Source organism: Streptomyces sp. NPDC047072, from assembly GCF_040643855.1.
Classification (GTDB): Bacteria; Actinomycetota; Actinomycetes; order Streptomycetales; family Streptomycetaceae; genus Streptomyces.
On sequence record NZ_JBEYVC010000079.1, the window covers coordinates 1 to 44,604 of the forward strand.

A 44,604-nucleotide genomic window follows, 5' to 3' on the forward strand; every position below is an offset into this window, starting at 1 on the left:
AGGCGACCGTGGTGGGTGCGCCGCCGTGGCACCGGTTCAACCCCCACCCCGGCGCTTCTCCCGCCCTCTCCGGCTAGGCTCAAGCGCGGACGACCTTGATCGGGCGGTCGGACGGACGTTCGGACGGGAGGCCGGGATGACGGCGGCGCCGGGGCGCAGGAGCAGTACCTTCACGCGGCTGCTGCGGCACGGTTTCACCGATCCGTCCGCCGCCGAGCGGCTCCTGGAGGGGCCGGAGTTGACCGCCGTACGCAACGATCCCGTGCTGCTGGAGGCACTCGGCGCCACCGCCGACCCCGACCTCGCGCTGCACGGTCTCGTACGGCTCCTGGAGGCACAGGCCGACCGGGAGCTGCTGGACACGGTGATAGCGGCGAAGCCGCTGCGTGACCGCCTCCTCGGCGTACTCGGCGCCTCCGCCGCGCTCGCCGACCACCTGGCCCGGCACGCCGGCGACTGGCACGCCCTCGTCACCTACGAACCGCGCGACCTGCACCCCGGCGTCGAGGAGTTCGAGCGCGGGCTCGCCGAGGCCACCGACCCCGTCTCCCTGCGCGTCGCCTACCGCCGCTGTCTGCTGTCCATCGCCGCCCGTGACGTGTGCGGCACCACCGACCTCGCCGAGACCGCCGCCGAACTCGCCGACCTCGCCACCGCGACTCTGCGCGCCGCGCTGGCCATAGCGCGCGCGGCCGCCCCCGAGGACGCCGCGCTGTGCCGGCTCGCGGTGATCGCGATGGGCAAGTGCGGTGGCCACGAGCTGAATTACGTCTCCGACGTCGATGTCATCTTCGTCGGCGAGGCCGTCGACGGCGCCGACGAGGGCAAGGCCCTGCGCTCCGCCACCAAGCTCGCCTCGCACATGATGCGGATCTGTTCCGAGACGACCGTCGAGGGGTCCATCTGGCCCGTCGACGCCAATCTGCGGCCCGAGGGGCGCAACGGCCCGCTCGTGCGGACCCTCTCCTCGCACCGTGCCTACTACCAACGCTGGGCCAAGACCTGGGAGTTCCAGGCCCTCCTCAAGGCCCGCCCGGTCGCCGGAGACCTCGGCCTCGGCGAGGAGTACGTCGAGGCCCTCGAACCCCTGGTGTGGAAGGCCGCCGAGCGCGAGAACTTCGTCCCGGACGTGCAGAAGATGCGCCGCCGGGTCGTCGAGAACATCCCCGCCGCCGAGATCGACCGCCAGCTCAAGCTCGGCCCGGGCGGCCTCAGGGACGTCGAATTCGCCGTCCAGCTCCTGCAGTTGGTGCACGGCCGCACCGACGCCTCGCTGCGCAGCGGCACCACCCTCGACGCCCTCCAGGCCCTCGCCGCCGGCGGCTACATCGGCCGCGCCGACGCCGCCCAGCTCGACGACGCCTACCGCTTCCTGCGCTCCATGGAGCACCGCATCCAGCTGTACCGGCTGCGCCGGACCCACCTGGTCCCCGAGGACGAGGCAGACCTGCGCCGCCTCGGCCGCTCGCTCGGCCTGCGCACCGATCCGGTGGCCGAGCTGAACCGCGAGTGGAAACGGCACGCCTCCGTCGTACGACGGCTGCACGAGAAGCTCTTCTACCGGCCGCTGCTGGACGCCGTGGCCCAACTCGGCCTCGGCGAGGCCCGGTTGAGCCCCGAGGCGGCGCGGGAGCGGATGGTCGCGCTCGGGTACGCCGACCCGGCCGCGGCCCTGCGCCACCTGGAGGCGCTCGCCTCCGGAGTCACCCGCAAGGCCGCCATCCAGCGAACTCTCCTTCCGGTCCTGCTGGGTTGGTTCGCCGACTCCGCCGACCCGGACGCCGGACTGCTCAACTTCCGCAAGGTCTCGGACGCGTTGGGCAAGACGCCCTGGTATCTGCGGCTGCTGAGGGATGAGGGTGCCGCCGCCGAGAACCTCGCGCGGGTCCTGTCCGCCGGGCGCCTCGCTCCCGACCTCCTCATGCGTGCGCCGGAGGCGGTCGCGCTGCTCGGGGACGGCGACGGCGGCGGCCTCGAACCCCGCGGCCGGGACAGCCTGGAGCAGGAGATCCTCGCCGCGGTCGGCCGCGCGGATGGCGCGCAGCAGGCGGTCACCGCGGCCCGCGGAGTCCGCCGCCGCGAACTCTTCCGTACGGCCGCCGCGGACATCGTCGGCTCCTACGGCACCGAGACGCAGCCCGCCGAGACCGACCAGGGCGCGCTGATGGACCGGGTCGGCGGGGCCGTCTCCGACCTGACCGCGGCGACCCTCGCCGGCACGTTGCGCGCGGTCGTGCGCGACGGCTGGGGGGACACCCTGCCCACCCGGTTCGCCGTCATCGGCATGGGCCGCTTCGGCGGTCACGAACTCGGCTACGGCTCCGACGCGGACGTCCTGTTCGTCCACGAGCCGCGTGAGGGCGTGGGCGAGCGGGAGGCGTCCGAGGCCGCCAACAAGGTCGTCTCCGAGATGCGGCGGCTGCTTCAGATCCCGAGCGCGGATCCGCCGCTGCTGATCGACGCGGGCCTCCGGCCGGAGGGCAAGTCGGGGCCGCTGGTACGGACGTTGACGTCGTATGCGGCCTATTACCGCCGGTGGTCGCTGGTGTGGGAGGCACAGGCGCTGCTGCGGGCCGAACCGGTCGCGGGGGACGGGGAGTTGGGGCGGCGGTTCATCGAGCTGATCGACCCCCTGCGGTATCCGGCGGCGGGGCTGGGCGAGGACGCGGTGCGCGAGATCCGGCGGCTGAAGGCCCGTATGGAGTCGGAGCGGTTGCCACGCGGCGCGGACCCGAAGCTGCACACGAAGCTGGGGCCCGGGGGGTTGTCCGACGTCGAGTGGACGGTGCAGCTGCTCCAGATGCGGCACGGGGCGGAGGAACCGGGGCTGCGGACGACACGTACACGGGCGGCGCTCTCGGCCGCGCAGGGCGCAGGGCTCCTTTCGGAGGAGAACGCCGAAATCCTCGACGAGGCCTGGGTGTTGGCGACGCGGGTGCGTAACGCCGTGATGCTGGTGCGGGGGCGGGCCGGGGACACGTTCCCGTCCGAGACCCGTGAACTCGCCGCCGTAGGACGGTACTTGGGGTACGAGGCCGGGCATGTGGGGGACATGTTGGACGACTATCGGCGTACGGCTCGGCGGGCTCGGAATGTTGTGCAGGAGTTGTTCTACGGGGTGTAGAGCTTTGACTTTGCCTGCGGGGCGGTGGGGGCTGGTCGCGCCCCGCGGCGGAGCCGCAAATGGATACAGCCCCGCGCCCCTGAGTGGGTTAGCGCCACGCCGGCCAAGACGATCGCCATGCCTGCGAGGACCCTCAGTCCCACTCGCTCGTTCAGGATCAGAGCTCCCAAAGCGACTGACACAACCGGCAGCAGGTAGCCGACCGTTGACGCTGTCGTCGGGCCCTCGTCTGCTATCAGGCGGTAGTTGAGGTAGAAGGTCACGCCCGTGCCGAGCACGCCGAGGGCCGTGACCGCGCCCAGCGCCACGAGGTCGGTCTCCACGGGACCCGCCGCGGGGAGGGACAGGGTCGTCCAGCCCGTCGCCATCAACATCTGCGCCGCCGAGACGGCGATCGGCGCGCCCGCGTCCGTGAGGTGGCGGGCCATGTACGCGAACGCCACCGCATAGCTCGCCGCCGCTCCCAGCAGGGCGAGCGCGGCCCAGGTCAGCAGGCCCGAGCGGTGCCACGGTGCGAAGATCAGGAGCGTGCCGGCGAAGCCGAGGAACAGGCCCGCGAGGCGCGGCGGGCGCAGGCCCCGTTCGGTGCCGAGGAGGACGCCGATCAGCAAGGACCACAGGGGAGTCGTGGCGTTCAGGACGCCCGCGATCCCGGAGTCGACGCTCTGCTCGCCCACCGCGAACAGGGCGAACGGGATCGCGTTGCAGAACAGCGCGGCCACGGCCAGGTGGCCCCAGGTCCGACGGGAGCGAGGCAGACGCTGCCCGGCGGCGCGGGCCAGGACGAGCAGGGTCGCCGTCCCCAACGCGCAACGGGCGATCGTGATGTGCGCGGGGGAGAGGCCGTGGTCGAGGGCGAGCTTGATCCAGAGGAAGCCGGAACCCCAGAGAAGGGCGAGGGCGGCCATGCGGAGAGTGGAGGCGAGCGGCATGTCCTTCACGGTCCCTGGATCAACCGATCAGGACAAGTGAAAAGTTCCACAGGCATCGTTAAGCTGGAGTACATGCTTGATGTGCGACGCATGCAGATGCTGGCGGCGGTGGTCGACTGCGGTTCCGTGACGGCGGCCGCGGCCCGCCTCGGGTACACGCCCTCCGCGGTCAGCCAGCAGGTGGCCGCGCTGGAGAAGGAGACCGGGACCGACCTGCTGGAGCGGGTGGGCCGGGGCGTGCGCCCCACGGCGGCCGGTCTGCTGCTGACCCGGCACGCGGAGGCGATCGCCCGCGAGGTCGCCGAGGCGGAGACCGCGCTGGCCGACCTGCTGGCCGGACGCACCGGACGGCTCTCGGTCCGCTACTTCGCCACCGCCGGAGCCGCGCTGGTCGCCCCGGCCGTGGCCCGACTGCGTGCCGAGCACCCCGGTGTTCAGGTCGAGTTGAGGCTGGCCGACCCCGACCCGCTGCCGGACGTCCGGGAGGGCCGGGCGGATCTGGCGCTCGTCGTGGGCCCGGTCGAGCACGACGGCGTCCGGCTGCTGCACCTGCTCGACGACCCGTACCTCGCCGTCCTGCCCAAGGGCCACCCCCTGGCGGCGCGGCGGATGCTGAGGCTGACCGATCTGGCGGACGAGCCCTGGGTCGGCAGCGAGTGGCCGGGCCCCTGCCTGGACGCCCAGCTCACGGCGTGCGAGGCGGCGGGCTTCAGGCCCCGCTTCGTCGTCGACAGCGAGGACTACGTCACCGCGCAGGGGTTCGTGGCGGCGGGCCTGGGCGTGAGCCTGATCCCCCGGCTGGGGCTCGGCGGACGCCACCCCGAGGTGGTCGTACGTCCGGTCAGGAGCCCGGAACCGACCCGCGCGATCCACGCCGCCGTACGGGAGACCGCACCGCCGCAGCCCGCCCTGCGCGCGTTCGTCGAGGCGCTGCGCGAGGCTGCCGCGGGCTGAAGTCCCGCAGGGTCAGCGGCGCACCAGCGTCGCGTGGGTGACGGCCGACGAACCGACCAGTTCGGACACCCGGTAGCCGTCGTTTCCGTCGCCCAGGTCGTCGAGCAGCCGCTCCCCGCGCCCGATGAGCATCGGCGCGATCACCAGGTGGAGTTCGTCGATCAGCCGGGCCCGCAGATACTGCCGGATGACCGCCGCGCCCCCGCCGATCCGGACGTCCTTTCCGCCCGCGGCCTCGAAAGCGCGCTCCAGCACCGTCTCCACCGGCTCGTCAGTGAAGCGGAAGGTCGTTCCGCCGGCCATCTCCAGCGGCGGGCGCGGATGGTGGGTGTGCACGAAGACGTCGTGGTGGTAGGGCGGGTTCTCGCCCCACCAGCCCTTCCATGACTCGTCCTGCCAGGGCCCGCGCTGCGGCCCGAACATGTTCCGTCCCATGATCGTGGCGCCGATGTTCCGGTCGCCGCGGACGAAGTACTCGACGTCGGTCCCGGTCTTCCCGGCGGCGGCGTCCTGCGACGCGGAGACGAACCAGCTGTGCAGCTCGTCGCCCCAGCCGACGCCGTCCCCGAACGGGGCGTCCAGCCGCTGGTTCTCACCGGCCACGAAGCCGTCGAGGGAGATCGTCACATTGTGCACGCGGACCTTGGGCATGGCCTTCACCTCTCGCGCGGATGGCCTTCTGTCACCCTCGCGTCGAACACGGCCCGCCCGGATCGACATACCCGCGCGAAATTCTTCCGGATCCCCGAATCCGAGGTCTCCGGCACCACCTTCGGCAGCTCGTACGGCAGCGCGCCGTACCAGAGCCGTGCCACCGTGAAGCCGAACGCCAGGCAGAGCATGCCGCCCACCGCGTCGAGCCAGAAGTGGTTGGCGGTGGAGACGATCACCAGCAGGGTCGCCGCCGGGTAGAGCAGGCCCAGGACGCGCACCCACGGCACCTTGGCCAGCGCGAAGATCGTCAGGCCGCACCACAGGGACCAGCCGATGTGCATGGACGGCATCGCGGCGTACTGGTTGGACATGTTCTTCAGATCGCCGGAGGCCATCGAGCCCCACGTCTGGTGGACCATGACCGTGTCGACGAAGTGCCCGCCGTTCATCAGCCGCGGGGGCGCCAGCGGATACAGGTAGTAACCGACCAGGGCCACGCCCGTCGTCGCGAAGAGCACCAGACGCGTCGCCGCGTAACGGCCCGGGTGGCTGCGGAAGAGCCACACCAGTACGCCCAGCGTCACGATGAAGTGCAGGGTCGCGTAGTAGTAGTTCATCCCGACGATGAGCCAAGTCACGGAGTTGACCGCGTGGTTGACGGACTCCTCGACGGCGATCCCGAGATGGTGCTCCATCCGCCAGATCCAGTCGGCGTTGCGCAGCGCCTGACCGCGCTGCTCCGGCACCGCGTTGCGGATCAGCGAGTACGTCCAGTAACTCACCGCGATCAGCAGGATCTCGAACCAGAGGCGGGGCCGGCGCGGAGTGCGCAGTCGGCGGAGCAGGCCGGGCCGGGTGGAGGCCGTGCCGGAGCCGGGAAGGGCCACGTTCTCGCGGTCTTCCAGACTGGTGGTCACGGTCGGGTCACCCATAGACACAAAGTCTGCCAGAGAAGCCTTGACCCCCCGATCATCCCAAGGTCTGGTTCGACCCGCATGTCCTACGGCGGGCGGACCGTCCCGTTCTCCTCCCCACGGACGAGCGGGCCCCCTACTGGAGGCGGGCCGGCGCCGAGGCCGTCGACCCCCGCACCACCAGTTCCGGCATGAACACGAACTCGCTGTGCGGGGCGGGCGTCCCGCCGATCTCCTCCAGCAACGTCCGTACCGCCGCCTGCCCCATGGCCGGGACCGGCTTGCGGATCGTCGTCAACGGCGGGTCGGTGAAGGCGATCAGCGGGGAGTCGTCGAAGCCCACCACCGAGATGTCCCGCGGCACTTCGAGGCCGCGCTGCCGGGCCGCTCGTATCGCGCCGAGCGCCATCATGTCGCTCGCGCACACCACCGCCGTACAGTCCCGGTCGATCAGTGCGGTGGCCGCCGCCTGACCACCCTCAAGGGTGTACAGGGAGTGCTGCACCAGCTCTTCCTCGACCGTGGGCGCGGGCAGGCCCAGCTGGTCCTGCACGGCCCGTACGAACCCCTCGATCTTCCGCTGCACCGGCACGAACCGCTTGGGGCCGAGCGCGAGCCCGATCCGGGTGTGCCCCAGCGACACCAGGTGCGTGACCGCGAGGGTCATCGCCGCGCGGTCGTCGGGGGAGATGAAAGGTGCCTGCACCTTGGGGGAGAAGCCGTCGACGAGCACATACGGCACACCCTGGGCGCGCAGCCGGTCGTAGCGCTCCATGTCGGCCGTGGTGTCGGCGTGCAGTCCGGAGACGTAGATGATGCCGGCGACCCCCCGGTCCACCAGCATCTCCGTCAGCTCGTCCTCGGTGGAACCGCCCGGGGTCTGGGTGGCCAGTACCGGGGTGTAGCCCTGGCGGGTCAGCGCCTGGCCGATCACCTGGGCCAGCGCCGGGAAGATCGGGTTCTCCAGTTCGGGGGTGATCAGGCCCACCAGGCCCTCGCTGCGCTGGCGCAGCCGGACCGGGCGCTCGTAGCCCAGTACGTCGAGGGCGGCGAGCACGGACTGGCGGGTGGTGGCGGCGACGCCCGGCTTCCCGTTGAGGACGCGGCTGACGGTCGCTTCGCTCACCCCCGCCTGAGCAGCGATGTCGGCTAGCCGTGTGGTCACGGCACCGGACTGTACCGGCCGTATCGTCATCGCGGTCCCTCTGTTCTGGTCGGGGAGTGGGATGGCAAGAGCTTGCAGAGTCTTGCACAGCCGCTCCGATACGGCCTCATCCCTGTAAACAAGCGTCTCACGGGGGTTGCCCAGAGGTCACGCGCGGATAACTTCACGACCTTCTTGCAGTTTTTTGCTGCAAGGTCTTTCGTACGGCTTACAACGCTGTTACGTTCGGCCACGCCCGGCGGAGACGGCGGAACGGGACTCCCTCCGCACCAAACGGGCGCTCACCCTCAAGGAGATCTCATGCGGCGTGGCATAGCGGCCACCGCGCTGGTGGCGTCCTTCGCCCTCGCGGCGACGGCCTGCGGCGGAAGCGACAGCGGCGACAAGGCCGACGGTCCGACCACCATCACCTGGTGGGACACCTCCAACGCCACCAATGAGGCGCCGACGTACCAGGCCCTGATCAAGGAGTTCGAGGCCGCCAACAAGGACGTCAAGGTCAAGTACGTCAACGTCCCCTTCAGCCAGGCGCAGAACAAGTTCGACACCGCCGCCGGCGCGTCCGGCGCCCCCGACGTGCTGCGCTCCGACGTCGGCTGGACCCCCGCCTTCGCCAAGAAGGGCTACTTCCTGCCCCTCGACGGCACCGAGGCCCTCGCCGACCAGGCCAAGTTCCAGCCGAACCTGATCGAGCAGGCCAAGTACGACGGCAAGACCTACGGTGTCCCCTTCGTCACCGACACCCTCGCCCTCGTCTACAACAAGCAGCTCTTCGCGAAGGCCGGCGTGGAGGCCCCCAAGACCTGGGACGACCTGAAGAAGGCCGCCGCCACCATCAAGGACAAGACCGGCGTCGACGGCTACTGGGGCTCCACCCAGGCCTACTACGCCCAGACCTTCCTCTACGGCGAGGGCACCGACACCGTCGACGTCGCCGCCAAGAAGATCACCGTCGACTCCGCCGCCGCCAAGAAGGGCTACGGCACCTGGCTGAGCCTCTTCTCCGGCAAGGGCCTGCACAAGGCCGACACCACCGCCGACGCCTACGCCCACATCCAGGACGCGTTCGTCAACGGCAAGGTCGCCGCGATCATCCAGGGCCCGTGGGAGATCACCAACTTCTACAAGGGCTCCGCCTTCACGGACAAGTCCAACCTCGGCATCGCCACCGTCCCGGCCGGCTCCACCGGCAAGGCGGGCGCCCCGACCGGTGGCCACAACCTCTCCGTCTACGCCGGCTCGGACGCCGCCCACCAGAAGGCGGCCGAGAAGTTCGTCGGCTTCATGACCTCCGCCAAGGCACAGACCGAGATCGCCCTGAAGAACTCGACGCTGCCCACGCGTGACGACGCCTACACCGCCGAGGTCAAGGCCGACCCGGGCATCGCCGGCTACCAGACGGTCCTCGCCTCCGCGCAGCCCCGCCCGGCCCTGCCCGAGTACAGCTCCCTGCTGACCCCGCTGGACACCGAGCTGCTGAAGATCGCCGGCGGCAAGGAGTCCCTGGACAAGGGTCTGAGCAACGCCGAGGTCGCCATCGCCAAGCTGGTGCCGGACTTCAGCAAGTGAGCCCGGACGGCCGCCGGATCCCCGTACCCGGGGGAGGGATCCGGCGGCCGCCGGTCTGTGAGCCGTACTCCCTGATCTTCCAGAAGGTGTCTCATGACAGTCGCCATCGACCGCGCGACCGGCAGACGGAGCGGTGACCGCGGGTCCCGCCCCGGGCTCGGCCGGCGTCTGAAGCACGGCTACCAACGGCACTGGTACGCCTACGCGATGATCGCCCCGGTGGCGGTCGTCCTCGGCGTCCTCGTGCTCTACCCCCTGGCTTACGGCTTCTACCTCACCCTCACCGACGCCAACAGCCTCAACACCGCGCGCACGATCGGCGTCAACCACATCGACGCCACCTACAAGTTCATCGGCTTCCACAACTACGCCGACATCCTGTGGGGCGACACCGCCTACGACCGCTTCTGGTCCCACTTCATCTGGACGATCGTCTGGACGGCCCTGTGCGTCGCCCTCCACTACTGCATCGGGCTCGGCCTCGCCCTGCTGCTCGACCAGAAGCTGCGCGGCCGCACCCTGTACCGGCTGATCCTCGTCCTGCCGTGGGCCGTCCCCACCTTCGTCACCGTCTTCGGCTGGCGGTTCATGCTCGCCGACGGCGGTGTCATCAACTCCGCCCTGGACGCGCTCCACTTGCCCAGTCCGGCCTGGCTGGAGGACACCTTCTGGCAGCGCGCCGCCGCCATCATGGTCAACACCTGGTGCGGGGTGCCGTTCATGATGGTCTCGCTGCTCGGCGGCCTCCAGTCCATCGACACCTCGCTCTACGAGGCCGCCGAGATGGACGGCGCGAGCGCCTGGCAGCGCTTCCGCTACGTCACCCTCCCGGGCCTGCGATCGGTCGGCTCCACCGTCGTACTCCTCGGCATCATCTGGACGTTCAACCAGTTCGCCGTGATCTTCCTGCTGTTCGGCAACACCGCGCCCGACGCGCAGATCCTCGTCACCTGGGCGTACTACCTCGGCTTCGGGCAACAGCCGCGTGACTTCGCGCAGTCGGCCGCCTACGGCATGCTGCTGCTGGCCATCCTGATCGTCTTCACCTCCTTCTACCGCCGCTGGCTGAACCGCAATGAGCAGCAGCTCGCGATCTGAGGCAGGAGCCCCCATGAGTACGACCACTGTCGAGACCCCGGCCGCGCTGAGCCCCTCGTCCTCGGAGGGCTCGCGCCGGGTGCGCCGCCGCGGCGAGCAGAGCCTCGCCGGCTCCCTCGTCTCGCACGGCATCCTGATCGTCGCGAGCCTGATCGCGCTCTTCCCGATCGCCTGGCTGATCTTCCTCTCCCTCGGCCCGGACACGGACGACTACCTCCACCCGGGCGGCATCTGGAAGAAGATGACGTTCGACAACTACTCGTTCGTCCTTCGGCACACCGAGTTCTTCAGCTGGCTCAAGAGCTCGCTGATCGTGTCGCTGGGCACGACGGTCATCGGTGTGCTGATCGCCGCGACCACGGGGTACGCCGTCTCCCGCATGCGTTTTCCGGGCTACCGGAAGTTCATGTGGGTGCTGCTGGTCACCCAGATGTTCCCGGTGGCCGTACTCATGGTGCCGATGTACCAGTTGCTCTCGGACCTGAAGCTCGTCGACAGCTATCTTGGTCTCGTCCTCGTGTACTGCACGACCGCGGTGCCGTACTGCGCCTGGCTGCTCAAGGGATACTTCGACACCATCCCCTTCGAGATCGACGAGGCCGGACGCGTCGACGGGCTGACCCCCTTCGGCACGTTCGCGCGGCTGATCCTGCCGCTCGCCAGGCCCGGGCTCGCGGTCGCCGGGTTCTACAGCTTCCTCACCGCGTTCGGCGAGGTCGCGTTCGCCTCGACGTTCATGCTCAGCGACGACAAGTACACCTTCGCCGTGGGCCTCCAGAGCTTCGTCAGCGAACACGACGCGCAGCGCAACCTGATGGCGGCGACGGCGGTGCTGATCGCGATACCGGTGTCGGCGTTCTTCTACCTGGTCCAGAAGAACCTGGTGACGGGGCTGACGGCGGGCGGCACAAAGGGATAACGCAGGCCCCCTTCAGGTCTTTTAGGGGCGCGGGGAACTGCGCGACCAGCCACGACGGAGCCGCACCCGACCCGAGGCGGTCGCGATGTCCATCCGACCCCGCTCTCATCGCGGCCGCCTCGCCATCACCACGTTGTATGTACACCTGACCCCATGACCTCTTTACGCACCAAGGACGCCATGAGCCACCAGCACTCCGCCACCGACCCGGCACCCATCTCCCCCCTCGCCACCGCCGCGCGCAGCGACTGGTGGCGGGACGCCGTGATCTACCAGGTCTACCCCCGCAGCTTCGCCGACAGCAACGGCGACGGCATGGGCGACCTGGAAGGCATCCGCTCCCGACTGCCGTACCTGCGCGACCTCGGCGTGGACGCCGTGTGGCTCAGCCCGTTCTACGCCTCCCCGCAGGCCGACGCCGGCTACGACGTGGCCGACTACCGCGCCGTGGACCCGATGTTCGGCAACCTCCTCGACGCGGACGCGCTGATCCGCGACGCACACGAGCTGAACCTCAGGATCATCGTCGACCTGGTACCCAACCACTCCTCCGACCAGCACGAGTGGTTCAAGCGCGCGCTGGCGGAGGGCCCGGGATCGCCGTGCCGGGACCGCTACCACTTCCGCCCCGGCAAGGGCGAGAACGGCGAACTCCCGCCGAACGACTGGGAGTCGATCTTCGGCGGCCCGGCGTGGACGCGGGTCACCGAGCGGGACGGGACGCCGGGGGAGTGGTACCTCCACCTCTTCGCCCCGGAGCAGCCCGACTTCAACTGGGAACACCCGGCCGTGGGCGACGAGTTCCGCTCGATCCTGCGCTTCTGGCTGGACATGGGCGTCGACGGTTTCCGCATCGACGTGGCGCACGGCATGGTCAAGGCGGCGGGTCTGCCCGACATCGGCGGGGGCGGCGACCAGCTCAAGCTGCTGGGCAACGATGTCATGCCGTTCTTCGACCAGGACGGCGTGCACGACATCTACCGCCAGTGGCGGCTGATCCTCGACGAGTACTCCGGCGAGCGCATCTTCGTCGCCGAAGCCTGGACGCCGACCGTGGAGCGCACGGCGAACTACGTCCGCCCCGACGAACTCCACCAGGCCTTCAACTTCCAGTACCTGAGCGCGGCTTGGGAGGCGACGGAACTGCGCGAGGTCATCGACCGCACGCTGGAGTCGATGCGCCCGGTGGGCGCCCCCGCGACCTGGGTCCTCTCCAACCACGACGTCACCCGCCACGCGACGCGTTTCGCGAACCCGCCCGGCCTCGGCACGCAGATCCGCCTGGCCGGCGACCGGGAGTTGGGCCTACGCCGAGCCCGCGCGGCGACCCTGTTGATGCTGGCCCTGCCCGGCTCGGCGTACGTCTACCAGGGCGAGGAACTGGGCCTCCCGGACGTCGTGGACCTCCCCGACTCGGTGCGCCAGGACCCGGCGTACTTCCGGGGCGCGGGCCAGGACGGCTTCCGCGACGGCTGCCGGGTCCCGATCCCGTGGACGCGGGAGGGATCGTCGTACGGCTTCGGCGCGGGCGGCAGTTGGCTCCCGCAGCCGGCGTCCTGGGCGGACCTGAGCGTGGAGTCCCAGACCGGCGACCCGAGTTCCACCCTGGAGCTCTACCGCACGGCCCTGTCCACCCGCCGCACCCACCCCGACCTGGGCGCGGGCACCTCCGTCGAATGGCTCCGGGCCCCCGAGGGCGTCCTCGCCTTCCGCCGCGGCGACTTCGTCTGCGTCACGAACACCACGGGCGAGTCGATCACGACCCGCACCTACGGCCGCCTCCTCCTGTCCACCGGTGAGGTGGCCGAGACGGACGGCGAGGCCAAGATCCCGTCGGACACCACGACTTGGTGGACGACGGCCTGACGGCCGCGGGAGAGGGCCCACTTCGGTGGGCCCTCTGTCATGGGCGGGCGCGCTCCCGGCGGTCTTCCAGGTACGCGACCACCACCAAAGCCGTCCAGAGGACCCCGAAACCCCCGAAGACCACGGGTCCGACCCAGAGCGCCTTCCATCCGTGACCAGCGACCCCCAGAGGGAACAGCTCGTGCTCGACCGCCAGAGCCGCCCCCGCGCCCAGGAAGTAGTGCCCCATCAGGAGGAATGGGCCGGTTCCGCTGAGCACCAGCCCCCGGAAGTGACCACTGGCCACGACGACCGCGAGGCCCAGGGCGACCCAGCTTCCCTGAAGCCACCACACCTGGTTGAAGAGGCTGAAGAACGGGTCGAGCCGCTCGGTGCGGTCGCCCACCTCGATCCGGACGGTCCGGTCCTGCCAGACGGACAGCCCCAACCGGTCCCCGACGGCGATCTCCCGGTAGGTGTCCGCCGCCACCGAAAGCCACACGGTGCGCCGGTCGTCGCGCACCCGTACCTCGGTCAGAACCTGGTAGTATGGCGCACAGGACTTCGCGCCGTAACTGTCCGTGCTGCAGGACTCACCGTGCCGCCGGTCCTTGACGAGACCTGTCCCGGGCACGAGACAGTCGGGACCGGACGGGCAGACAACGGCTTTCAGGTACCGCTGCTCCAGCTGGTACTCGTCCACCAGCGGCCCGGTGAGAAACCAGCTCAGCGCCAGCAGGCCGGCGGCGATCACGAAACGGGCCACCCTTCCCGGGAGGGCAGCCCGTGTGCGAGCCGGCTTGCGGTCCTCCACCACGTCCATGTCCGACACCTCGCCCCCGTGTCCTGTCAGGGAACACGGGGGCGAGGACAGAACGGTTCCTTCCGGGCGGTGGCCCGCTACTTCCAGGTGTCGGACGTCGTGTAGCCCGACGAACTGCCCGTCGTGTAGGAGCGGTTGGTGCCCGACTCCCATGTCACGTTCCCCGAGCTGTCCTTCTTGATGAACTTGTACTCGAAGGTCGTGCTCTTCGGGACGATCGCCAGTTTGCTCCACGTCGGGTAGGCCGCCGAGGAGAGCGGGATCGCGTCCGCGGTGTTCCAGGAGCCCAGGGAGGGGATCGAGCCGACCACGTAGACGTTCGTGCCCCAGTCGGTCGTGGCCGTGACGTTGAAGGTGACGTCCGTGGCGTTGGCGCTCGCCACGTTCCAGGAGTTGTTCAGCGTGAGCGCCGAAGTCGCGGTCGCCGCCGATCTGTTGGCGTTCGACTCCCACGTGACGTTCCCTGAGCTGTCCTTCTTCACGTACTTGAACTCGAACGACGTGTTGACTGGCACGCTCGCCGTCCCCGACCAGACCGGGTAGCCGGACGACGACAGCTTGACCGCCTTCGAGGTGTCCCAACCGCCGAGCGCCGCGATCGAGCCGACCACGTAGACGTCCTGGCCGGTGGTCGTGGCCGCGTACTCGTTGAAGGTCGCCGTCACCGTGCCCGTGGGTTCGTCGTCCTCGCAGGTCGTGCACGGTGTGAACGCCCCGTTGTAGAAGGCGATCGCGCTTTTTGCGGGGATCGTCAGCGTCGCGCTGCCCCCGGAGACGGTCACCGTGGACGCGCCGTTGTCGATGACGTTCGCGTACGTGCCGTCCGCCATCCCCGTCGCGAAGGTGTAAGTCGCCGCCGAAGAACCGTTGTTGATGGCGATGTAGCCGCCCGAGCCCCGCCCGAAGCCGATCACGCTCGACGACTTCGTGGACCAGTTGGACACGGCCGTCGACCCCACCGCGTTGTGCCACTTCACCATGCCGGTGATCGCGGTGTCCCGCTGGAGGCAGTACCAGCCGCTGGAGCAGTTCGTGTCGGTGACGAACCCACCGGAGTTCGGTGGCCCTTGGTCGGTCGACGACCACTCGAAGCCCGAGTAGATCGTCGGCGTGGCCCACTTGTACGCCAGCTCGAAGACGTTGGCGAGCCGGTAGGTGTCGCCGTCCTTGTAGCTCATGTGCAGGCCGTTGCGCTCGGTGTCGTGATTGGTCACGAAGGACACCGAGTTGGCGGGTGTCAGCACCCCGGACGACGCCAGCGACTCCAGGTCGCTGACGTTCCCCTGGAACGCCGACTTCAGCTTGCTCGCGTACGTGAAGTCCAGGACGTCACCGGAGGAGTAGTAGTCGGACGCGGCCGGCGTCGAACCCGGGTACACCTCCTGGAAGATGTAGGGCACCGAGCCCGATGTCGTCGAACTCAGCTTCGCCCAGATGGCGTTGAGATCGGCGACCGGGATGTGCTTGGCCGCGTCGATCCGGAAGCCGTCCACGCCGAGCGCGATCTGCCGGTTGAGGAAGGCCGCGATGCCCGAACGGACCTCGTCCGACTCGGTCTTGAGGTCCGGCAGGCCGAGGAGTTCGCAGTTCTGGATCTCGCTCAGGTTCGACCAGTCGTCGATGATCAAGTCGGAGTCGTTGCACTGCGCGGAGGTGTGGTAGTCGTCCGGGTCCCAGTCCGGGGTGTCGTACTTGTTGGTGATCGTCGTGCCGTTGTACCCGGTTCCGGTCTGCGCGGCGGTGTGGTTGATCACCGCGTCCGTGTAGACCTTCACCCCGGCCGTGTGGCACGCCGTGACCATCGAGGCGAACTCCGCCGCCGTACCGAAGCGGCCGTTGAGGTTGTAGGAGTACGGCTGGTAGACGTCCCACCAGTAGGAACTCGGCTGCTTCAGCGACTCGGCGGGCGGGGCCACCCACACCGCGCCGTAGCCGTTGGGCCCCAGTACGTTCGTGCACTCCGAGGCGACCGAGTCCCAGTTGTAGGACCAGAGGTTGGCGATCACGTCGCCGGACGTCGTCGCGTCGGCCTGGGCGGGCGTGGCCGAGACGGTGGTGACGCCGGTCAGCGCGAGGGCGCCGACGGCCACGGCTCTCGCGGCGCGGAGTAGAACACCCGGTCTGAAGGTCATGCGCGGCTCCCCACACACTCCGAGGCAAAGAGACAGGCTTCAACAACTGGTGAGCGTGCGGCAGTTGAGAAGGGCACGTCAAGAGAGCGTGTGAAAGTTCTTGCTGTGACTTTCAAGGCCCTTGCTGTAAACATTTCGTTAGCGGTACCTTCTCGCCGGCGCCGGGCAAAGACGCCTGGCCGTCACGCAAGGAGAACCCCCACGTGATATCGAGATGGTCCGCAACCGCCGCCGCGACCGCGCTCGCCGCCGCGGCCGCCGTCCTGAGCCCCGGCACCGCCTACGCCTCCCCACCCGGTACCAAGGACGTCACCGCCGTCCTCTTCGAGTGGAACTTCGCCTCCGTCGCCAAGGAGTGCACCAACACGCTCGGTCCCGCGGGCTACGGCTATGTCCAGGTCTCACCGCCCGCCGAGCACATCCAGGGCTCGCAGTGGTGGACGTCCTACCAGCCCGTCAGCTACAAGATCGCCGGACGGCTGGGTGACGCCACCGCCTTCCAGAACATGGTCAACACCTGTCACGCGGCCGGCGTGAAGGTCGTCGTCGACACCGTCATCAACCACATGTCCGCGGGCAGCGGCACCGGTACCGGCGGCTCGTCGTACACGAAGTACAACTACCCGGGCCTGTACTCCTCCTACGACATGGACGACTGCACGTCCACGGTCACCGACTACACCAACCGCGCCAACGTCCAGAACTGCGAACTCGTCGGCTTGGCCGACCTGGACACCGGCGAGGAGTACGTCCGCGCCACCATCGCCGGGTACATGAACTCCCTGCTCGGCTACGGCGTCGACGGCTTCCGCATCGACGCGGCCAAGCACATCCCGGCGACCGACCTCGCCAACATCAAGTCCCGGCTGAGCAATTCGAGCGTCTACTGGAAGCAGGAGGTCATCTACGGCAGCGGGGAGGCCGTCCAGCCCACCGAGTACACCGGCAACGGGGACGTCCAGGAGTTCCGCTACGCCTACGACCTCAAGCGCGTCTTCAACAACGAGAACCTCGCCTACCTGTCCAACTACGGTGAGGGCTGGGGCTACATGAGCAGCTCCGTCGCGGGTGTCTTCGTCGACAACCACGACACCGAGCGCAACGGCTCCACCCTCAACTACAAGGACGGAGCGAACTACACGCTGGCCAACGTCTTCATGCTCGCCTACCCGTACGGCGCCCCGGACATCAACTCCGGCTACGAATGGTCCGACACGGACGCCGGACCACCCAACAACGGTGCGGTGACGGCCTGTTGGCAGGACGGCTGGAAGTGCCAGCACGCCTGGCCGGAGATCATCCGCATGGTCGCCTTCCGCAACGCCGTCCGCGGCGAGTCGGTCACCAACTGGTGGGACAACGGCGCCGACGCGATCGCCTTCGGCCGGGGCAGCAAGGGCTACGTGGCCATCAACCACGAGTCCAGCAGCCTGACCCGCACGTACCAGACCTCGCTGGCCGCCGGGACGTACTGCAACGTGCAGAACAACACGAGCGTGACGGTGAACTCCAGCGGCCAGTTCACGGCCACCCTCGCCTCCAACACGGCGCTGGCGATCTACACGGGCAAGACCAGCTGCTGAGCAACTGGCGGGGAACGTGGGATTGACGCTCACCGAGTGTCGTCCTACGTTCCCTGCTGTCTATGGGAGCGCTCCCATCCTCTCTGTGAAGGAGTGCGGCATGCAGCACAGACTCGGCAAATGGGCGGTGACGACGGCAGCGGCCCTGCTCGCGATGGCCGGAGTCACCGCGGCGACCTCACCGAAGGCGACCACCACCGCCACCATCGACGGCGCCACCACCTACCAGCCCATCGACGGCTTCGGCTTCTCCGAGCACTTCGGGCGGGCCGCCGTCATGAACGGGTCGCAGGGCCTGTCGGCCCCGAAACAGCGCGAGTTACTCGATCTCCTCCTCAGCCGCACCACCGGCGCCGGGCTCAGCATCCTGCGGCTCGGCATCGACTCCGGTATCCAGCCCACCGACCCCGGCGGCCCGAACGCCACGCCCAAGTACACCTGGGACGGCTACGACAAGGGACAGGTGTGGCTCGCCAAGGAGGCCAAGGCGTACGGCGTGAACCGGTTCTACGCCGATGCCTGGACCGCGCCCGGCTACATGAAGACCAACGGGACGGACGCCAACGGCGGGACCCTGTGCGGCCTTTCGGGCGCGAGCTGCGCGAGCGGGGACTGGCGTAAGGCATACTCCGACTTCCTCGTGCAGTGGGCGAGGTTCTACGGCCAGGAGGGCATCCGTATCACCGACCTGGGCTTCACCAACGAACCCGACTGGACGGCGACGTACGACTCGATGCGGCTCACGCCCGTGCAGGCCACCGAGTTCGTGAAGTACTTCGGTCCGATCGCGGGCTCCGCCGGATACAAGGTCGCTTGCTGCGACTCCTTCGGCTGGAGTCAGCAGAAGGCCTACACGAGCGCCATCGAGGCCGACCCGGCCGCCCGCGCCCTCGTCACCACCCACACCGGCCACAACTACGCCAGCCAGGTGGACAGTCCGCTGCCGACCACCAAGCGCACCTGGATGTCGGAGTGGTCCCCCAACGGCACGACCTGGAACGAGAGTTGGGACGACGGCAGTGGCTACGACGGCTTCACGGTCGCCTCCGCCATCCATGACGCCCTCACCAAGGGGAACGTCAGCGCGTACGTCTACTGGTACGGCGCCTCCCTCGGCGCGACCCGCGGCTTCATCCAGCTGGACGGCGACAACTACCACGTCTCCAAACGGCTTTGGGCGATGGCCAACTACAGCCGCTTCATCCGCCCCGGCGCCAATCGCATCGGCGGCACGACCCCCGACGCCAACCTGAAACTGTCCGCCTTCCGCAACACCGACGGCACGGTGACCGTCGTCGCGCTCAACGCGGCCGCCGAGGCGAACCAGGTCTCCTTCAGCCTCCGGAATACCGGCATCACGACCGGCACGGCGACGCCGTACCTGACGAACAGCGCGAACAGCACGGCCCGGCAGGCAGCCCTCCCCGTGACCGGCGGTTCCCTGACCGCCACGGTCCCGGCCCGCTCCCTCGTCACCTACACGATCCGGCGCTGAAACTTCTTACCGGCTGTTTCAGGACTCTTGCTGTAATCCTTACGGCGGCGATACGGTCGCGCGGGGTCGGACCCACAGAGCCGTCATCGCAAGGAGCCCACGTCAGTGATACCGAGATGGCCGGTGCCGTCGAGGCGCCGTAACACGCACGCCGGACGGGTCGCCGCGGTCACCGTGACCGCGCTGGCCGCAGCGCTCGTCCAGCCGTTGTCCGCCCGTGCGGACACCCCGCCCCCGCCGCCCTCCGACGCGAAGCTCGCCGCGGAACCGGCCCGGCACGACGACACCCGTGAGCAGTTCTACTTCGTCCTGCCGGACCGTTTCGCCAACGGGGACACGAAGAACGACGAGGGCGGCCTCACCGGCACCCGCCTCACCACCGGCTACGACCCCACCGACAAGGGCTTCTACCAGGGCGGCGACCTCAAGGGCCTGACCAAGCGCCTCGACTACATCAAGGGCCTCGGCACCACCGCCATCTGGATGGCCCCGATCTTCAAGAACAAGCCGGTGCAGGGGACGGGGGCCAACGCCTCCGCGGGCTACCACGGCTACTGGATCACCGACTTCACCCAGGTCGACCCGCACTTCGGCACCAACAAGGACCTGGAGACCCTGATCTCCAAGGCCCACGCCAAGGGCATGAAGGTCTTCTTCGACGTCATCACCAACCACACCGCCGACGTCGTCGACTATGAAGAGAAGTCCTACGACTACCTCTCCAAGGGCGCGTTCCCGTATCTGACGAAGGACGGCGAGCCGTTCGACGACGCGGACTACGCCTCCAAGGGAACCTTCCCCGCGGTGGACGCCGACTCCTTCCCGCGCACCCCGACGGTCACCGACAAGGACGCCAAGGTCCCGTCCTGGCTCAACGACCCGACGATGTACCACAACCGCGGCGACTCGACCTACGCCGGCGAGTCGACGACCTACGGCGACTTCTCCGGCCTCGACGACCTGTGGACCGAGCGCCCCGAGGTCGTCTCCGGCATGGAGAAGATCTACCAGCGCTGGGTGAGGGACTTCGACATCGACGGCTTCCGGATCGACACCGTGAAGCACGTGAACATGGAGTTCTGGACCCAGTGGGCCACGGCCCTCGACGCCTACGCGGCCCAGCAGGGCCGCAAGAACTTCTTCATGTTCGGCGAGGTCTACTCCGCCGACACCTCGATCACTTCGCCGTACGTCACCCAGGGCCGCCTCGACGCCACGCTGGACTTCCCCTTCCAGGAGGCGGCACGGCAGTACGCCTCCCAGGGCGGCAGCGCGCAGACGCTCGCGAAGGTCTTCGGCGACGACTTCAAGTACACGACCGACAAAGCCAACGCCTACGAACAGGTCACCTTCCTCGGCAACCACGACATGGGCCGCATCGGGTACTTCCTGAACCAGGACAACCCGAAGGCCACCGACGCCGAACTCCTCGCCAAGGACAGGCTCGCCAACGAGCTGATGTTCCTCAGCCGCGGCAACCCCGTCGTCTACTACGGCGACGAGCAGGGCTTCACCGGCTCCGGCGGCGACAAGGACGCCCGCCAGACGATGTTCGCGTCGAAGACCGCCGACTACCTCGACGACGACGAGATCGGCACCGACCGCACCCACGCGAGCGACGCGTACGACACGAGCGCCCCGCTGTACCGGCAGATCGCAGATCTCGCCAAGCTCCGCAGGGCCAACCCGGCGCTCACGGACGGCGTGCAGACCGAGCGCTACGCGGCGGACGGAAGCGGCATCTACGCCTTCACCCGCACGCAGGGCAACAGCGAGTACGTCGTCGCCTTCAACAACGCGGGCGAGGCCAAGTCGGCTACCTTCGCGACCGGTTCGGCGCGTATGACGTACACCGGCATCTACGGAACCTCGGCGAAGACCACCTCCGACGCCGACAGGCAGCTCACCGTCACCGTCCCCGCGGGCTCCGCGATCGTCCTCAAGGCGGCGGGCAGACTCGCCGCCCCCACCACCAAGCCGACGATCACGCTCAAGGCCCCGGCGGCCGGCGCGACCGGCACGGTCGACATCACCGCCGATGTGGACGGCGGCCAGCTGAACCGGGTCGTCTTCGCCGCCCAGGTCGGCAACGGCAAGTGGCGGACGCTGGGTTCGGCCGACCACGCCCCGTACAAAGTCACGCAGACGATCGGCAAGAACGTCCCGCCGGGAACGGCCCTGCGGTACAAGGCGGTTGTCATCGACTCGGCGGGCCGCCGGGCCTCGTCGACCGCCGACAGCACCACCGGCACCCCGCCGACCGAAGAGCCCCCCAGTGCAACGTCCCGCGACTACGCGGTCGTCCACTACAAGCGCACCGACGGCGACTACGACAACTGGGGCCTGTACGCCTGGGGCGACCTCGCCGACGGCGAGTCCACCACCTGGCCCGCCAGCCACCCCTTCGTCGGCCGGGATGCCTACGGGGCCTTCGCCTACGTCAAGTTGAAGCCCGGCGCTTCCTCCGTAGGCTTCCTCGTCATCGACAAGGACGGCAACAAGGACGTCGCCACCGACCGCACGATCGACGTCACCCAGACCGGTGAGGTGTGGATCGAGCAGGGCAAGGAGACCGTACAGACCGAGCGTCCCGAGTACCCGGCCCAGGACAGGACCAAGGCGATCCTCCACTACCACCGCGCCGACGGGGACTACGACGGCTGGGGCCTGCACGTCTGGACGGGCGCCGCGAACCCCACGGACTGGTCGAACCCCCTGAAGCCGGTGAAGACCGACACCTATGGCGCGGTCTTCGAGGTACCGCTCACCGACGGTGCCACCAGCCTCAGTTACATCCTCCACAAGGGCGACGAGAAGGACCTGCCCACCGACCAGTACCTGGACCTCACGGCCAGCGGCCACGAGGTGTGGCTGGTGAACGGCCAGGAGGACTTCCTGCTCCCGCAGCCCGCCGGGTCCGCCGCCGCGCTCGACCTGACCACCTCCAAGGCCGTCTGGATCGACCGGGACACGGTCGCCTGGAACGGCAACGCGGCTGCTGCCTCTACCCAGTTGGTGTACTCGCACGACGGCTCGATCGCCGTGAAGGACGGCGGACTGACCAGTGACGACGAACGCTGGCTGCGGCTGACGAAGACCACCCTCACCGACGCCCAGAAGGCCAAGTTCCCCTACCTGAAGGACTACACGGCCTGGTCCGTCGACCCGCGCGACCGGGACCGCGTCAAGGAGTCCCTGAGCGGCCAGCTTGTTGCCTCCCAACGGGCCGCGAACGGAGCCGTGTTGGCGGCGACCGGCGTCCAGATCGCCGGCGTGCTCGACGACCTGTACCCGAAGGCGACCAAGGCCGACCTCGGCCCGACGTTCAGCAAGGGACGCCCGACGCTCTCGGTCTGGGCGCCGACCGCGCAGTCCGTGAAGCTCGAACTCGACGACTCCACGGTCGCCATGAAACGCGACGCCACCACCGGAGTCTGGTCCGTCACCGGCCCGGGGTCCTGGAAGGGCAAGCCCTATCGGTACGTCGTGAAGGTCTGGGCGCCCAGCGTCCAGAAGCTGGTCACCAACAAGGTCACCGACCCCTACTCGGTCGCCCTGACCACCGACTCGGAGCGCAGCCTCGTCGTCGATCTCGACGACAAGTCCCTGGCGCCGGGCGGCTGGTCGACGTACCGGAAGCCCACGGCCGTGCCGCTGAAGGACGCCCAGATCCAGGAGCTGCACATCCGGGACTTCTCGGTCGCCGACAGGACAGCGGAGCACCCCGGCACCTACCTCGCCTTCACCGACAAGGACAGCGACGGTTCCCGGCACCTCAAGCAGCTTGCCAAGTCCGGCACTTCGTACGTCCACCTCCTGCCGGCCTTCGACATCGCCACCATCCCCGAACGCCGCGAAGACCAGGCGACCCCCGCCTGCGACCTCGCCTCCTACCCGGCCGACTCCGACCAGCAGCAGGAGTGCGTCGCGGCGACGGCGGCCAAGGACGCCTACAACTGGGGCTACGACCCGTACCACTACACGGTCCCCGAGGGCTCGTACGCCACCGACCCGAACGGCACCGGCCGTACCGTCGAGTTCCGCGAGATGGTCAAGTCCCTGAACGAGGACGGCCTCAGGGTCGTCATGGACGTCGTCTACAACCACACGGCGGCGAGCGGACAGGCGTCGACGAGTGTGCTCGACCGGATCGTGCCGGGCTACTACCAGCGGCTTCTCGCCGACGGGTCGGTCGCCAACAGCACCTGCTGTGCCAACACCGCGACCGAGAACGCCATGATGGGCAAGCTGGTCGTCGACTCGATCGTCACCTGGGCCAAGGAGTACAAGGTCGACGGCTTCCGCTTCGACCTCATGGGCCACCACCCGAAGGCCAACATCCTCGCCGTACGCAAGGCGTTGGACGCGCTGACCCCGGCCAAGGACGGCGTCGACGGCAAGAAGATCATCCTCTACGGCGAGGGCTGGAACTTCGGGGAGGTCGCCGACGACGCCCGCTTCGTGCAGGCCACGCAGAAGAACATGGCCGGCACCGGCATCGCGACCTTCTCCGACCGGGCCCGGGACGCCGTACGCGGCGGCGGGCCCTTCGACGAGGACCCCGGCGTCCAGGGCTTCGCGTCCGGGCTGTACACCGACCCCAACTCCTCGACCAGCAACGGCACTTCCGCCGAGCAGAAGGCCCGCCTCCTGCACTACCAGGACCTCATCAAGGTGGGTCTGTCCGGCAACCTCGCGAAGTACTCCTTCACCGACACCGACGGCAAGGAGGTCACCGGCGCCGAGGTCGACTACAACGGCCGGCCCGCCGGCTACGCGGACGCGCCCGGCGACGCCCTCGCCTACGCCGACGCGCACGACAACGAGTCACTGTTCGACGCGCTGACGTACAAGCTGCCGGCGAAGACCAGTGCGGAAGACCGCGCCCGGATGCAGGTCCTCGCCCTGGCCACGGCCACCCTCTCGCAGGGCCCCTCGCTCTCCCAGGCGGGCACCGACCTGCTGCGCTCCAAGTCCCTGGACCGCAACTCCTTCGACAGCGGCGACTGGTTCAACGCGATCCACTGGAACTGCGCCGACGGCAACGGCTTCGGCCGCGGACTGCCCATGGCGGCCGACAACGCCTCCAAGTGGCCGTACGCGAAGCCGCTGTTGGGCAGTGTGCGGGTGGGCTGCGCGCAGATCGACGGGGCCTCCGCCGCGTACCAGGACCTGTTGAGGATCCGTACGACGGAGAAGGCGTTCTCGCTCGGCACGGCGGCGCGGGTGCAGTCGCAGCTGTCGTTCCCGCTGTCCGGGAAGGACGAGACGCCCGGGGTGATCACCATGGAGCTCGGTGATCTCGTCGTGGTGTTCAACGCGACCCCGACGGCGCAGACCCAACGGGTCGGGGCTCTTGCCGGAACCGGCTACCGGCTGCATCCTGTGCAGGCCGCGGGGGCGGACTCTACCGTCAAGGCCTCGACCTATGAGCCGAAATCGGGCACCTTCGCCGTTCCGGGGCGGACCGTGGCCGTATTCGGCCGCACTTCGTGACATAGGCATTACCGTGGTGGGGCAGGCTCCGAACCCCGGCCTGCCCCATCGTTGTCGTGCAAGGGGTGAGGATGGACGTCAAAGGCAAGCTGACCGGTACGACCGTGATGGTCGTCGACGACGTGGCGGGCAACCGCTTCGCCATGGGCAGCGTGCTCAGCCGTGCCGGGCACCGGGTCGTTCCGGTCGCCACCGCCGGTGAGGCGCTCGCCGAACTCGACACCCGCCTGCGCAAGGGCACCCTGCCGGACGTGGCCCTCGTCGACGTGGGTCTGCCGGACATGAGCGGCTTCGACCTGTGCCGGCTGTTCAAGGAGCGCCCGCACACCGCCGGGATGCCCGTCGTGCACTTCTCCGCCGCCACCACGCCCCCGCTCGACCGCTGCCAGGGGCTGGACGCCGGATCCGAGGCCTATCTGCGGGTGCCCGCCGAGCCGCTGGAGATCGAGGCGGTGGTCCGGGCCGCCGTACGCAACGCCCAACTGCGGCGCGACGACCGGGCGTTGGTGCGCCGGCTCACGCTGCTGTCGGAGATGATCGTCACCATCCAGGCGGCCCGCACCCTCCAGGAACTCGTCGACGCGGCCGCCGAGGGGGTCTCCCGGGTCACCGGCACCCCCGCCGCCGTCTTCGTCCTCGACCAGGACGACCAGCTCTACCGGGGCCTGTCCCGGGACCGTATCCCCGTCGCCCTCCCGGACACGGGCGCCGACCGGGCCGTCGCCGCGCTGCTGCGGCGGCTGACCCGGGGCCACTCCGGGGTGCAGCTGACCACCGTGCCCGCGCCGCTGTGGCCCGCCGGTTTCTTCCGGCCCGGTGTGGAGCACGACGCCCGCCTCGCGCTGGTCGTCACCCAGGAGGGCCGGGCGCCGGTGTGCCTGGCCGCGCCGACCCGCGGGATGCGCCGGGTGGGTCTTGAGGGGGAGACCCTGCTGGCCCAGCTCGCCCAGGCCACCGCGCTGGCCGCCGAGCCGCTGCTCATGTACCAGGTCGAACGGCATGTCGCCCTTACCCTCCAGCACAGCTTCCTGCCCCAGCCGCACCGGCTGCCCGACCTGCCGGGCCTCGATGTCGCCGTGCGCTATGTCCCCGCCTCCCGGACGACCGAGATCGGCGGCGACTTCTACGCCGCCCTGCGGGTCGACGAGGGCGCGCTCACCGCGGTCGGGGACGTCGTGGGGCACTCGCTGGACGCGGCGACCGTGATGGTGGAGCTGCGGCACGCGCTGCGCGCCTACTGCGTGGACGAGAGCGACCCCGCGGTGCTCGTCGAGCGGCTCGACCGGACGCTCCAGCGGTACCACCCCGACACCACGGCCACGGTCTGCCTCGCGGTCATCGACCCCGACACCGGGCGCACCCGGATCGCCAACGCGGGGCACATCCCGCCGCTGATCGTCCGCGACTCCGGCAGCGCCGAGTACGTCAAGGCGTCCGGCCCCCTGCTCGGCGTGGGCCTGCCGCATCCACCGGCCACGGAGCTCTTCCTGGAGCCCACCGACCGGCTCCTCATGGTCACCGACGGCCTCATCGAGACCCGCGGCACCGACCTCACGACCTCCCTGGAACACCTCCGCGCGGCCGCCACCGGCGCTCTCCCCGGCCTCGACGCCCTCTGTGACACCCTCCTGGACACCTTCGGCCACGACCGGGAGGACGACATCGCCATGCTGGCGCTGCGGCTAGGGTGACGGGAGTCCCCGTAGAACAGGAGTACGCACGTCATGCCGCAGATCACCGTCGACCACTCGAAGTTCATCGCCTTCGACCGGGAGGAGTTCGCCCGGGACCTGCACGGCGCCGTCGTCGAGATCGCGGCCGCCAAGCCGGAGGCGTGCAAGACGCAGTTCCGGGCGAGTGAGGTCACCGCGTTCGGCTACGAGGACCCTCTGGACAACGGCCACGCCGTCGTCCACGTCACCATCGGCCTGCTCGCCGGGCGGACCGACGAGACGAAGGCCCGGCTCACCGAGGCCGTCCTGGAGCTGCTGAAGAAGCACATCGAGGACGACGGCTCGGAGGTCCTGCACGCCTCGGCGGAGATCCGCGACCTCGACGCGTCGTACCGCAAGTTCGAGCGCTGACAGGGGACTTCAGGAGGCCAGCGAGATCAGCTTGACCGCGAGGTCGGTGAACGGACCGTCGTGCGGCTCGTGCTTGAGCATCTCCCGCAGCAGCTCGCTCATCTCCGCGTCCTGCGCCGCACTCACCGCGGCCAGCGCGGCGAAGTCGTGGACGAGCTGGATCTCCAGCTCGGCGCGCGGGATGCGCCGCCCGTCCAGCCAGATCAGAGCCGTGGCCTCGACGAGCGAGATCCAGGAGCGGATGACCAGTTCCAGTCGCGCGGGCGGATTCTCCACTCGCAGATACGAAAGGATCTGGTCATACGCGATCTGCCGTACGGAGTCCACGAGCGCGTTGGTCGTCGAGGAGCCCACCGCCGGACCACCGCGCATCAACGCCGAGAACCCGGGCCCGTGTTGCTCGACGAAGTCGAAGAAGCGGCGCATCACCCGCAGCAGCCGGGTGCCCAGCGGCCCCTCGTGCGGCTCCTCGAAACGGCTCGCCAGATCCTCGGCCGCCCGCTTCAACGCGGCCTCGTACAGGCTGAGTTTGCCGGGGAAGTAGTGGTAGACCAGCGGCCGCGAGATCCCGGCCGCCGACGCTATCTCGTCGATGGAGACCTCGTCGGGCGAACGGCGCGCGAAGAGTTCGAGGGCGACGCCGATCAGCTGCTGACGACGTTCCTCGACTCCCATTCTGCGGCGGACCCCGGTGCTCATGCGAACACCTTACCGATCGGATCCGGCCCCGAACGGACCGGACCGGCCACCGGCGTTCACATATCCAGCACGAGTCGGCCACCTCGCGCCCGCGACACACAGATGAGCATCGAGTCCGCCCGCTCCCCGTCCGTCAGCAGTTCGTCCCGGTGCTCCACCTCCCCTTCCAGCACCCGCTGTTGGCAGGTCCCGCAGAACCCCTGCTCGCAGGAGTACGCCGTGTCCGGCAACTCCTCGCGTACGGCGGCCAGCACCGAGGAGTCCGCCGGCACCGTCAACACCCGCCCGCTGCGCCGCAGTTCGACCTCGAAGGCATCGCCGGGCAGCGTGCTCAACGGCGTGAAGCGCTCCAGGTGGACCCCGGGGAACCGCTCCGCCACGGCGGCCATCAGCCCCTCCGGCCCGCAGCAGTACACGGCGGCCCCCTCGGGCACCTCCAGCGCACCGAGATCCGGCCGCCCCTCCACCACGGTCACCCGGCCCCCGCCGAGCCCCTCGACCTCCGCCAGGAACGGCATCGACGCCCGCGACCGCCCGGCGTAGAGGAGCCGCCACTCGACCCCGTCCGGCAGCGCCCGCAGCATCGGCAGCACCGGCGTGATCCCGATACCGCCCACGACGAAGACGTACGACTCGGCAGTGACCAGCGGGAAGCGGTTCCGCGGCCCGCGCACCTCCAGCTCGACTCCCTCGTGGACCTGCTCGTGCACCTCGCGCGACCCGCCCCGCCCGTCCTCGACCAGCCGCGCCGCCACGGTGTACGACGAGCGGTCTCCGGGGTCCCCGCACAGCGAGTACTGCCGCACCAGCCCGGACGGCAGCACCAGATCGAGATGCGCGCCGGGCTCCCAGCGCGGCAAGTCCCTTCCTTCCAGGCGCAGTTGTACGACTCCGTCGGCGACCGTCTCCCGCGAGGTCACCGTCAGCCGCAGCGCCCGGGAGCGCGGCCGCCCCGAGGTCGGTTCCTCCAGCGCCGGCAGCGGCCACAGCGGCGAGGCCTGGATACGGCGGCGCAGCGCCCGTCGGGTGAGCAGTGCGGCCCCGGCGGCGACCGCGAGGGTCAGCGGCTTCGGCATCAGTGGGCCTGCCTCTCCGCGGCCACGGCGGCGGGGGAGGAGGCCAGATAGGCCACGGCCTGCGCGGTCGACCCCTCCTGGGACGGGTGGTAACTCCGGCTCAGATAGCGGGGGATGGACCGCGCCATGTCCCCGGTCGACGGCAACACGCCCTGGCGGCCCCGGACATGGAAGTCCTTGAAGCTCGCCTTCGCGTCCACGAGCGTCGGGTCGTTCGCCATGAAGAACCGCGTCCCGCGCTGCCACAGGAACACCAGCGCGGTGAAGGCGGTCGCCCAGGTCCGCACCCGGCGCCGGTAACCGCCGTCGAGGTGCTCGAACAGCTCGAAGGCGACGGAGCGGTGCTCGACCTCCTCCGCGCCGTGCCAGCGCAGCAGGTCCAGCATGGTGGGGTCGGCGCCGCGGCGGTCCAACTCCTCGGCGTTCAGCACCCAGTTGCCGAGGAACGCGGTGTAGTGCTCGATCGCGGCGATCAGCGCGACCCGCTCCAGGAGCCACCAGCGCCGGGGGCGGCCGGGCGGGAGGGTGCGGTCGCCGAGGAGCTTCTCGAAGAACCAGTCCACCTGGGCGGTGTACGGCGTCGGGTCGAGCCCCTGCTCCCGCAGATGCGGCAGCACCTCGTCGTGGGCCTGCGAGTGCATCGCCTCCTGCCCGATGAACCCGATGACGTCCTCGCGCAGCCGTTCGTCCCGGATGAGGGGCAGCACCTGCTTGTACACGTGCACGAACCACCGCTCGCCCGCGGGCAGGAGCAGATGCAGCACGTTGATGGTGTGCGTGGTGAACGGGTCCCCGGGCACCCAGTGCAGCGGGGTGCCCTCCCAGGAGAAGGACACCCTCCGCGCCTTGAGCGGCACGCGCTCGGGATCGTGCGTGTTAGACATGGCGTCAATGTACTGACGGGTAGGGCGGGAGAGAACCCCTCTGCGCGCCCTTATTTACGTCAACGTCAGCAAGGGGGCCGGCGAGCCGCTCCCTAGCGGAGCCCGCTGACCTCCCGGCCGTCCGTCAGCGTCCCCTTCAGCCCGGCCTGCGCCCCCTGCTTCGCCTTCACGGCCAGCAGGTTGCCCTGGGCGGCACCCTTCACACCGCCCGTCGCGTTGATCGACGCGGTGCCGTGGCTGCCCGCGGCCAGCAGGTACCAGTCGCCCTTGGCCGCCTTCCACAGCACCCCGGCCAGCACCTGCGGATCCTTCGCCCCGCACGCCGGCACGTTCTGGGCCTGCGCGGCCACCGCCCCGTACGCCCCGCCCGGCGTGTGGAACTGCGCCAGCACCCGCTCCCCGCCGCCCGCCCAGGTCTCCGCCCGGGTGCACACCCAGTCCGCCGTCCCGCTCGCGTCGGGCAGCGGCTGCGCCGCGTAGGCCCAGGCGTTCACCGTCCGCACCCCGGCGGCCCGCATCGCCCCGAGCGAGCAGGCGTACGGCGACCAGGCGCGCAGCGACCGCGCACCGGCCGCGTCCTTCACGGACCCGGGCCGGCCGGTGGTGAGGACGGCCGGGACCAGTTCGCCGAGGTCGGTCAGGACCCGGGTGCCGGAGGCGTCGGTCAGCTGGAGGACGTTCCAGGAGGTGCAGGAGCCGCTCTGGGCGCTGGGGCTCGCCATCGGCGAGGTCGTGCCGTGGGCCAGCGTGAGGGCCATCGCGCCGGCGCCCGGCTTCATGAGGTCCCGCTCGGCGGCCCTGGTCACCCAAGGGGCCGTCAGATAGCGGACGTTGCCGTCGGACCGCCCGAGGACGACCGCGCTCGCCTCGGCCCCGCTCGCGCCGTCGACCCGGGCGAAGTCGAGCGCCGCGCCCTGGGTGCTGTCGAGGGGCTCGGCGTAGCGGACGATGCGCAGACCGTCGTAGAGGATCACCACGCGCGCGTTGTCGACGGTCCCGGCGTACAGGAGCTGCGGCGGGCCGGCGGGGCCGCCCGAGGGGGTGCCGGGGGTCGCGGAGACGCGGACGGTCTCGCCGGGGCGGGCCCAGACGGCGAGGGCGCGGTGCAGCAGGTCGCTGTCGCCGGTGAGGTCGCCGCGCGCGGGCCACACGGAGAAGTCGGTGCGGGCGGAGGAATCCCAGGCGCTGCCCGGCACCTTGAGCAGCTGGGCCGGGTCCAGGGCCGCCTGGGCGGCCGGGTTCTGGGCGTAGGCGGGCGCGGCGGCGCCGTCGGGGCCCCAGCCGTCGCCGGGCATCCCGAGCAGCGCGCCGCACACGACGACCGCGGCGCCCGCGACGAGCGCGGCCCGCAGGTGCTGGCGGCGGCGCATCAGGTCGGTGGGCCGGGCCTGGAGCGAGCACGGGTCGAACTCGGGGGATTCCAGGAGCGGGTACTGCGCCGCCGGGACCGCCGCGGCCTCGGCGAGCGCGTCGTCCACCTCGTCGACACCGGCCGCCGTCAGGACCTTGCGGACGTCGCCGTCGGGGAGCTTCTCCAGGCCGCGCAGGACGTAGGCGGCGCGGGCCGGGCCGGTGAGGCCCGACAGCCGCTGGTCCAGGGCGAGTTCGTCGGCGCCCCCGGAGCGCGGGAACAGCTTGAGACCCCACACCTGCGGGAAGAGCGGCGGGAGTTGGGACCGCTTGGGCAGCGCCCTGCGCTTGAGCGGGAGGCCCGCCTCCAGCGCCGTCCGCAGGACCTCCAGGCGGACGAAGGAGTAGCCGGGGTCGCTCTCGCGGCCGGTCGACTGGGCCGGGATCACCGGCGCGGGCTTGCGGCCGCGGGGCAGCGCGCGCTGGGTGAGGGCGTGCGCGGTCAGGACCCGCCGGCCGCGGCCCATGCCGGGCGGCAGCACCAGATAGGCGAGCCGGACCAGCCGGGGGTAGTGCTCGACGAGCGCGGCCTCGGCCTGCTCGACGTCGACCGAGTCGGCGGCGGAGCCCGGAGCGGGTGCGGGGCGGGGGGCGACATCCTGTGACTGCACGCTCAACAGAACGAGCGAATCGTCGGATGGTCACCCAGGGACCGGAAGCCCGGAGGGGGCGCGTTCCGCCTCCGGGTCCAGCGCTGGTCGAACGCGCTTGGCCATCGACCGCTGTTGACGCCCTCCCCCGCTGTCGCGGGAGATACAGGTCCGTGCCGCAGGGCGGCACCACCATGGGTTCCTGCTTCACAGGCTCCAGGCGGTCCCCTAGGGGCCTGGTCTTACGCGAGCCTCCACAGGCGTCACTTCCCGCCCGTCCGGCGGTAGGTCCGCCAACTGGGCTGCCGGACAACGTGACTGTAGCGTGCGGCGATCACCGTCGGCCTGCTCGTGCGGCAATTCAGCCCCGAAGGTGATCAGGCGGCTGCGTGTTCGACTGGGCTGTCGGTGGGCAGTTCGGCGACGAGTTCGTCGATCACCGCCCGGAACTCGTCGGCCCGTTCCTCCGGATACCGGTCGAAAGTGCCCCACGCGGCGACCACACGCTGTTCCCAGTCCTCGTTCACCGGCACACTGTCGCACACGCGTACCAGCCCCCACAGCCGATTTGAGCGCCCCGCCCCTCACAGCCGTATGCAAGGGGACGGGCCCCTGTCCCCGGGGTCCGGCGGACGCGTGACCCGGAGGAACAGATGAGGTTGACCCGACCGATGCTCGCGCTGACCGGCGCGGTCGCCGTGGTGGCGCTGGCGGGCTGTGGCTCCGGCGGCGGGACCAAGGCCGCGGTGGTGCCGGAGGCGGCCACCGGCAGCCTGGAGCACCTGGCCGCCGAGGTGAAGTGCACGCCCAACATCCAGATCGACGCCGACGAACTGCGCCAGGCCGTGTGCAAGAAGGGCAACGGCGCCGACGGCAGGTTCATCCTCGCCACCTTCGCCACCGACCGCGGCCAGCGCGAGTGGATCAACGGCGCCAAGGACTACGGCGGTCACTTCCTCGTCGGCCGCAAGTGGGTCGCCGTGGGGGAGACCACCAAGACCCTCGACGTCCTGCGCAAGACGCTCGGCGGGGACCTGGAGGAGGGCGTGGACCACTCCAAGATGGGCGACATGGCCACGGCCACGCACTCCGCGCACTGAACGCCCGCGGCCCACGCGAAAGCCGGCGGTGAGAGATTCTCACCGCCGGCTTTCTCCGTGCGTCACCCCAGTGTCGTCACCTCAGGAGGTCACTGGCACTTCTTGCCGGTGTTGATGCAGTTGACCATCTTGTTCATCAGGTTCGTCGAGAAGAAGTTGATGAAGTCGTTGTGGTCGGTGATCGGCTTGTGCAGGTTCTCCGGGAAGGTGTCCACCGCGTACGGGTTGACGACCGTGCCGTTCTGCAGCTTCGGCGCCGGGACGTTGTAGACGAGCCGGACCTGGAGCTGCGGGATCGCCTTGAAGCCGTTGGCGCAGGCGCCGTTGGCCTGGGCGAACGCCACGTGCGTGCGGTGGTTGGCGCTGTCGATGTTCTGACCGTCCCAGCAGCTCTGGAAGTTGGTCGTGCGCACCACCTGGCTGCCCTGCGGGCAGATCGGGTACTTGTCGTGCAGTTGGACCTTGTTCTCGAAGCCGGTGCAGGACCAGTTCACGTTGGCGTTGGCGTTGCCGTTGACGAAGGCCTTGGCGTCACCGGTGATGATGCGCAGGGCGGTCGGCATGGCGACGACGTTGCCGGTCTTGTTGCCGACGAACTTCAGCTGGGCCTGGGCCGGCTGGAGGATCTTGCCGACGTTGCCCTCGGTGCCACCGCCGGCGGCGTTCTGGTCGAAGTCCTGCGTGCCGTCCTGGAGACGCAGCACCGGCCAGAAGTACGACGACTTGTCGCCCTGGTTCTGGCAGCTCGTCTGGGCCGCCGCCAGCTCCTGGTCGCTCGCGAACGCGTCGTTGGACTGGTTGCCGACGTAGTCGTGCAGGTGGTGGGCGCCGTTGGCGACACCGGGGGCGACGATCACGTTGTCCGTGTTGTGGTTGTCGTTCCCGTTGGTGCCGCACTTGGTGGTGAAGGTGCCCCGCGAGCCCGAGTTGCCGTTCGCCGGAAGGCCGTTGGCGCCGACGCCGAGCTGCGCGCTGCCGCCCTGGACCTTGGTGATGTCCACGAAGTCGGCGGCCGTCGGGCCGTTGCCGCCCTGGCCGTTCTGCTGGCCGGCGTTGCCGTTGTTCTGGCCGTTGCCCTGCTGCTGGCCGCCGTTCTGCTGCTGCCCGCCGGTGTTCTGCTGACCACCGTTGTTCTGCTGGCCACCGTTGTTGTTCTGGCCGCCGTTCTGCTGCTGGCCGCCGGTGTTCTGCTGCCCGCCGTTGTTCTGGCCGGCGTTCGTCTGCGGAGTCGTACCCTGCGTCGTGCAGGCCGCCAACTGGCTGAGCGAACTGTTGAACTGGCCGCCCACCCGCTGGATGTCGATCCGGATCCGGTCGATCGTGGCCGCCCGCTTCTCCTTCAGGGGGCCGACGATCGCGTTCTGGACGAAGCCCGCGTCGTTCGCCTGGGCCTGGCGCGTGGAGGCGAGACGGGTGTAGGCCTCGGTGATCTGCTTGTCGAGGTTGGCCAGTTCGGTGGCCACACCCTGACGCGCCGACTGGGGCACGTTCGTCAGCTTCTGCCCCACGTCCGGGCACGAGATGGTCGCCACCTGGGCGGCGGCGGCCTTCGTCTGGTTCTGCGCCGAGTTGTTGGACTCATGCGCAGACGCGTAGAAGTTCGCCCAGATCAGCCCGCCCCCACCGAGCGCTAGGGCCGCCGACGCGGCTATGGCCTTGTTGGCCATCGACGAGCGGCGTTTACGTGTGTTGCGTCCCATGGAACTCCTCTGACTTCCTTTTTCGGGGCATCGAGGCGCCCGACAGGAGTGAAGCGGCTCCCTCCCTTACGGACGTGGTCCCAGGGGTGTTCAGCCGCCCCACAAACAAATCAGAGGTTTGCCGGGCCTTGGGACATCAACAGCCCCTTGAGCAGCAGGAGTTACGGAGAATAAGGGTCTGGTCACCGGCCCCGGTCCAGATACGCGAGCACCGCCAGAACGCGCCGGTTGTCGTCGTCCGACACCTCAAGACCCAGTTTGGCGAAGATGTTGGCGGTGTGCTTGGCGATCGCCCGTTCTGTGACGACGAGCTTCTGGGCGATCGCCACGTTCGACCGGCCCTGCGCCATCAGCTCCAGCACCTCCAGCTCGCGGGGCGTGAGCCGGGCCAGCGGCTGGTCACCGGCCGCCCGACGGGTCAGCAGCTGCTGGATCACCTGCGGGTCCATCGCGGTCCCGCCCGTCGCGACCCGTCGTACGGCGTCCACGAACTGCTCCGCGTCGAACACCCGGTCCTTGAGCAGATAGCCCACCGCGCCGGTGCCGTCGGCGAGCAGCTCGCGCGCGTACAGCTGCTCCACGTGCTGCGAGAGGACCAGCACCGGCAGCCCGGGCCGCGCCCGCCGGGCGTCCAGCGCGCACTGGAGCCCCTCGTCGGTGTGGGTCGGCGGCAGCCGTACGTCGACCACGGCGACGTCCGGCTCCAACTCGGCCAGCGCACGCGCCAGTTCGGGCCCGCTCTCGACGGCCGCGGCGATCTCGAAGTCGTGCGCCTCCAGGAGCCGTACGAGTCCGTCACGCAGGAGGAAGAGGTCTTCGGCCAGGACTACGCGCAACGGGGCTCCCAGGACGGCGGACACGGGACTCCATGGTGACCCAGAACGGTCCGCGCGGGCCTACGACAGCTCGCAGGGGATCTCCATCGTGACCATGGTGGGGCCGCCCGAGGGGGAGCTGACGGCCAGGACGCCGTCGAACGTCCCGAGCCGCCGTTCGACCCCGGCCAGCCCCGAACCGGTCCCGATCGCCGCGCCGCCCCGGCCGTTGTCGGTGACCGAGATCCGCAGCATCCCCGCCCCGCCGTCCCCGCCGTCCCCGTCGTTCACGTGGTGCAGGTCGATCCAGATCCGGTCGGCGCCGGAGTGCTTGACCGCGTTGGTCAGCGCCTCGCTCACGGCGAAGTACGCGGCCGACTCCACCGGCGCCTCGGCCCGCCCCGGCAGCTCCACCTCCACCTCGGTCGGCACCGGCATCCGCAGCGCCAACGCCCTTACGGCGTCCCCCAGTCCGCGCTCGGCCAGTACCGGCGGATGGATGCCGCGCACCAGGTCGCGCAGTTCGGCGAGGGCGTCCACGGAGGACTGACGGGCCTGGGCGAGCAACTGCCGGGCCCGGGCCGGGTCCTTGTCGAGGAGCGCCTCGATGGTGCCGAGGTCCATGCCCATGGCGACCAGCCGCGCCTGTGCCCCGTCGTGCAAGTCCCTTTCGATACGGCGGAGTTCGGCCGCGGAGGTGTCCACGGCGTCCCGTCGCGTCTCGGTCAACACCCGTACCCGCTCGGCGAGTTCGCCCTGACCGGACGTCAGGACCGCCCGGGTGAGCCGGAAGTGGGCGCGCAGGAAGGGCACCGGGAGCAGCCGGAAGAGCAGCAGGAAGACCACCGCCAGCGCGCCCGCACCGAGCGCGGAGGCCTGCCCGGTGACCGGAATGAAGGCGTACCAGTACCCGTCGGGGAAGACCCGCCACAGCCCCGCCGCCAGCGCCAGCCCCTCCAGGGGGTAGAAGAGCAGCACGGCCGGCAGCAGCGCGGTCACGAACCCCGCCGTCATGTCCACCGGCAGCCAGCGCAGATCCCGCCAGGTCGCCGGGTCGCGCAGCATCCCGAAGGTGCGCGCCCAGGGGTTCGCGCCCTTCGGCAGCGGCCGGTACGCCGACGGGATCCGCACCCCCGCCCACTCGGCTGCGAGCACCCGCCGCCAGTCCGCGAAGAGCCGCACACCCGACAGCACCCAGGGGGTCGTCACGATCCCGACGCCGATCGGCACCAGCGCGATCGACACCACCGAGAGCACGAGGCAGAGGATCGCCCCCGGCAGCGTGATCAAGGCCAGCGCCAGCCCGCGTACCGCCGCCGTCACGGTCTCCCTGACGCCCGTACCGCTCGTACCGCCGTCGCCGCCCCGCGTCTGTGTGGTCATACGGCCAGTCTGGTCGCGGGCGGGACGCGGGTCACGGGGCCTGGACACCGGGTCGGGGGGTGGTGCCGGGTACACCGTGAATCTCGCCACACAATCAGCAGGTAACACGGGGTTCACATTCGAGCAATGACCAAGAAATCGCCTGTTGACAGGCTCGCGGGCACCAAGAGGCGGCGTTTCAGTGCCGCAGCGCCGCAGCACCCGCAAGTGCGCCTAGACATACCCCCGAAGGATGTGGCCCGTGAGCTTCAAGGCTGAGTACATCTGGATCGACGGCACGGAGCCGACGGCCAAGCTGCGATCGAAGACGAAGATCCTGGCGGACTCAGAAAAGGGTGCCGAGCTGGGGATCTGGGGCTTCGACGGGTCCTCCACGAACCAGGCCGAGGGGCACTCCTCGGACCGTGTCCTCAAGCCGGTCTTCTCCTGCCCCGACCCGATCCGCGGCGGCGACGACATCCTCGTCCTGTGCGAGGTCCTGAACATCGACATGACGCCGCACGAGTCCAACACCCGTGCCGCGCTGACCGAGGTCGCGGAGAAGTTCGCCGCGCAGGAGCCGATCTTCGGCATCGAGCAGGAGTACACGTTCTTCAAGGACGGCTACCCCCTCGGCTTCCCCAAGGGCGGCTTCCCGGCCCCCCAGGGCGGCTACTACTGCGGTGTCGGCGCGGACGAGATCTTCGGCCGTGACGTCGTCGAGGCGCACCTCGACAACTGCCTCAAGGCGGGCCTCGCGATCTCCGGCATCAACGCCGAGGTCATGCCCGGCCAGTGGGAGTTCCAGGTCGGCCCGGTCTCCCCGCTGGAGGTCTCCGACCACCTGTGGGTGGCCCGCTGGCTGCTCTACCGCACCGCCGAGGACTTCGGCGTCTCCGCGACCCTGGACCCGAAGCCGGTCAAGGGCGACTGGAACGGCGCGGGCGCGCACACCAACTTCTCCACCAAGGCGATGCGCGAGGGCTACGACGCGATCATCACCGCCGCCGAGTCCCTGGGCGAGGGCTCCAAGCCCCTCGACCACGTCAAGAACTACGGCGCCGGCATCGACGACCGCCTGACCGGTCTGCACGAGACCGCCCCGTGGAACGAGTACTCCTACGGCGTCTCCAACCGCGGTGCCTCGGTCCGTATCCCGTGGCAGGTCGAGAAGGACGGCAAGGGCTACATCGAGGACCGCCGCCCCAACGCCAACGTCGACCCGTACGTCGTGACCCGCCTCCTCGTCGACACGTGCTGCTCCGCACTGGAGAAGGCCGGCCAGATCTGATCCCGCCCGCATCCTGAGGGGCGTCCACCGTCGTGGTGGGCGCCCTTCGGCGCGTTGTCAGTGGGGTCTGCCATGGTGGGGGGCATCACCGCCCGCGAGGTCGTGGCGGTGCTGGGCGTGGTCGGCCTGTTCGCGGTATGGGACGGGGTCCGGGCAGGGTGATCCAGGTCAGGCCCCTGACCTGGCGCAAGCGCCTGGTGGGGTGAGGCGGGTGGCGTCAATTTCATGCCAAGGAAGCGTCCAAGCAGTGAGAGGAGGCTCCTGTTGCGGGCCTGTGTCTGCTTCAATGGGCGTATGGCCAGCTTCCAGAAGTACACCGCGACGGGTCGCCATGACCTCGAGCCCTTCTGGCCTTCCCGTCAGCACCACGACTTCGACCGGGTGTGTTGCCGCGCGACGAACGCGCCGGCCCTCTAAAGCCGTACACCCCGGTCTTCGGCCGGCGCGACACGAGTACGTCCCCTCGACGACCCTCTCGCGCGAAAGAGCTGACCTCTCATGGCGACCATTCGTTCTCTGTCCCCCGCCCCGCTGAACGCCCCCGCCCCGACCGCCGCCCGGCATCATCTGCGCGCCGTCGACCGGGACGAGGTGATCGACGTCGCGGAGTTCCTGCCCCCGGGTGCCACCTGGCTGCCCGCGCCCCAGCACACCCTGCCCACGCTGCCGGGGCAGCCGCCGATGGTCGGATACCTCGTCCTGATCCCGGCCGACCGCCCGCTCGGCGCCCCGGCCGGGCTCGCCGACGTCCCCGGCCCCGCCGCCGAGGCCGCCGGTGACGCCGACGCACTCGTCCGCATCGACACCGTGCAGCGCACCGCCGAGGTGAGCGGCGAGCAACTCGACCTCACGTACCTGGAGTTCGAGCTGCTGGCCCACCTCGTCCAGCACCCGCACCGGGTGCACACCCGCGACCAGCTGGTCACCACGGTCTGGGGCTACGGACACGTGGGCGACGGCCGTACCGTCGACGTCCACATCGCCCGGCTGCGCCGCAAGCTGGGCGCGGAGCACCGGGGCGCGATCCAGACGGTACGCCGGGTCGGCTACAAGTACACCCCGCCGACCGCGCGCTGAACCAACTGCGCACCTCGATGAGGAACACGTCGGTCCTGCTGCTCGTGGCCGCGAACAGCAGGACCGATGACACGTACTGACGTCCTACGCGAACAGCCTCACCCCACCTTCTCGATCACGGCTCGGCGGATCAGGAACTTGCCCGGCTCCCGGACCTGTTCGAAGGCCGCGTCGTTGAGCAGGACACAGCTGCCGGAGACCGAAGTGACCTGCACCGTCGTGGACTTGTTGTTGTCCAGGTTGGTGACCTTCAGCTTCGTCCCCGCCGGGAACTGGTTGCTGGAGGCGGCCGGAGCACCGCCCTCGCCGGACAGCGTCACGGTCGACCCGTTGCAGACCTGCTGACCGGACGCAGAGGCGGGCGGTGCCGAGGAGGCGGGCGCGGACGCGGCCTGCGAAGGCTGCTGAGAGGGCTGCTGCGTGGGCTGTTGCTGCGCGGCCTGGGAGCCCTGAGCCGACTCCCCGACCACGCAGTTCGACGCCTGCTGCTGCACCTTGATCTGCGCGATGACCGCCTCGCGGTTGGTGATCCGGGCCGCCGACTGCGCGTCCGGGTTCGCCTTCTGGTCCGCGATGAACCTCTGGTTGTTGCCGAGCGCGGTGGCGAGCCCCTGACAGACGGTCGACTTCGCCGCCGTCTGCGGACTCGCGGCGTTGGAGGTACTGGCCATCACGAAGGCCCCACCGCCCGCCACCGACGCCGCGCTCACCAGCAACGCGAGCTTCTTCTTCGTACTGAGAGTTCTCCTACGCGACATGCGCGCCTCCTGCGAGGTAGGGGAGCGTACGCCGCTATGTACGAGATACCGAACGAGGTTACTCAGGGGTTACAGGAGTCAGTCGAAGTAACCTGCGTCACACTCGGCCGAGGGCGTCCCGTACGGCCTCATCGGTGCGCCCCACCACCGCCGTACCGTCCTCCGCGGTGATGATCGGACGCTGGATCAGCTTGGGGTGTTCGGTGAGCGCCTTGATCCACCGGTCGCGCGAACTGTCGTCCCGGGCCCACTCCTTGAGCCCCAGCTCCTTGGCGGCGGCCTCCTGGGTGCGGGTGATGTCCCAGGGTTCGAGTCCGAGGCGGCCGAGGACCTCCCGGATCTCGTCCTCGCTCGGCACGTCCTCCAGATAGCGGCGGACGGTGTACTCGGCGCCCTCGGCGTCGAGCAGGCTGATCGCGCTGCGGCACTTCGAACAGGCCGGATTGATCCAGATCTCCATGCCCCCACGGTACGCGAAAACCCGTCCTCCCCAAGCGCCACAGCACCCTCGAAAGCCCTTGTGGCCAGGGGCTTTTGTCAGTGGGGGGTAGTAAAATAGAAGCAGTGTTCGAGGGGATCGCGGGGGTCGTCAGGACCCCCGGCGGATGCCCTCACCGCGACAGGAGGATGCCTGTGCCCGCTGCCGCACTGAAGCCGAAGCCGTTGCCCACCCAGTCCACCGCGCGGCACCCCGTGCTGCTCGACCTGCCCTACGCCCCTGTGGAGAAGCGGCCGTTGCCGCCCGGCCGTCCGCGGGAGTGGTACATCACCCACAACCGCCGCCTGAAGGCGATGCGGTTGGCGATCGCCCTGCTCGACTCCGGCGTCTACGTCCCGAACCAGGCCCGCAACGAGACGATCCGCGACACGGCGGAGACGATCGGCGTCCACCCGCCGTCGGACACGACGTGCCACATGGTGCGGGCGTTCATGAGGTACGCGCGCTGACCCGACGCCCCGGTTCAGGAGGCCGCCAGCTCCTTCTCCAGCGGCGTCCGGAACCGGGGCGTCACCCGTGTCGCCCCGAGCCACCCCTGCAGGCGCTCCGCCTCCGTGGCGATCGCCTCCTCCGCTTCCCGGCCCAGCCCCTCGGTGTCCAGCAGGCGCCAGACCACCGACCCGTCGGCCCGCTGCCCCCACCCTCCGACCACCCGCCCGTTCCACCACACCGTCGGCCCCACGTTGCCGCTGCCGTCGAACAGCGGGGGCCGCAGTTCCGGTGCCAGGTACCAGTCCCGCTGCTGCCAGCCCATCGCCGTCGGATCCAGGCCGGGCAGGAAGGCGGCCCAGGGCTCGGCCGGGTCCGCGACCGGACCGTCGTCGCCGGCCACGACGTACGCCGGGCCCTCGTCGACCGACACCTGCTCCGCCCCGATCGCCGTGAGCGCGCGGCGGACGTCGGTCACCTTCCACCCCGTCCACCACTTCAGGTCGGCCTCGGTGGCGGGACCGCACACGGCGAGCCAGCGCCGTAGCAACTCGGCCTGGGCCGCGGCCGGTTCCAGCTCGGGGTGCGGCGGGGCGACGGCCCACCGGAACTGTGAGGAGGTCCACGACCCGAGGGGCCGCCCCCGAACCACCTTCCCCTCCACACCCAGCACCCTCAGCAGCCGCGTCGAAACGGTGTGGATCCCCTCGTACCTCTTCCCGGCCGCGTACACGAACTGCTCCCGCAACCGCGGCTCGTCCTCGGCGAGTTCGGCCGCCGTGGCCTGTCCGCGCCGCGCGAGAGCGGCGAGCGCGGACTCCTCGACGTCCTTGAGCCAGGCGGCGTCCGGCGCCCCCGCCTTCACCATGTCCTTGACGAGCGAGGCCCGTTCACGAGCGGCGACGGTGAGCCCGGTGGAGGCGTGCACGACGGCGGTCAGCGCGACCGGGAACACGAACACGGTGTGCCGCATCCCGTGCATCCGCACGAGGGTCCGATCCTCGTAGAGCGCCCGCCCGGTCTCACCGACCGTCCCGGCCGGGTCGGCAAGCCGTGCCCCCACGGCGAGATAGACGGTCGCGGGATCGGTCCCGTGCAGCGCGACGAGCGAGTCCGCAACACCCTCAGGGCTGCCCACCCGCCCCGCCTCGACCAGCAGATGCCGCACCCCAAGCCGAGCCCGCCGCTCACCCACGCTGATGTATCTCACGGGTACATCCTGACGCAGGGCACTGCTCTTCCCTAGGGGCGCGGGGAACTGCGCGACCAGCCACAACGCACCCGCACCCGGACGACGACATATCACTCTGTTGCCGTACTCCACATGCAGACCTCCCCGTACCGGCCCTTCACTGCGATCAGGACCCCACAGAACAGGGAGGTGAGCGTGGCCCAGAACCCCGACCGAGGCCGCGCCGCCCGCAAACGCGCCCCCCGCTCCTCCCACGGCACCTGGATCCCGTCGGCCGACCGGAGGGACCCCGTAGGCGTACTGGAACGCCAGGGCCGGGACCGCCTCCCCGAACTCCTCCCGATCCGCTACGGCAGGATGTCGGCCTCCCCTCTCGCCTTCCTGCGCGGCGCCGCCGCCGTGATGGCCGCCGACCTCGCCGCCCAGCCGCACACCGGCCTCACCGTGCAGCTGTGCGGCGACGCCCACCTGCTCAACTTCGGCCTGTACGCCTCCCCGGAACGCTCCCTCCTCTTCGACCTGAACGACTTCGACGAGACCTACCCCGGCCCCTTCGAGTGGGACGTGAAGCGGCTCGCCGCGAGCATCGCGGTCGCCGCCCGCGAGAACGGGCACAGCGAGGCCAAGGCACACCACGCGGCGCGCGGCGCGGTCACCGCGTACCGCACGGCCATGCGGCGCCTGGCCGGCCGGGGCGAGCTGGAGGTCTGGTACGAGCGCGTCGACGTCGACGGCCTGCTGCCCCTGGTCCGCTCGGCCCGGCACCGCCGCCGCGCCGGGGACAGCCTCACCCGGGCCCGCCGCCGCACCAGCCTCCAAGCGCTGGGCAAGCTCACGGAGGTCGTAGACGGCCGCCGTCGGATCATCCACGACCCGCCGCTCCTCGAACCCGTCGGCGCCCCCGACATGGCGAGCCTGCGCAAGATCTTCAGCGACTACCGCTCCACGCTCTCCGAGGAGCGCCGGCTGCTGCTGGACCGCTACCGGTTCGTCGACGCGGCCCGCAAGGTCGTCGGCGTCGGCAGTGTCGGCACCCGCTGCTTCATCGTGCTGCTCACCGGCCGGGACGCCGACGACCCGCTGTTCCTCCAGATCAAGGAGGCGCGCACATCCGTCCTGGAGGACCACCTGCCGAGCGGTCCCTACGTCCATCCCGGGCGCCGTGTGGTCGTCGGCCAGCGTCTCCTCCAGGCCACGAGCGACATCTTCCTGGGGTGGATGAGCGGACCCCAGGGACGCGCCTACTACTGGCGCCGGCTGCGCGACATGAAGGGCTCCGCGGACGTGGCCGCCATGACCCCGTCCGCACTCGCCGCCTACGCCCGCCTCTGCGGCACCACCCTGGCCCGAGCCCACGCCCGCTCCGGCGACCGCACCGCCATCGCCACCTACCTCGGCACCGCCACCACCTTCGACCACGCCATCGCCGACTTCGCCCTCGTCTACGCCCACCAGACGGTCACCGACCACGCGACCCTGTCGGCGGCGGTGGCGGCGGGGGTGATCAGCGCGGCACCGGGGGAGTAGAGCCAGCGTTCCGCCTCAGGCGCGCTTCTCTACGAACCCGTGAGCAGTGCCGTCACCAACTCCCGGCGCGCGTCCGGATGATCGCGGAACCACAGGCCCAACATGTGGCTCGCGTCCGGGAGTTCGAGGCGGGTGTAGTGGGAGCGGGTGGTCAGGGCGGTCTGGATCGTCTCCGTCACCTCGGGTGGGATCACCTCGTCCGTGCCCGGGACGACCAGCACCGCGCGTCCCTCGTAGCCCCGCAGTACCTCCAGTGCCGGTGCTCGGCGCCAGCTGTTCGGTCGGCGGATGATCTTGCTGAACTCCCCGTCGCCGTCGCCGAATTGCAGGTCCCAGGCCTCGGGTGCGTAGACGGCGGGCGCGCACAGGGCGAGTGCGGTGACGCGGGTGCCGTAGTGCCGGGCGAGGTCCGCCACCGTCTGTCCGCTCATGCTGAATCCGACGAGGATCAGCGGACCGTCCGCCGGCACCTGCGCGTCGATCACGGAGACCGCCTGCTCGAACCGGCGGCGCAGGCTCAACTCCCGCAGCTCGCCCGAGGATTCACCGTGCCCGGAGAAGTCGAGGGCGAGGCCCCGGCAGCCGTGCGCCGTGAACTCCCCGAGGAGCGGCAGCAGTCGGTCCTTGCTGCCGTTGCCCGCGCCGTGCAGCAGCACCGCCGTCGCGTCCGCCTGGTCCGGGCCGCCGTACACCCCGCTGAGGCGCTCGCCGTCGTGTCCGTGCTCGAAGGAGACCAGGGAAAAATGGGGATGCACGCCGGGTGAGGCCCTTCCTAGGCTGGATACACGAGCTACTCTTCTACACCACACCCACGCACCGGAGGCCCGTCATGGGCACCATCGTCATCACCGGGACCGTCGTTCTGGTCGTCCTGGGGTTCGGGAACCACACCTGGTGGCTCGTCGCCGTCGCCGTGCTCTTCCTGTACACGCAGTACGGCCGGGGCGGCGCGACCCGCTCGCAGGGTTCGTCCGCGGCCGGTCCGGGAGCCACGGCCGGCAGCTACCGCACGTACCGCAACCGCCGTGACCAGCAGGCCAAGTGGGACCGCCGCTACCGCCGCGAGCGCCCCTTCGAGTCCCGTCGGCAGGCCCGCGAGCGCAAGCAGTAGGCGGTCACAGGCCATAAGGCATATAGGCACAAGGCCTAGAGGCCCGGCGCGCCCCACACCGGGAACCACCGGCTGAGGTCCTGCTCGATCCGCAGGTCGTCCGTCAGGGCGGCCTTGACCCGCAGCTCCAGCGCGTTGTCGCGGCGCGGGCCCGCGCCGGGCCGCGGGGCGGAGGGGGTGTAACTGGCCCCCGGTGTAACGGGGTCGAGGGGGGGGGGGGGGGGCGCGGGGTGGGGGGGGGGGGGGTGGGGTTCGGGCGAGGGTTCGGGCCGGGTGGCGGTGTCGGCGTCAGTGCCG

The 44,604-nt window shown here is 70.0% G+C and carries 34 protein-coding genes and 1 pseudogene; 17 read left to right on the top strand and 18 right to left on the bottom strand.

Annotated elements, in window-relative coordinates:
• Positions 1-136: 136 nt before the first annotated feature.
• Positions 137-3,124 carry a bifunctional [glutamine synthetase] adenylyltransferase/[glutamine synthetase]-adenylyl-L-tyrosine phosphorylase gene (locus tag ABZ896_RS29055; protein ID WP_360935436.1) on the top strand — a complete coding sequence of 996 codons (2,988 nt, stop codon included), beginning with the start codon at positions 137-139 and terminating at the stop codon, positions 3,122-3,124.
• Here ABZ896_RS29055 and ABZ896_RS29060 read toward each other — a convergent pair.
• Positions 3,112-4,056 carry a DMT family transporter gene (locus ABZ896_RS29060; RefSeq protein WP_360935439.1) on the bottom strand — a complete coding sequence of 315 codons (945 nt, stop codon included), beginning with the start codon at positions 4,054-4,056 and terminating at the stop codon, positions 3,112-3,114. The two genes, ABZ896_RS29055 and ABZ896_RS29060, sit on opposite strands and share 13 nt — an antisense overlap.
• Before the next feature lie 72 nt (positions 4,057-4,128).
• Here ABZ896_RS29060 and ABZ896_RS29065 point away from each other — a divergent pair, with 72 nt between their 5' ends.
• On the top strand, positions 4,129-5,010 hold the full coding sequence (locus ABZ896_RS29065) for a LysR family transcriptional regulator (protein WP_360935442.1): 882 nt from the start codon (positions 4,129-4,131) through the stop codon (positions 5,008-5,010).
• 12 nt (positions 5,011-5,022) lie between these two features.
• On the opposite strand, the gene ABZ896_RS29070 is transcribed toward ABZ896_RS29065, so the two are convergent.
• From ABZ896_RS29070 to ABZ896_RS29080, 3 genes are all read right to left on the bottom strand, one after another.
• Entirely contained in the window at positions 5,023-5,661 is a 639-nt protein-coding gene (locus tag ABZ896_RS29070) for a dihydrofolate reductase family protein (RefSeq protein ID WP_360935445.1), read from the bottom strand.
• Positions 5,662-5,666: 5 nt separating this feature from the next.
• The gene (locus tag ABZ896_RS29075) at positions 5,667-6,596 is read right to left on the bottom strand and encodes a phosphatase PAP2 family protein (RefSeq protein ID WP_360935448.1); all 930 of its coding nucleotides are present in this window, start codon (positions 6,594-6,596) and stop codon (positions 5,667-5,669) included.
• Positions 6,597-6,714: 118 nt separating this feature from the next.
• Complete coding sequence (locus ABZ896_RS29080) at positions 6,715-7,743, bottom strand: LacI family DNA-binding transcriptional regulator (protein WP_360935451.1); 1,029 nt, start codon at positions 7,741-7,743, stop codon at positions 6,715-6,717.
• Positions 7,744-8,043: 300 nt separating this feature from the next.
• On the opposite strand from ABZ896_RS29080, the gene ABZ896_RS29085 reads away from it, so the two are divergent.
• From ABZ896_RS29085 to ABZ896_RS29100, 4 genes are all read left to right on the top strand, one after another.
• Positions 8,044-9,312, top strand: coding sequence for an extracellular solute-binding protein (locus ABZ896_RS29085; protein ID WP_360935454.1), 1,269 nt, complete (start codon positions 8,044-8,046; stop codon positions 9,310-9,312).
• Positions 9,313-9,405: 93 nt separating this feature from the next.
• On the top strand, positions 9,406-10,410 hold the full coding sequence (locus ABZ896_RS29090; RefSeq protein WP_360935457.1) for a sugar ABC transporter permease: 1,005 nt from the start codon (positions 9,406-9,408) through the stop codon (positions 10,408-10,410).
• Positions 10,411-10,423: 13 nt separating this feature from the next.
• Positions 10,424-11,329 carry an ABC transporter permease subunit gene (locus ABZ896_RS29095; protein ID WP_360935460.1) on the top strand — a complete coding sequence of 302 codons (906 nt, stop codon included), beginning with the start codon at positions 10,424-10,426 and terminating at the stop codon, positions 11,327-11,329.
• 180 nt (positions 11,330-11,509) lie between these two features.
• Positions 11,510-13,195, top strand: a complete 1,686-nt coding sequence (locus ABZ896_RS29100; RefSeq protein ID WP_360935525.1) for a glycoside hydrolase family 13 protein — start codon at positions 11,510-11,512, stop codon at positions 13,193-13,195.
• A 37-nt stretch (positions 13,196-13,232) separates the two neighbouring features.
• On the opposite strand, the gene ABZ896_RS29105 is transcribed toward ABZ896_RS29100, so the two are convergent.
• A complete protein-coding gene (locus ABZ896_RS29105) occupies positions 13,233-13,997 on the bottom strand; it encodes a hypothetical protein (RefSeq protein ID WP_360935463.1) in 765 nt (254 codons plus the stop codon).
• A 77-nt stretch (positions 13,998-14,074) separates the two neighbouring features.
• Complete coding sequence (locus tag ABZ896_RS29110; RefSeq protein WP_360935466.1) at positions 14,075-16,129, bottom strand: carbohydrate-binding module family 20 domain-containing protein; 2,055 nt, start codon at positions 16,127-16,129, stop codon at positions 14,075-14,077.
• A gap of 203 nt (positions 16,130-16,332) precedes the next feature.
• Between ABZ896_RS29110 and ABZ896_RS29115 the strand changes: the two genes are divergently transcribed.
• From ABZ896_RS29115 to ABZ896_RS29135, 5 genes are all read left to right on the top strand, one after another.
• Entirely contained in the window at positions 16,333-17,712 is a 1,380-nt protein-coding gene (locus ABZ896_RS29115) for an alpha-amylase family protein (RefSeq protein WP_360935469.1), read from the top strand.
• 100 nt (positions 17,713-17,812) lie between these two features.
• Positions 17,813-19,207 carry a glycoside hydrolase gene (locus tag ABZ896_RS29120; protein ID WP_360935472.1) on the top strand — a complete coding sequence of 465 codons (1,395 nt, stop codon included), beginning with the start codon at positions 17,813-17,815 and terminating at the stop codon, positions 19,205-19,207.
• A gap of 105 nt (positions 19,208-19,312) precedes the next feature.
• Positions 19,313-24,703: a pullulanase-type alpha-1,6-glucosidase gene (gene pulA / locus ABZ896_RS29125; RefSeq protein WP_360935475.1), complete on the top strand. Its 5,391-nt coding sequence runs from the start codon at positions 19,313-19,315 to the stop codon at positions 24,701-24,703.
• A gap of 71 nt (positions 24,704-24,774) precedes the next feature.
• Positions 24,775-26,394: a fused response regulator/phosphatase gene (locus ABZ896_RS29130; protein ID WP_360935478.1), complete on the top strand. Its 1,620-nt coding sequence runs from the start codon at positions 24,775-24,777 to the stop codon at positions 26,392-26,394.
• A 33-nt stretch (positions 26,395-26,427) separates the two neighbouring features.
• The gene (locus ABZ896_RS29135) at positions 26,428-26,787 is read left to right on the top strand and encodes an isomerase (protein WP_360935481.1); all 360 of its coding nucleotides are present in this window, start codon (positions 26,428-26,430) and stop codon (positions 26,785-26,787) included.
• Between the two features lie 9 nt (positions 26,788-26,796).
• On the opposite strand, the gene ABZ896_RS29140 is transcribed toward ABZ896_RS29135, so the two are convergent.
• From ABZ896_RS29140 to ABZ896_RS29160, 5 genes are all read right to left on the bottom strand, one after another.
• Positions 26,797-27,486 (bottom strand): TetR/AcrR family transcriptional regulator, encoded by a 690-nt coding sequence (locus ABZ896_RS29140; RefSeq protein WP_360935484.1) that lies wholly within the window; start codon positions 27,484-27,486, stop codon positions 26,797-26,799.
• Between the two features lie 56 nt (positions 27,487-27,542).
• Positions 27,543-28,562, bottom strand: coding sequence for a PDR/VanB family oxidoreductase (locus ABZ896_RS29145; RefSeq protein WP_360935487.1), 1,020 nt, complete (start codon positions 28,560-28,562; stop codon positions 27,543-27,545).
• Positions 28,562-29,446, bottom strand: a complete 885-nt coding sequence (locus ABZ896_RS29150; RefSeq protein ID WP_360935490.1) for a metal-dependent hydrolase — start codon at positions 29,444-29,446, stop codon at positions 28,562-28,564. Before ABZ896_RS29150 ends, ABZ896_RS29145 begins: the two co-directional genes overlap by 1 nt.
• Positions 29,447-29,538: 92 nt before the next feature.
• Positions 29,539-31,467 (bottom strand): hypothetical protein, encoded by a 1,929-nt coding sequence (locus tag ABZ896_RS29155; RefSeq protein ID WP_360935533.1) that lies wholly within the window; start codon positions 31,465-31,467, stop codon positions 29,539-29,541.
• Between the two features lie 356 nt (positions 31,468-31,823).
• Positions 31,824-31,973: a hypothetical protein gene (locus ABZ896_RS29160; RefSeq protein ID WP_360935539.1), complete on the bottom strand. Its 150-nt coding sequence runs from the start codon at positions 31,971-31,973 to the stop codon at positions 31,824-31,826.
• Between the two features lie 126 nt (positions 31,974-32,099).
• Between ABZ896_RS29160 and ABZ896_RS29165 the strand changes: the two genes are divergently transcribed.
• Positions 32,100-32,546, top strand: a complete 447-nt coding sequence (locus ABZ896_RS29165) for a hypothetical protein (RefSeq protein ID WP_360935493.1) — start codon at positions 32,100-32,102, stop codon at positions 32,544-32,546.
• Between the two features lie 89 nt (positions 32,547-32,635).
• Here ABZ896_RS29165 and ABZ896_RS29170 read toward each other — a convergent pair whose 3' ends face one another.
• From ABZ896_RS29170 to ABZ896_RS29180, 3 genes are all read right to left on the bottom strand, one after another.
• Positions 32,636-34,246, bottom strand: coding sequence for a DUF1996 domain-containing protein (locus tag ABZ896_RS29170; RefSeq protein ID WP_360935496.1), 1,611 nt, complete (start codon positions 34,244-34,246; stop codon positions 32,636-32,638).
• Between the two features lie 182 nt (positions 34,247-34,428).
• Positions 34,429-35,082, bottom strand: coding sequence for a response regulator transcription factor (locus ABZ896_RS29175; protein ID WP_360935536.1), 654 nt, complete (start codon positions 35,080-35,082; stop codon positions 34,429-34,431).
• Between the two features lie 60 nt (positions 35,083-35,142).
• Positions 35,143-36,444 carry a sensor domain-containing protein gene (locus ABZ896_RS29180; RefSeq protein WP_360935499.1) on the bottom strand — a complete coding sequence of 434 codons (1,302 nt, stop codon included), beginning with the start codon at positions 36,442-36,444 and terminating at the stop codon, positions 35,143-35,145.
• A gap of 241 nt (positions 36,445-36,685) precedes the next feature.
• Here ABZ896_RS29180 and glnII point away from each other — a divergent pair, with 241 nt between their 5' ends.
• Together glnII and ABZ896_RS29190 are read left to right on the top strand one after the other, a co-directional pair.
• The gene (glnII, locus tag ABZ896_RS29185; RefSeq protein ID WP_360935502.1) at positions 36,686-37,714 is read left to right on the top strand and encodes a glutamine synthetase; all 1,029 of its coding nucleotides are present in this window, start codon (positions 36,686-36,688) and stop codon (positions 37,712-37,714) included.
• 498 nt (positions 37,715-38,212) lie between these two features.
• Entirely contained in the window at positions 38,213-38,791 is a 579-nt protein-coding gene (locus tag ABZ896_RS29190) for a winged helix-turn-helix domain-containing protein (protein WP_360935505.1), read from the top strand.
• Between the two features lie 98 nt (positions 38,792-38,889).
• Here ABZ896_RS29190 and ABZ896_RS29195 read toward each other — a convergent pair whose 3' ends face one another.
• Both ABZ896_RS29195 and ABZ896_RS29200 read right to left on the bottom strand, forming a co-directional pair.
• Complete coding sequence (locus ABZ896_RS29195) at positions 38,890-39,549, bottom strand: hypothetical protein (protein WP_360935507.1); 660 nt, start codon at positions 39,547-39,549, stop codon at positions 38,890-38,892.
• Positions 39,550-39,646: 97 nt separating this feature from the next.
• Complete coding sequence (locus ABZ896_RS29200; RefSeq protein ID WP_360935510.1) at positions 39,647-40,009, bottom strand: arsenate reductase family protein; 363 nt, start codon at positions 40,007-40,009, stop codon at positions 39,647-39,649.
• A gap of 173 nt (positions 40,010-40,182) precedes the next feature.
• Here ABZ896_RS29200 and ABZ896_RS29205 point away from each other — a divergent pair, with 173 nt between their 5' ends.
• Complete coding sequence (locus ABZ896_RS29205) at positions 40,183-40,497, top strand: hypothetical protein (protein ID WP_360935513.1); 315 nt, start codon at positions 40,183-40,185, stop codon at positions 40,495-40,497.
• 14 nt (positions 40,498-40,511) lie between these two features.
• Here the strand turns inward: ABZ896_RS29205 and ABZ896_RS29210 are convergent, their stop codons facing one another.
• On the bottom strand, positions 40,512-41,687 hold the full coding sequence (locus tag ABZ896_RS29210) for a winged helix DNA-binding domain-containing protein (RefSeq protein WP_360935516.1): 1,176 nt from the start codon (positions 41,685-41,687) through the stop codon (positions 40,512-40,514).
• A 171-nt stretch (positions 41,688-41,858) separates the two neighbouring features.
• Here ABZ896_RS29210 and ABZ896_RS29215 point away from each other — a divergent pair, with 171 nt between their 5' ends.
• Complete coding sequence (locus tag ABZ896_RS29215) at positions 41,859-43,196, top strand: DUF2252 domain-containing protein (RefSeq protein ID WP_360935519.1); 1,338 nt, start codon at positions 41,859-41,861, stop codon at positions 43,194-43,196.
• A 35-nt stretch (positions 43,197-43,231) separates the two neighbouring features.
• On the opposite strand, the pseudogene ABZ896_RS29220 reads toward ABZ896_RS29215, so the two are convergent.
• Positions 43,232-43,933: pseudogene (locus ABZ896_RS29220) on the bottom strand (alpha/beta fold hydrolase); the annotation flags it as partial.
• Between the two features lie 92 nt (positions 43,934-44,025).
• Here ABZ896_RS29220 and ABZ896_RS29225 point away from each other — a divergent pair.
• Entirely contained in the window at positions 44,026-44,307 is a 282-nt protein-coding gene (locus tag ABZ896_RS29225) for a hypothetical protein (RefSeq protein ID WP_360935522.1), read from the top strand.
• The last annotated feature ends 297 nt before the right edge of the window (positions 44,308-44,604 follow it).

Bases quoted from the DNA above. Each gene is read 5' to 3' on its own strand.
- ABZ896_RS29055 (WP_360935436.1), top strand. From the start codon at position 137: ATGACGGCGGCGCCGGGGCGCAGGAGCAGTACCTTCACGCGGCTGCTG.
- ABZ896_RS29060 (WP_360935439.1), bottom strand. From the start codon at position 4,056: ATGCCGCTCGCCTCCACTCTCCGCATGGCCGCCCTCGCCCTTCTCTGG.
- ABZ896_RS29065 (WP_360935442.1), top strand. From the start codon at position 4,129: ATGCTTGATGTGCGACGCATGCAGATGCTGGCGGCGGTGGTCGACTGC.
- ABZ896_RS29070 (WP_360935445.1), bottom strand. From the start codon at position 5,661: ATGCCCAAGGTCCGCGTGCACAATGTGACGATCTCCCTCGACGGCTTC.
- ABZ896_RS29075 (WP_360935448.1), bottom strand. From the start codon at position 6,596: ATGGGTGACCCGACCGTGACCACCAGTCTGGAAGACCGCGAGAACGTG.
- ABZ896_RS29085 (WP_360935454.1), top strand. From the start codon at position 8,044: ATGCGGCGTGGCATAGCGGCCACCGCGCTGGTGGCGTCCTTCGCCCTC.
- ABZ896_RS29090 (WP_360935457.1), top strand. From the start codon at position 9,406: ATGACAGTCGCCATCGACCGCGCGACCGGCAGACGGAGCGGTGACCGC.
- ABZ896_RS29095 (WP_360935460.1), top strand. From the start codon at position 10,424: ATGAGTACGACCACTGTCGAGACCCCGGCCGCGCTGAGCCCCTCGTCC.
- ABZ896_RS29100 (WP_360935525.1), top strand. From the start codon at position 11,510: ATGAGCCACCAGCACTCCGCCACCGACCCGGCACCCATCTCCCCCCTC.
- ABZ896_RS29105 (WP_360935463.1), bottom strand. From the start codon at position 13,997: ATGGACGTGGTGGAGGACCGCAAGCCGGCTCGCACACGGGCTGCCCTC.
- ABZ896_RS29110 (WP_360935466.1), bottom strand. From the start codon at position 16,129: ATGACCTTCAGACCGGGTGTTCTACTCCGCGCCGCGAGAGCCGTGGCC.
- ABZ896_RS29120 (WP_360935472.1), top strand. From the start codon at position 17,813: ATGCAGCACAGACTCGGCAAATGGGCGGTGACGACGGCAGCGGCCCTG.
- ABZ896_RS29130 (WP_360935478.1), top strand. From the start codon at position 24,775: ATGGACGTCAAAGGCAAGCTGACCGGTACGACCGTGATGGTCGTCGAC.
- ABZ896_RS29135 (WP_360935481.1), top strand. From the start codon at position 26,428: ATGCCGCAGATCACCGTCGACCACTCGAAGTTCATCGCCTTCGACCGG.
- ABZ896_RS29140 (WP_360935484.1), bottom strand. From the start codon at position 27,486: ATGAGCACCGGGGTCCGCCGCAGAATGGGAGTCGAGGAACGTCGTCAG.
- ABZ896_RS29145 (WP_360935487.1), bottom strand. From the start codon at position 28,562: ATGCCGAAGCCGCTGACCCTCGCGGTCGCCGCCGGGGCCGCACTGCTC.
- ABZ896_RS29150 (WP_360935490.1), bottom strand. From the start codon at position 29,446: ATGTCTAACACGCACGATCCCGAGCGCGTGCCGCTCAAGGCGCGGAGG.
- ABZ896_RS29165 (WP_360935493.1), top strand. From the start codon at position 32,100: ATGAGGTTGACCCGACCGATGCTCGCGCTGACCGGCGCGGTCGCCGTG.
- ABZ896_RS29170 (WP_360935496.1), bottom strand. From the start codon at position 34,246: ATGGGACGCAACACACGTAAACGCCGCTCGTCGATGGCCAACAAGGCC.
- ABZ896_RS29180 (WP_360935499.1), bottom strand. From the start codon at position 36,444: ATGACCACACAGACGCGGGGCGGCGACGGCGGTACGAGCGGTACGGGC.
- ABZ896_RS29190 (WP_360935505.1), top strand. From the start codon at position 38,213: ATGGCGACCATTCGTTCTCTGTCCCCCGCCCCGCTGAACGCCCCCGCC.
- ABZ896_RS29195 (WP_360935507.1), bottom strand. From the start codon at position 39,549: ATGTCGCGTAGGAGAACTCTCAGTACGAAGAAGAAGCTCGCGTTGCTG.
- ABZ896_RS29200 (WP_360935510.1), bottom strand. From the start codon at position 40,009: ATGGAGATCTGGATCAATCCGGCCTGTTCGAAGTGCCGCAGCGCGATC.
- ABZ896_RS29225 (WP_360935522.1), top strand. From the start codon at position 44,026: ATGGGCACCATCGTCATCACCGGGACCGTCGTTCTGGTCGTCCTGGGG.